The 55,127-nt window shown below is 72.4% G+C and carries 56 protein-coding genes (1 of these 56 running past the window's edge); 22 read left to right on the top strand and 34 right to left on the bottom strand.

Going from position 1 to position 55,127, the window contains the following annotated elements; all coding sequences use genetic code 11:
- The 4 genes in view from nadC to ACYF6T_RS30240 are tightly spaced (at most 5 nt apart) and all read right to left on the bottom strand, a layout consistent with a single transcriptional unit that may run on beyond the window.
- Positions 1-122 carry the beginning of a carboxylating nicotinate-nucleotide diphosphorylase gene (gene nadC / locus ACYF6T_RS30255; RefSeq protein WP_461700423.1) on the bottom strand. 856 nt of this gene lie to the left of the window's left edge, so the window shows 122 of its 978 coding nt (coding positions 1-122); it begins with the start codon at positions 120-122; its stop codon lies beyond the left edge, outside the window.
- 5 nt (positions 123-127) lie between these two features.
- Positions 128-1,852 carry an L-aspartate oxidase gene (locus ACYF6T_RS30250; RefSeq protein ID WP_461700421.1) on the bottom strand — a complete coding sequence of 575 codons (1,725 nt, stop codon included), beginning with the start codon at positions 1,850-1,852 and terminating at the stop codon, positions 128-130.
- Positions 1,849-2,853 carry a pantoate--beta-alanine ligase gene (gene panC / locus ACYF6T_RS30245; protein WP_461700420.1) on the bottom strand — a complete coding sequence of 335 codons (1,005 nt, stop codon included), beginning with the start codon at positions 2,851-2,853 and terminating at the stop codon, positions 1,849-1,851. The genes ACYF6T_RS30250 and panC overlap by 4 nt, the downstream gene beginning before the upstream one ends.
- Entirely contained in the window at positions 2,850-3,797 is a 948-nt protein-coding gene (locus ACYF6T_RS30240; protein ID WP_461700419.1) for a Rossmann-like and DUF2520 domain-containing protein, read from the bottom strand. The genes panC and ACYF6T_RS30240 overlap by 4 nt, the downstream gene beginning before the upstream one ends.
- A gap of 183 nt (positions 3,798-3,980) precedes the next feature.
- Between ACYF6T_RS30240 and ACYF6T_RS30235 the strand changes: the two genes are divergently transcribed.
- Entirely contained in the window at positions 3,981-5,177 is a 1,197-nt protein-coding gene (locus ACYF6T_RS30235) for a threonine aldolase family protein (RefSeq protein ID WP_461700417.1), read from the top strand.
- Here ACYF6T_RS30235 and ACYF6T_RS30230 read toward each other — a convergent pair.
- Positions 5,167-5,382 carry a hypothetical protein gene (locus ACYF6T_RS30230; RefSeq protein ID WP_461700415.1) on the bottom strand — a complete coding sequence of 72 codons (216 nt, stop codon included), beginning with the start codon at positions 5,380-5,382 and terminating at the stop codon, positions 5,167-5,169. The genes ACYF6T_RS30235 and ACYF6T_RS30230 overlap by 11 nt on opposite strands.
- A gap of 160 nt (positions 5,383-5,542) precedes the next feature.
- Here ACYF6T_RS30230 and ACYF6T_RS30225 point away from each other — a divergent pair, with 160 nt between their 5' ends.
- Complete coding sequence (locus ACYF6T_RS30225) at positions 5,543-6,646, top strand: DUF5937 family protein (protein WP_461700414.1); 1,104 nt, start codon at positions 5,543-5,545, stop codon at positions 6,644-6,646.
- Positions 6,647-6,727: 81 nt separating this feature from the next.
- On the opposite strand, the gene ACYF6T_RS30220 is transcribed toward ACYF6T_RS30225, so the two are convergent.
- From ACYF6T_RS30220 to ACYF6T_RS30210, 3 genes are all read right to left on the bottom strand, one after another.
- Entirely contained in the window at positions 6,728-7,360 is a 633-nt protein-coding gene (locus ACYF6T_RS30220; RefSeq protein WP_461700413.1) for an AAA family ATPase, read from the bottom strand.
- 49 nt (positions 7,361-7,409) lie between these two features.
- A complete protein-coding gene (locus tag ACYF6T_RS30215) occupies positions 7,410-8,081 on the bottom strand; it encodes a response regulator transcription factor (protein ID WP_461700412.1) in 672 nt (223 codons plus the stop codon).
- A 65-nt stretch (positions 8,082-8,146) separates the two neighbouring features.
- Complete coding sequence (locus ACYF6T_RS30210; RefSeq protein ID WP_461700411.1) at positions 8,147-9,349, bottom strand: sensor histidine kinase; 1,203 nt, start codon at positions 9,347-9,349, stop codon at positions 8,147-8,149.
- A 118-nt stretch (positions 9,350-9,467) separates the two neighbouring features.
- Here ACYF6T_RS30210 and ACYF6T_RS30205 point away from each other — a divergent pair, with 118 nt between their 5' ends.
- Entirely contained in the window at positions 9,468-10,505 is a 1,038-nt protein-coding gene (locus tag ACYF6T_RS30205; protein ID WP_461700410.1) for an SAM-dependent methyltransferase, read from the top strand.
- Positions 10,506-10,535: 30 nt separating this feature from the next.
- Here ACYF6T_RS30205 and ACYF6T_RS30200 read toward each other — a convergent pair whose 3' ends face one another.
- The gene (locus tag ACYF6T_RS30200; RefSeq protein WP_461700409.1) at positions 10,536-11,687 is read right to left on the bottom strand and encodes an NADH-quinone oxidoreductase subunit D; all 1,152 of its coding nucleotides are present in this window, start codon (positions 11,685-11,687) and stop codon (positions 10,536-10,538) included.
- 31 nt (positions 11,688-11,718) lie between these two features.
- On the opposite strand from ACYF6T_RS30200, the gene ACYF6T_RS30195 reads away from it, so the two are divergent.
- Both ACYF6T_RS30195 and ACYF6T_RS30190 read left to right on the top strand, forming a co-directional pair.
- On the top strand, positions 11,719-12,222 hold the full coding sequence (locus tag ACYF6T_RS30195) for a PH domain-containing protein (protein ID WP_461700408.1): 504 nt from the start codon (positions 11,719-11,721) through the stop codon (positions 12,220-12,222).
- Positions 12,219-13,553 (top strand): PH domain-containing protein, encoded by a 1,335-nt coding sequence (locus ACYF6T_RS30190; protein ID WP_461700407.1) that lies wholly within the window; start codon positions 12,219-12,221, stop codon positions 13,551-13,553. Before ACYF6T_RS30195 ends, ACYF6T_RS30190 begins: the two co-directional genes overlap by 4 nt.
- Before the next feature lie 51 nt (positions 13,554-13,604).
- On the opposite strand, the gene ACYF6T_RS30185 is transcribed toward ACYF6T_RS30190, so the two are convergent.
- Positions 13,605-14,915: a hypothetical protein gene (locus ACYF6T_RS30185; RefSeq protein ID WP_461700406.1), complete on the bottom strand. Its 1,311-nt coding sequence runs from the start codon at positions 14,913-14,915 to the stop codon at positions 13,605-13,607.
- Between the two features lie 168 nt (positions 14,916-15,083).
- Positions 15,084-16,205 (bottom strand): alpha/beta hydrolase, encoded by a 1,122-nt coding sequence (locus ACYF6T_RS30180; RefSeq protein ID WP_461700405.1) that lies wholly within the window; start codon positions 16,203-16,205, stop codon positions 15,084-15,086.
- Between the two features lie 223 nt (positions 16,206-16,428).
- Between ACYF6T_RS30180 and ACYF6T_RS30175 the strand changes: the two genes are divergently transcribed.
- The 6 genes from ACYF6T_RS30175 to ACYF6T_RS30150 all read left to right on the top strand — a co-directional run bounded on the left by ACYF6T_RS30175 (position 16,429) and on the right by ACYF6T_RS30150 (position 21,776).
- Positions 16,429-18,240: a phosphatidylglycerol lysyltransferase domain-containing protein gene (locus ACYF6T_RS30175; protein WP_461700403.1), complete on the top strand. Its 1,812-nt coding sequence runs from the start codon at positions 16,429-16,431 to the stop codon at positions 18,238-18,240.
- A gap of 109 nt (positions 18,241-18,349) precedes the next feature.
- Positions 18,350-19,399 (top strand): dihydropteroate synthase, encoded by a 1,050-nt coding sequence (gene folP, locus ACYF6T_RS30170; RefSeq protein WP_461700402.1) that lies wholly within the window; start codon positions 18,350-18,352, stop codon positions 19,397-19,399.
- Positions 19,396-19,899: a nuclear transport factor 2 family protein gene (locus ACYF6T_RS30165; RefSeq protein WP_461700400.1), complete on the top strand. Its 504-nt coding sequence runs from the start codon at positions 19,396-19,398 to the stop codon at positions 19,897-19,899. The genes folP and ACYF6T_RS30165 overlap by 4 nt, the downstream gene beginning before the upstream one ends.
- 350 nt (positions 19,900-20,249) lie before the next feature.
- On the top strand, positions 20,250-20,609 hold the full coding sequence (gene folB, locus ACYF6T_RS30160) for a dihydroneopterin aldolase (protein WP_461700399.1): 360 nt from the start codon (positions 20,250-20,252) through the stop codon (positions 20,607-20,609).
- Positions 20,606-21,217, top strand: coding sequence for a 2-amino-4-hydroxy-6-hydroxymethyldihydropteridine diphosphokinase (gene folK / locus ACYF6T_RS30155; protein WP_461700397.1), 612 nt, complete (start codon positions 20,606-20,608; stop codon positions 21,215-21,217). The genes folB and folK overlap by 4 nt, the downstream gene beginning before the upstream one ends.
- A gap of 67 nt (positions 21,218-21,284) precedes the next feature.
- Positions 21,285-21,776 carry a DUF3180 domain-containing protein gene (locus tag ACYF6T_RS30150; protein ID WP_461700396.1) on the top strand — a complete coding sequence of 164 codons (492 nt, stop codon included), beginning with the start codon at positions 21,285-21,287 and terminating at the stop codon, positions 21,774-21,776.
- Between the two features lie 42 nt (positions 21,777-21,818).
- Here ACYF6T_RS30150 and folE read toward each other — a convergent pair whose 3' ends face one another.
- The 6 genes from folE to dacB form a co-directional block, all read right to left on the bottom strand.
- A complete protein-coding gene (gene folE, locus ACYF6T_RS30145) occupies positions 21,819-22,424 on the bottom strand; it encodes a GTP cyclohydrolase I FolE (protein WP_461700395.1) in 606 nt (201 codons plus the stop codon).
- A 121-nt stretch (positions 22,425-22,545) separates the two neighbouring features.
- Entirely contained in the window at positions 22,546-24,585 is a 2,040-nt protein-coding gene (ftsH, locus tag ACYF6T_RS30140) for an ATP-dependent zinc metalloprotease FtsH (RefSeq protein WP_461700394.1), read from the bottom strand.
- A gap of 206 nt (positions 24,586-24,791) precedes the next feature.
- On the bottom strand, positions 24,792-25,352 hold the full coding sequence (gene hpt, locus ACYF6T_RS30135) for a hypoxanthine phosphoribosyltransferase (protein ID WP_058924027.1): 561 nt from the start codon (positions 25,350-25,352) through the stop codon (positions 24,792-24,794).
- 50 nt (positions 25,353-25,402) lie between these two features.
- Positions 25,403-26,590 carry a tRNA lysidine(34) synthetase TilS gene (gene tilS / locus ACYF6T_RS30130; protein WP_461700393.1) on the bottom strand — a complete coding sequence of 396 codons (1,188 nt, stop codon included), beginning with the start codon at positions 26,588-26,590 and terminating at the stop codon, positions 25,403-25,405.
- 193 nt (positions 26,591-26,783) lie between these two features.
- Positions 26,784-27,908 (bottom strand): zinc-dependent metalloprotease, encoded by a 1,125-nt coding sequence (locus tag ACYF6T_RS30125; protein ID WP_461700392.1) that lies wholly within the window; start codon positions 27,906-27,908, stop codon positions 26,784-26,786.
- Between the two features lie 89 nt (positions 27,909-27,997).
- A complete protein-coding gene (gene dacB / locus ACYF6T_RS30120) occupies positions 27,998-29,656 on the bottom strand; it encodes a D-alanyl-D-alanine carboxypeptidase/D-alanyl-D-alanine endopeptidase (protein ID WP_461700391.1) in 1,659 nt (552 codons plus the stop codon).
- A gap of 79 nt (positions 29,657-29,735) precedes the next feature.
- On the opposite strand from dacB, the gene ACYF6T_RS30115 reads away from it, so the two are divergent.
- Together ACYF6T_RS30115 and ACYF6T_RS30110 are read left to right on the top strand one after the other, a co-directional pair.
- The gene (locus ACYF6T_RS30115) at positions 29,736-30,227 is read left to right on the top strand and encodes an inorganic diphosphatase (protein WP_029381130.1); all 492 of its coding nucleotides are present in this window, start codon (positions 29,736-29,738) and stop codon (positions 30,225-30,227) included.
- Between the two features lie 114 nt (positions 30,228-30,341).
- Positions 30,342-31,973, top strand: a complete 1,632-nt coding sequence (locus ACYF6T_RS30110) for a threonine/serine exporter family protein (RefSeq protein WP_461700390.1) — start codon at positions 30,342-30,344, stop codon at positions 31,971-31,973.
- Positions 31,974-32,028: 55 nt separating this feature from the next.
- On the opposite strand, the gene ACYF6T_RS30105 is transcribed toward ACYF6T_RS30110, so the two are convergent.
- On the bottom strand, positions 32,029-32,859 hold the full coding sequence (locus ACYF6T_RS30105) for a DedA family protein (RefSeq protein ID WP_461700389.1): 831 nt from the start codon (positions 32,857-32,859) through the stop codon (positions 32,029-32,031).
- Between the two features lie 178 nt (positions 32,860-33,037).
- On the bottom strand, positions 33,038-33,799 hold the full coding sequence (locus ACYF6T_RS30100; protein WP_461700388.1) for a MerR family transcriptional regulator: 762 nt from the start codon (positions 33,797-33,799) through the stop codon (positions 33,038-33,040).
- Between the two features lie 161 nt (positions 33,800-33,960).
- Here ACYF6T_RS30100 and ACYF6T_RS30095 point away from each other — a divergent pair, with 161 nt between their 5' ends.
- A complete protein-coding gene (locus tag ACYF6T_RS30095) occupies positions 33,961-35,361 on the top strand; it encodes a glutamate decarboxylase (protein ID WP_461700387.1) in 1,401 nt (466 codons plus the stop codon).
- 32 nt (positions 35,362-35,393) lie between these two features.
- Here the strand turns inward: ACYF6T_RS30095 and ACYF6T_RS30090 are convergent, their stop codons facing one another.
- The 3 genes from ACYF6T_RS30090 to ACYF6T_RS30080 all read right to left on the bottom strand — a co-directional run bounded on the left by ACYF6T_RS30090 (position 35,394) and on the right by ACYF6T_RS30080 (position 38,509).
- The gene (locus ACYF6T_RS30090; RefSeq protein WP_461700385.1) at positions 35,394-35,936 is read right to left on the bottom strand and encodes a DinB family protein; all 543 of its coding nucleotides are present in this window, start codon (positions 35,934-35,936) and stop codon (positions 35,394-35,396) included.
- A 124-nt stretch (positions 35,937-36,060) separates the two neighbouring features.
- A complete protein-coding gene (locus ACYF6T_RS30085; protein ID WP_461700384.1) occupies positions 36,061-37,521 on the bottom strand; it encodes an aldehyde dehydrogenase family protein in 1,461 nt (486 codons plus the stop codon).
- Positions 37,522-37,684: 163 nt separating this feature from the next.
- The gene (locus tag ACYF6T_RS30080; RefSeq protein ID WP_461700462.1) at positions 37,685-38,509 is read right to left on the bottom strand and encodes a helix-turn-helix domain-containing protein; all 825 of its coding nucleotides are present in this window, start codon (positions 38,507-38,509) and stop codon (positions 37,685-37,687) included.
- A gap of 314 nt (positions 38,510-38,823) precedes the next feature.
- On the opposite strand from ACYF6T_RS30080, the gene ACYF6T_RS30075 reads away from it, so the two are divergent.
- Positions 38,824-39,192, top strand: coding sequence for an ATP-binding protein (locus tag ACYF6T_RS30075; protein ID WP_461700461.1), 369 nt, complete (start codon positions 38,824-38,826; stop codon positions 39,190-39,192).
- 91 nt (positions 39,193-39,283) lie between these two features.
- Here ACYF6T_RS30075 and ACYF6T_RS30070 read toward each other — a convergent pair whose 3' ends face one another.
- The 8 genes from ACYF6T_RS30070 to rpmG form a co-directional block, all read right to left on the bottom strand.
- Positions 39,284-39,502: a DUF397 domain-containing protein gene (locus tag ACYF6T_RS30070; protein ID WP_412493815.1), complete on the bottom strand. Its 219-nt coding sequence runs from the start codon at positions 39,500-39,502 to the stop codon at positions 39,284-39,286.
- 198 nt (positions 39,503-39,700) lie between these two features.
- Positions 39,701-40,171 (bottom strand): SRPBCC family protein, encoded by a 471-nt coding sequence (locus ACYF6T_RS30065; protein WP_461700382.1) that lies wholly within the window; start codon positions 40,169-40,171, stop codon positions 39,701-39,703.
- Entirely contained in the window at positions 40,168-40,521 is a 354-nt protein-coding gene (locus ACYF6T_RS30060) for an ArsR/SmtB family transcription factor (RefSeq protein ID WP_461700381.1), read from the bottom strand. Before ACYF6T_RS30060 ends, ACYF6T_RS30065 begins: the two co-directional genes overlap by 4 nt.
- 10 nt (positions 40,522-40,531) lie before the next feature.
- Entirely contained in the window at positions 40,532-40,933 is a 402-nt protein-coding gene (locus ACYF6T_RS30055; protein WP_461700380.1) for a VOC family protein, read from the bottom strand.
- 79 nt (positions 40,934-41,012) lie between these two features.
- Entirely contained in the window at positions 41,013-41,246 is a 234-nt protein-coding gene (gene rpsR, locus ACYF6T_RS30050) for a 30S ribosomal protein S18 (protein ID WP_461700378.1), read from the bottom strand.
- Positions 41,246-42,499, bottom strand: a complete 1,254-nt coding sequence (locus tag ACYF6T_RS30045; RefSeq protein WP_461700376.1) for a CobW family GTP-binding protein — start codon at positions 42,497-42,499, stop codon at positions 41,246-41,248. Before ACYF6T_RS30045 ends, rpsR begins: the two co-directional genes overlap by 1 nt.
- Entirely contained in the window at positions 42,499-42,747 is a 249-nt protein-coding gene (locus tag ACYF6T_RS30040; RefSeq protein ID WP_461700375.1) for a type B 50S ribosomal protein L31, read from the bottom strand. Before ACYF6T_RS30040 ends, ACYF6T_RS30045 begins: the two co-directional genes overlap by 1 nt.
- Positions 42,748-42,756: 9 nt before the next feature.
- Positions 42,757-42,921, bottom strand: a complete 165-nt coding sequence (gene rpmG / locus ACYF6T_RS30035; protein WP_030361075.1) for a 50S ribosomal protein L33 — start codon at positions 42,919-42,921, stop codon at positions 42,757-42,759.
- Positions 42,922-42,983: 62 nt separating this feature from the next.
- On the opposite strand from rpmG, the gene rpmB reads away from it, so the two are divergent.
- The 4 genes from rpmB to ACYF6T_RS30015 all read left to right on the top strand — a co-directional run bounded on the left by rpmB (position 42,984) and on the right by ACYF6T_RS30015 (position 45,634).
- Entirely contained in the window at positions 42,984-43,220 is a 237-nt protein-coding gene (gene rpmB / locus ACYF6T_RS30030; RefSeq protein ID WP_461700373.1) for a 50S ribosomal protein L28, read from the top strand.
- Positions 43,220-43,525, top strand: a complete 306-nt coding sequence (gene rpsN / locus ACYF6T_RS30025; RefSeq protein ID WP_461700372.1) for a 30S ribosomal protein S14 — start codon at positions 43,220-43,222, stop codon at positions 43,523-43,525. The genes rpmB and rpsN overlap by 1 nt, the downstream gene beginning before the upstream one ends.
- Before the next feature lie 839 nt (positions 43,526-44,364).
- Positions 44,365-44,904, top strand: coding sequence for a hypothetical protein (locus ACYF6T_RS30020; RefSeq protein WP_461700371.1), 540 nt, complete (start codon positions 44,365-44,367; stop codon positions 44,902-44,904).
- Between the two features lie 199 nt (positions 44,905-45,103).
- Complete coding sequence (locus tag ACYF6T_RS30015) at positions 45,104-45,634, top strand: DUF4232 domain-containing protein (RefSeq protein ID WP_461700369.1); 531 nt, start codon at positions 45,104-45,106, stop codon at positions 45,632-45,634.
- Positions 45,635-45,785: 151 nt separating this feature from the next.
- Here ACYF6T_RS30015 and ACYF6T_RS30010 read toward each other — a convergent pair whose 3' ends face one another.
- Both ACYF6T_RS30010 and ACYF6T_RS30005 read right to left on the bottom strand, forming a co-directional pair.
- On the bottom strand, positions 45,786-46,916 hold the full coding sequence (locus ACYF6T_RS30010) for a DUF2786 domain-containing protein (protein WP_461700368.1): 1,131 nt from the start codon (positions 46,914-46,916) through the stop codon (positions 45,786-45,788).
- The gene (locus ACYF6T_RS30005) at positions 46,913-47,296 is read right to left on the bottom strand and encodes a hypothetical protein (RefSeq protein WP_461700366.1); all 384 of its coding nucleotides are present in this window, start codon (positions 47,294-47,296) and stop codon (positions 46,913-46,915) included. Before ACYF6T_RS30005 ends, ACYF6T_RS30010 begins: the two co-directional genes overlap by 4 nt.
- 111 nt (positions 47,297-47,407) lie before the next feature.
- Here ACYF6T_RS30005 and ACYF6T_RS30000 point away from each other — a divergent pair, with 111 nt between their 5' ends.
- The 3 genes from ACYF6T_RS30000 (at position 47,408) to ACYF6T_RS29990 (ending at position 50,572) form a co-directional block, all read left to right on the top strand.
- Complete coding sequence (locus ACYF6T_RS30000; RefSeq protein WP_461700365.1) at positions 47,408-48,034, top strand: LysE family translocator; 627 nt, start codon at positions 47,408-47,410, stop codon at positions 48,032-48,034.
- Positions 48,035-48,103: 69 nt separating this feature from the next.
- Positions 48,104-48,838 (top strand): Clp protease N-terminal domain-containing protein, encoded by a 735-nt coding sequence (locus tag ACYF6T_RS29995; RefSeq protein WP_461700364.1) that lies wholly within the window; start codon positions 48,104-48,106, stop codon positions 48,836-48,838.
- A gap of 36 nt (positions 48,839-48,874) precedes the next feature.
- Entirely contained in the window at positions 48,875-50,572 is a 1,698-nt protein-coding gene (locus ACYF6T_RS29990; RefSeq protein ID WP_461700363.1) for a bifunctional 3'-5' exonuclease/DNA polymerase, read from the top strand.
- Positions 50,573-50,602: 30 nt separating this feature from the next.
- Here the strand turns inward: ACYF6T_RS29990 and ACYF6T_RS29985 are convergent, their stop codons facing one another.
- Entirely contained in the window at positions 50,603-53,788 is a 3,186-nt protein-coding gene (locus ACYF6T_RS29985) for an AfsR/SARP family transcriptional regulator (RefSeq protein WP_461700362.1), read from the bottom strand.
- Positions 53,789-54,159: 371 nt separating this feature from the next.
- Positions 54,160-55,062 (bottom strand): glycosyltransferase family 2 protein, encoded by a 903-nt coding sequence (locus tag ACYF6T_RS29980; RefSeq protein ID WP_461700361.1) that lies wholly within the window; start codon positions 55,060-55,062, stop codon positions 54,160-54,162.
- Positions 55,063-55,127: the final 65 nt, after the last annotated feature.

Genomic DNA, 55,127 nt, shown 5'->3' with positions numbered 1-55,127 from the left:
AGGAGCTGCGCGAGCGCGGGGTCGAGCCCGCACTCCAGGTATTCGGCGTCGTTGTCGGCGCCACAGGCACAGCCGTCGCCGCAGCCGCCGTTCGACGCGAGGGGGAGGTCGGGGGTGCTCACTTCTGTCACTGCTCCTGGAGGCGCTGCCGAGGCTGCTGGGTCGGGGGGAAGTCTGGGGTATCGGTGGTGTGTACGGCGAGTGTGCGGTCCGGATTCAGCCGTACGACGATGTGGCGGCGCCATGTCGTGTCGTCGCGCTCGGCGTGGTCCTCGCGCCAGTGGCAGCCGCGGGTCTCCTCGCGCAGCCGGGCGGCGGCGACCAGGACGCGGGCCACGCACAGGAGGTTGGTGGCCTCCCAGGTGTCGACGCCGGGCTCGGCCGTCTTGCCGTTCTCGTCGAGGGCGTCGCGGGCGTCGGTGTGCAGCTGCTGGAGCTGGTCGGCGGCCTTGGCGAGGGATTCTGCGGAGCGCAGGACGCCCGCGCCGTCGCTCATGATCCGCTGGATCGCGAACCGGGCCTCGGGGGCGAGCAGCGGGTGGGCGGGCTTGCCGGTGTGCTCGACCGGTTCGGGCACGCGCGCGTGGAGGCCGTCGTCCGCCTGCGTCGCCGCGATGTCGGCGGCGATGCGCTCGGCGTAGACGAGTCCCTCCAGGAGGGAGTTGGAGGCGAGCCGGTTGGCGCCGTGCACGCCGGTGCAGGCGACCTCGCCGCACGCGTACAGGCCGGGGACGGTCGTGCGGCCCCGGGAGTCGGTGCGTACGCCTCCGGAGGCGTGGTGGGCGGCCGGGGCGATCGGGATGGGCTCGGTGACCGGGTCGATGCCGTGGGCGCGGCACGCGGCGAGGATGGTCGGGAAGCGGTGCTCCCACATGGCGGCGCCGAAGTGCCGGGCGTCGAGGAACATGTGCTCGGCGTCCTGCTCCAGCATCCGGCGCAGGATGCCCTTGGCGACGATGTCCCGGGGCGCGAGCTCGGCCAGTTCGTGCTGTCCGACCATGAAGCGCACGCCGTCGGCGTCGACCAGGTGGGCGCCCTCGCCGCGCACGGCCTCGGAGACGAGCGGCTGCTGTCCCTCGGCGTCCGGGCCGAGGAAGAGCACGGTGGGGTGGAACTGCACGAATTCCAGGTCGCTGACCTCGGCGCCCGCACGCAGGGCGAGCGCCACGCCGTCGCCGGTCGACACCGAGGGGTTGGTGGTGGCGGAGAAGACCTGGCCCATGCCGCCGGTCGCGAGGACCACCGCGGGGGCGTGCACGGCGCCCACTCCGTCGTGCTGGCCCTCGCCCATGACGTGCAGGCTCACGCCCGCCGTGCGGCCGTCGGCGTCGGTGAGCAGGTCGAGCACGAGCGCGTTCTCGATGGTGCGCAGCCCACGCGCGCGTACCGCCTCGACGAGCGCGCGGGAGATCTCCGCGCCGGTCGCGTCACCGCCCGCGTGCGCGATGCGGCGGCGGTGGTGGCCGCCCTCGCGGGTCAGTTCCAGGTCGCCGGCCTCGGACTCGTCGAAGTGCGCGCCGGTGGCGATGAGCCGGCGCACGGCGTCGGGGCCCTCGGTGACGAGGATCCGTACGGCCTCCTCGTCGCACAGGCCGGCGCCGGCGACCAGGGTGTCGTCCAGGTGCTGTTCGGGGGTGTCGCCCTCGCCGAGCGCGGCGGCGACGCCGCCCTGCGCCCAGCGGGTGGAGCCGTCGTCGAGGCGGGCCTTGGTGACGACGACCGTCTCCAGACCGGCGGCCTCGCAGCGCAGGGCGGCGGTCAGGCCGGCGACCCCGGAGCCGACGACCACCACGTCCGCGGAGATGGCCCAGCCGGGTGCGGGCGCGTGCAGTCGTATGCCTGTGCTGCTCACGAGGCGGCTCCGAAGGTTTTCCCGAAGGTGAGAGGAAGGTTGTCGATCAGCCGGGTCGTCCCGACCCGGGCGGCGACGGCGAGGACGGCCTCACCGGTGAAGTCGTCGTCGATCTCGGTGAAGTCGGAGGGGTCGACGAGGGCGAGGTAGTCCAGTTCGAGCGGCGGGGACAGACGGGCGGCCTCGTCGAGGACCAGCCGGGCCGCCGCGCGGACGGCGGAGGGGGCGCCCGGGATCGCCTTCGCGACGGCGTGCGCGTCGGCCGCGGCGCGCGACTCGCCTATGGCGCTGAGCGCTTCGGCACGCGCGTGCGTGGCGGGCACTTCGCGCGCCCGTGCGCGCAGCGCCTCCTGCGCCGCGTGCCGGTCGCGGCCCGCGAACAGCGCGCGGGAGAGCGCGAGCGCCGTGCGCCGCTCCGCCTCCGAGAGGTAGCGGTTGCGGCTGGACAGGGCCAGGCCGTCCTCCTCGCGCACGGTGGGCACGCCGACGATCTCCACGCCGAAGTTCAGGTCGCGCACCATGCGGCGGATCAGGGCGAGCTGCTGGGCGTCCTTCTGGCCGTACAGGGCGACGTCGGGACGGGTGAGGTGCAGCAGCTTGGCGACGACGGTGAGCATGCCGTCGAAGTGGCCGGGGCGCGAGGCGCCCTCCAGGCGCTCCCCCATGGGGCCCGCGCTGATGCGCACCTGGGGCTCGCCGCCGGGGTAGACCTCGTCCACGGAGGGCGCGAACACGACGTCCGCTCCGGACAGTTCGGCGAGTTTGAGGTCGGCGTCCAGCGTGCGCGGGTAGCGGTCGAGGTCCTCGCCCTCGCCGAACTGCAGGGGGTTGACGAAGACGGTGACGACGACCTCGCCGTCCGGGCCGGCGATCTCGCGCGCGGTGCGGATCAGCGTGGCGTGGCCCTCGTGCAGGGCGCCCATCGTCATCACCACGGCGCGCCGGCCGGTACGCGTGCGTGCGTGCAGTCCGTCGGCGGTGCGCAGCAGGGTGGTCGTCATCGGGCGTCTCCCTCGGCGCCGTCGGTGCCGTCGGTCGGGTGGGTGCCGTCGGCGAGTACCCCCAGGAGGTCCTCGGCGAGTTCGGGCTTCAGCAGCCCGTGGGCGAGCGCGCGGTCGGCGGTCGCGCGGGCCATGGCCAGGTAGCCGGCGACGGTCTGCGGGGCGTGCCGGCGCAGCTGCGCCACGTGCGCGGCGACCGTGCCCGCGTCCCCGCGCGCGACCGGGCCGGTCAGGGCGGCGTCGCCGGAGCGCAGGGCGTTGTCGAGGGCGGCGCCGAGCAGCGGGCCGAGCATCCGGTCGGGGGCCTCGACGCCGGCCGCGCGCAGCAGCTCCATGGACTGGGCGACCAGGGTGACGAGGTGGTTGGCGCCGAGGGCGAGCGCCGCGTGGTAGAGCGGGCGCATCTCCTCGGCGATCCACTCCGGCTCGCCGCCCATCTCGATGACCAGGGCCTCCGCGGCCAGCCGCAGCTCCTCGGGGGCGGTGACGCCGAAGGAGCAGCCGGCCAGCCGCTGGACGTCCACGGCGGTGCCGGTGAAGGTCATCGCCGGGTGCAGGGCGAGCGGCAGGGCGCCGGCGCGCAGGGCGGGGTCCAGGACCTTCGCGCCGTAGCGCCCGGAGGTGTGGACCAGCAGCTGGCCCGGCCGGACGGCGCCGGTCTCGGCGAGGCCCTCCACGAGCCCGGGCAGGGTGTCGTCCGGGACGGTCAGCAGTACCAGGTCGGCGCGCTGGAGCACCTCGGCGGGCGGGACCAGCGGCACGTCGGGCAGCAGCTGCGCGGCGCGCCTGCGGGAGGCGTCGGAGACCCCGGAGACGGCCACCGGCCGGTGCCCGGCGAGCTGCAGGGAGGCGGCGAGCGCCGGTCCCACGCGTCCGGCGCCGACGACACCGACGGTGAGCCGCGCGGGGCGGTCCCTGGGATCTGGCTGTTGGCTTGTACTCACGCGACGGCGGCCTTCCCGTTCCAGTCCGCTCCGGGTACCGGACGATTTCTCGTCATGTTAACGCTATCGGTTCCGGAGACGTCCGGTTGTCCACAGGCTGTGGGTTTCCGCACAGTGCGCGCGCGGCGACGGCTCGCGGAAATCCGGGTGCTCCGCCACGCCGGGGCAGGCATGATCCGGGCCATGGAGGACGCGACGGAGCAGGCCGGCCCGACGGACGAGGGGATGTCCGAGGAGGAGCGGATCAAGCGGCGCCGCGCACGGCGCATCAGCGCGTACCGGGGCGCGCAGCGCACCCTCGCGCGCCTCGGTTTCCTGGACCCCCTCCGCGAGCGCCTGGCGCTGCTGGAGGACGTGGGGGACCTGTACGACCTGGACGAACCGGCGGACATGTACGGCAACGGCGTCGTCGAGGCCCTGGAGGAGAAGGTCGCCGCGCTGCTCGGCAAGGAGGCCGCCGCGTTCTTCCCGACCGGCACGATGGCCCAGCAGGTGGCGCTGCGCTGCTGGGCGGGCCGCACCGGCAACCCCACGGTGGCCCTGCACGCCCTGGCGCACCCCGAGGTGCACGAGCGGCACGCCTTCAGCCAGGTCAGCGGGTTGCGCCCGGTGCGCGTGACGAGCGAGCCCCGGCTCCCGACCGCCGACGAGGTACGCGACTTCGACGAGCCCTTCGGGGCGCTGATGCTCGAACTGCCCCTCCGGGACGCCGGTTTCGCGCTGCCCTCCTGGGAGGAGCTCACCGAGGTCGTGGAGGCGGCGCACGAGCGCGACGCGGTGGTGCACTTCGACGGCGCGCGCCTGTGGGAGACCACCGAGCACTTCGGCCGTCCCCTGGACGAGATCGCCGCCCTGGCCGACAGCGTGTACGTGTCGTTCTACAAGTCCCTCGGCGGCTACGGCGGCGCCGCGCTCGCCGGTCCGAGGACCCTGGTGGACGAGGCGAAGACCTGGCGGCACCGGTACGGCGGCCAGATCTTCCAGCAGTTCCCGACCGTCCTGTCGGCCCTCGCCGGCCTGGAGCGCGAGCTGCCCAGGCTGCCGGAGTACGTCCGCCACGCGCGCGTGGTGGCCGCCGCCCTGCGCGAGGGCCTCGCGGAGGCCGGGGTGCCCTGGGTCCGCGTGCGGCCCGAGGTGCCGACCACGAACGAGTTCCAGGTCTGGCTGCCCTGCGACGTCGACGTCGCGTCACAGGCGGCGATCCGCCAGGGCGAGGAGACGAAGACGCTCCTGTTCGCGAACGCCTGGGACGAGGCGGGCCCGGGCCTGGCCGTCACCGAGGTGTACGTCCGGGCCGCGGGCCTGGAGTGGAGCGCCGCCGACGTCAGGGCGGCGGCCGCGGACTTCGCCGCCCGCCTCGACGGCGGCGTCAGCGGGTAGAACCCGGTCGCGGGCGCAGCCACCGGGCCAGGCAGCGCCGTAGCCGTCCGTGGACGGGACAGCCGGCGAGGACCGCACGGAACTGCCGGCGGTCCCGCCACTCCCGCACGACCTGCCAGTCCTCGGCGCCGGGCGCGGGCGGGAGGGGCTCGCCCCTTTGCCGGGCGCGGTAGGTGTCCAGGAGGTACTGCTGCGTGATGCTCATGACCGTTCGCCTTCTCGGGACGTGGAGTCGGGGACCCGCAGGCTCCGCGGCGGCCTTCGGTGCTCCCAGGCTGCGTCCGCCGCGAGACCGGCGTCGCGCCGATTGACGGTGGCCGTCAAACGAGGACGGCGTTGTCAGTGGCGGGGTGCACCATGAGGTCATGAGCGTGCGCATCGACATCGCGGGGCTGCGGCCGGAGAGGGTCGCCGTGGTCCCCTCGCCCTTGGCCGAGCTCGGCATGGCGCTGCACGCCCTGTCCGAGCCGGGGCACCATCCCGGCCTGCAGGGCTGGGTGGCCGGCGTGACCGCCCGGCTCGACCAGCACCTGGCCGACCGGATGTGCGAGGCCGACTTCCTGTGGCGGACGACGTTCTCGGACCTGTTCCTGCCGTCCGCGGGCATCCCGGGCGGTGCCGCGCTGCCCGGCGCCACGCTCGCCGAGGAGCTGGACCTGCTGGACAAGCTGACGGACGAGCAGTTCGTGGACGCGGCCCTGGAGTTCAGCTGCGCGATGCCCTACGGCGACGGCCCCAGTCCGCTCGTCGACGCCGGGCTGCGCCGGCGCGCGCTGGAGCTGGCCGCCGCGCGTGGGCCGCAGCAGGAGCGGTTCAGCGAGCTGCTGCTGACCGACCCGCCCAGGATCCGGGCCTGGCTGCGGCAGTTCCTGCAGGACTGCGACGAGGCGTTCTTCGCGCAGGACTGGGCGCGGCTGCGCCACCAGCTCACCGCGGACGCCCGCCACAAGACCGATCTGCTGCGCCGCAAGGGCCTGGCCGAGGCGCTCGCCGCCGTCTCCCCGGTGGTCACCCTCGACGAGGACGCGGGGCAGATCACGGTCGACAAGCTGACCGTGGCCCGTACGACCACGCGGGACGGCACGCTGCTGCTCGTGCCGACCAGCTTCGGCTGGCCCCACCTGTCCGTGCTGTACCGGCCCGGCTGGCAGCCCGTCGTGCACTACCCGGTCGGCTCCCCCGAGCTCGCGGCCCCGCCCTCCGTCGAGCAGCTCGCCCTGCGGATGACCGCCCTGTCCCACCCCGTCCGCATGCGCATGTGCCGCCACCTGGCCCGCGGCGCCCACACCACCGGCGAGCTGGCGCGGGTGCACGGCGTGACGGCCCCGGAGATATCCCGGCACCTCGGCGTCCTGAAGAAGGCGGGCCTGGTCACCACGCGCCGCCGCGGCCGGTACGTGCAGCACCAGCTGGACATAGCGGTCGTGGCGCGGCTGGGCAGCGACTTCCTGGAGGGCGTCCTGCGCTGAGCGGCCGGTCCGGTCGCACCGGACGGCCTGGTTGCACTGAACGGCCTGCTCGCACTGGTTGGCTCAGGAGAAGCGGTTGGCTCAGTCGAACCGGATGTGCCGGATTCCCACCCGCGCCTGCCTGAGCCGCGTCCGCAGGGCTCCTTCGGTGTTCGGCCGAAGCGTCAGCCCGGCGAGCACGGCGATGCGGTCCGCCGTCTTCGGCACGGTCGAGTGGTCGGTCCACAGGTGCTCGGCGAACTCCGGTTCCGCGAGCCGCTCCAGACAGTGGTCGAGCTGCCGCACGGCCCAGGTCTCCCTGCCCAGGCCGGCGTTCTTGCCGGCGACGTACCGAAGGAGGTGTCCGAAGCCGCGTTCGCGCAGCCGCTTCAGCACCGTCTCGCGCTGTGCGAGGAGGGTGAAGTGACGTACGTCATGGCCGAGTTCGCGCAGCCGGCCGACGGTCTCCGCGAAGTAGCCGGAGTCCGTGACCGTCATGGGGGCGATCACCACGCCGTCGTGCTTGGTGAGTGCCAGGTCCAGCACCTCGACCACGCCCTGCCGCCAGGCCGCCAGGTCCTGGAAGTTCCCGCGCAGTTCGGGCGGCAGCATCCGGCGCAGTCCGAAGCCGGCGTGCTCGGGGTCGCAGATCACGCTGCCTCTCAGGCGCCGCTGGAGCTCGTGCGCGGTCTGTGTCTTGCCGCCCCCGAAAGGGCCGTTGATCCACAGGAGCATGCGCCGACCCTAGTGCGCGGCCGTTACGCGGGAGTCACGCGTACGCGGATCAGCCGTGCCCGCCCGCGCGCACCAGCCCGGTCTCGTAGGCCAGGACCACCACCTGCACCCGGTCCCGGAGGCCCAGCTTGGTCAGGATGCGCCCGACGTGGGTCTTCACGGTCGCCTCGGACAGCACCAGCCGGGCCGCGATCTCCCCGTTGGACAGGCCCTGCGCGACCAGCACCATGACCTCGCGCTCACGGTCGGTCAGCCGCTCCAGTTCCTTGTGCTGGGGCTCCTTGCCGGCGCTCGGCAGCATCGGCGCGAACCGGTCCAGCAGCCGGCGCGTGGTCGAGGGCGCCACCACCGCGTCGCCGCTGTGCACCGCGCGGATGGCGCCGAGCAGCTCGCCGGGGGGCACGTCCTTGAGCATGAACCCCGAAGCGCCCGCCTTCAGCCCGGAGAAGGCGTACTCGTCGAGGTCGAAGGTGGTCAGGATCAGCACCTTCGGCGGATCCGGCTCCGAGCAGATGCGGCGGGTGGCCTCCACGCCGTCCAGCTTCGGCATGCGCACGTCCATCAGGACGACGTCGACGGTGGTCGAGCGCAGCACCTGAAGGGCCTCGACACCGTCCCCCGCCTCGGCGACGACCTCCATGTCCGGCTGCGCGGCGAGCACCATCCGGAACCCGGTGCGCAGCAGCACCTGGTCGTCGACGAGCATCACGCGGATCGTCATCGGAGCCTCTTCCGTGTCCGTCAGTCAGGGGTGTTACAGGTGTCAACAGGGGGCGTGCGAAAACGTCAGTGCGCCGGTTTGAGCGGCAGCAGGGCGCTGATGCGGAATCCTCCGCCCGGGCGCGGTCCCGCGTCCAGGGTGCCGCCGACCATGCCGACCCGCTCGCGCATGCCGATCAGGCCGTGCCCCTGGCCGTCGAACCCGCCCTCCTCGTACAGCTCGTGCGGGGCGCCCTTGCCGTCGTCCTCGACCAGCAGGCCCAGGCCGTCGTCGAAGTACACCAGCCGCACGCTCGCGCCCGCGTTCGGCCCGCCGTGCTTGCGGGTGTTGGTCAGCGCCTCCTGCACGATGCGGTACGCCGTGAGCTCGACGCCGCTGGGCAGCGGGCGCGGGGTGCCCTCCACCTTGAAGTCGACGGGCAGACCGGCGTGCCGGCACTGCTCGACCAGGTCGTCGATCTGCTCGACGTCGGGCTGCGGGACGTACTCGCCGACCTCCTTGTGCTCGCCGGTGCGCAGCACGCCCAGCAGGCGGCGCATCTCGGCGAGGGCCTGGCGGCCGGTGGAGGAGATCGTCTCCAGGGCCTTCTTGGCCTGGTCGGGGGCGGTGTCGAGGACGTAGGCGGCGCCGTCGGCCTGCACCACCATCACCGACACGTTGTGCGCGACGACGTCGTGCAGCTCGCGCGCGATACGGGCGCGTTCGGCGGCGACGGCGACCTTGGCCTGCGCCTCCCGCTCCTTCTCCAGCCGGGCGGCGCGCTCCTCCAGCTGGGCGAAGTAGGCGCGGCGGGTGCGGATCGAGTCGCCGAGCACCCAGGCCAGCGCGAAGGGGACGGTCTGGAAGACCACGACCGCCATGTTGCCCAGCACGCTGGTGTGCGTGTTCGGCCAGCGCAGCTGCGCCACGGTGGCCGCGCCCAGGCTCACGCTCAGCGCGAGCCGGGACGCCCAGCGGGCGCCGGTGGCGGCCACCGTGTAGACGATCACCAGCATCGCGAAGTCGGCAGGGGTCACCGCGACGTCCAGCGCGAGCTGGGCCGCGCCCACCCCGATCGTCAGCAGCAGCATCTTCTCCGGCATGCGCCGGCGCAGCGCTATCGCGAGGCAGAGCAGCAGGATGACCGGAACGACGAACGCCGGCTTATCGGTGCCGCTGCCCTCCTGACGGACCGTTCCGCTCGCCACAGAGATCCCGAACAGGAAGACGGCCCAGAAGCCGTCGACCCACGTCGGGTGCCTGCGGAGGAAATCATAGAGGCGCTGCACGTAACCCAGCGTAGGGAAGCGTGATGCGTGCAGGGGTCAACCGGAGGACCGATCCGCATCGGGCACGCATACTCCGCAAGGTGGAGGCTGCGTTCCTCGGTGCGCTTAGCCTGGCCCGGTGACGGCAGAGACGACAGGTGAGTGGCGCGGCTGGCGGACGGCGGCGGAGGCCGCGCTGTACGGGCCGGGCGGCTTCTACCGGCGGCCCGAGGGCCCGGCCGGGCACTTCCGTACGTCCGTGCACGCCTCGCCGCTGTTCGCCGAGGCCGTCGCCGGGCTGCTGTGCCGCGTCGACGAGGCCCTCAAGCGGCCGGCGACGCTCGACTTCGTCGACATGGGGGCCGGGCGCGGCGAGCTGGTCAGCGGTGTGCTGGCCGCGCTCCCCGCCGACGTGGCCGCCCGCACGCGCGCGTACGCCGTGGAACTCGCCGACCGGCCCGCCGGCCTGGACGACCGCGTCGCATGGCTGTCCGAGCCCCCGCAGGGCGTCACGGGGCTGCTCTTCGCCAACGAGTGGCTGGACAACGTCCCCGTGGACGTCGCCCAGGTCGACTCCGCGGGCGTGGCCCGGCGGGTCCTCGTACGGCAGGACGGGACCGAACGGCTGGGAGAACCGGTCGCCGGCGCGGACGCGGAGTGGCTGGAGGGGTGGTGGCCGCTGGGCGGCGAGGAGGGGCTGCGGGCCGAGATCGGGCGGCCGCGGGACGAGGCGTGGGCGGCCGCGGTGGGGGCGCTCGACCGGGGGCTCGCGGTCGCGGTCGACTACGCGCACGCCCTCGACGCGCGCCCCCTGTTCGGAACGCTCACCGGCTTCCGCGCGGGGCGTGAGACGGCGCCCGTGCCGGACGGGTCGTGCGATATCACGGCGCACGTCGCGCTGGACGCCTGCGCGGCGCACACGGAGGCGCACGCGTCGACATTCACAACGGCGCGCACGCTCCCGAGCCCGCGCATTCTCCGGCAACGCGCCGCCCTGCGCGCCCTCGGCGTCATCGGCGCACGCCCCTCGCTCACGCTCGCGGCCACACAACCCGCCGCCTACGTCCGCGCCCTCGCCAGCGCCGGCGAGGCCGCCGAACTCACCGCCGAGGGCGGCCTCGGCGACTTCGGCTGGCTGCTGCAGCCGGTGGGCATCCCGGACGCGCTGATCGCCTGAGCCCTGGCCGCGTCCGCCCGTCTGCCCGCGCTACTTGTCGATGTCCCCGACCACGAAGAACAGCGACCCCAGGATCGCCACCATGTCCGCGACCAGCGTCCCCGGCAGCAGTTCCACGAGGGCCTGGATGTTGTTGTACGAGGCCGAGCGCAGCTTCAGCCGGTACGGGGTCTTCTCGCCCTTGCTGACGAGGTAGTAGCCGTTGATGCCGAGCGGGTTCTCGGTCCAGGCGTAGGTGTGGCCCTCGGGTGCCTTCAGGACCTTCGGCAGCCGCTGGTTGATCGGCCCCGGCGGCAGCTCGGCGAGGCGGTCGAGGCAGGCGTCTGCGAGGTCGAGGGCGTTGTGGGTCTGCTCCAGGAGCACCTCGAAGCGGGCGAGGCAGTCGCCGTCCCGCCGGGTGACGACCTTCAGGGTGTCCCGCAGCTCCCCGTAGGCGAGGTAGGGCTCGTCGCGGCGCAGGTCGAAGTCGACGCCCGAGGCGCGGGCGATCGGCCCGCTCACGCCGTAGGCGTGCACGGCCTCGGGCGCGAGCCGTCCCACCCCGCGCGTGCGTCCGCGGAAGATCTCGTTGCCGAGCACCAGGTCGTCGTAGACGTCCATGCGCGAGCGCACGGCGGCGACGGCGGCACGCGCGCGTGCGGTCCAACCCGCCGGCAGGTCCTCCTTGAGACCTCCGACGCGGTTGAACATGTAGTGCATACGGCCGCCGGAGACCTCCTCCATGACGTTCTGGAGGGTCTCTCGCTCGCGGAAGGCGTAGAAGACCGGGGTGATGCCGCCGAGTTCCAGCGGATAGGAGCCGAGGAACATCAGGTGGTTGAGGACCCGGTTGAGCTCCGCGAGCAGCGTGCGCGTCCACACCGCGCGCGTGGGGACCTCCATGCCGAGCATGCGCTCCACGGCGAGGACCACGCCCAGCTCGTTGGAGAAGGCCGACAGCCAGTCGTGGCGGTTGGCGAGCATGATGATCTGGCGGTAGTCGCGCGCCTCGAAGAGCTTCTCCGCGCCGCGGTGCATGTACCCGATCACCGGTTCCGCGTGCGTGATGCGCTCGCCGTCCAGCACCAGCCTGAGGCGCAGCACGCCGTGTGTGGAGGGGTGCTGCGGCCCGATGTTGAGCACCATGTCGGTGCTCTCCGCGGCGCCGCCGATACCGACCATGGTCTCCGTCGTAGGAGTCATGGACACAGTCTCTCCTACGTACGCTGGCCGTATGGATACGGGGAGCCCGCAGACGACGGGCACAACGGGGGCGGAGCCGGCCTGGAGGGGGCTTCCTCCCGGCCTGCTGCGGATGCGGCGGCTGTTGCTGGTGGTGTGGCTGGGGCTGCTCGCCCTCGCCACCGGTCTGCTGCTCGGCCTGTTCGCGGGCCCCGTGTGGGCCGTCTTCGCGCTGCTGCCGCTCGCCGTCGCGGCCTGGGGCTGGGTGCTGCTGGGCCGCAACTGGCGCTCCTGGCGGTACGCCGAGCGCGCCGACGACCTGCTGATCAGCCGGGGTGTGCTGTGGCGCGAGGAGACGGTCGTGCCGTACGGGCGCATGCAGCTGGTGGAGGTCACCTCCGGGCCCGTGGAGCGGCACTTCGGGCTGGCCAGCGTGCAGCTGCACACCGCGGCCGCGGCGACCGACGCGACCATCCCCGGCCTCGACCCGGCGGAGGCGGAGCGGCTGCGCGACCGGCTCACCGAGCTCGGCGAGGCCCGATCGGCGGGGCTGTGACCACGCCGGGCGTCGAGGACGACGTACGCGAGAAGCCGCCCGTCGTCGAGCGGCGGCTGCATCCGGTGACGCCGCTGCGGCGCGCATGGGCGCCGATCGCCGTCGTCATCGGCTGGGCCGTGCACGACCCGGACCAGGCGCAGCGACAGTTGACGCGGCTGACCACCACCACGCTGCTGATCGCGCTGGCCGTCGTCGTCCCGACGGCCGCCCTGTACGGCGTGCTCACCTGGTGGTTCACGCACTTCGCGGTGACGGACACCGAACTGCGCATCCGCACCGGCCTGCTGTTCCGCCGCACCGCGCACATCCGCCTCGAACGGATCCAGGCGGTCGACGTCACCCAGCCGCTCCTCGCGCGCGTGGCGGGCGTCGCGAAGCTGCGGCTGGACGTCATAGGCGCGGACAAGAAGGACGAGCTCGCCTTCCTCGGGGAGCGCGAGGCGCGTGCGCTGCGCGCGGAACTCCTCGCGCGCGCCGCCGGTTTCGCGCCCGAGACCGCGCACGAAGTCGGCGAGGCGCCGGCGCGTGAGCTGCTGCGCACGCCCCCTCGTCTGCTCGCGCTCTCCCTCGTGCTGACGGGCGCCACCTGGGGCTCCCTCGCCGCCGCCCTCGTCGTCCCGCCCCTGCTGTGGCTGGCCACCCACAGCGTGTGGACGGTCCTCGCGACCGGTCTGCCGCTGCTGGGGGCGGCGGGCGCGAGCAGCGTGGGACGGTTCGTCGGGGAGTACGACTGGACGGTGGCCGAGTCGCCGGACGGGCTCAGGATCGACCACGGGTTGCTCGACCGGACGCACGAGACGGTGCCGCCGGGGCGGGTGCAGACCGTGCGGATCGTCCAGCCGCTGCTGTGGCGGTGGCCGGGCTGGGTCCGGGTGGAGCTGGACGTGGCCGGATCGGACAACTCCGTGCTGGTGCCCGTCGCGCCGCGCGAGGTCGCCGAAGCGGTCGTCGCGCGTGTGCTGCCCGGGGTGCGCGTGCCGGCGGCCGTCTCGATGGACCGCCCGCCGCAGCGGGCCGGTCGGTGCGCGCCCGTGCGGTGGCGCGGCTACGGACTCGCCGTCACCGACACCGTGTTCGCGGCCCGGCACGGACTGCTGCGGCGCACGCTCGCACTCGTGCCGCACGCGAAGGTGCAGAGCGTACGGCTCACCCAGGGGCCCTGGGAGCGGCTGTGGCGGCTCGCCGACGTGCACGTGGACACGGGGGCCGGCAAGACGGTCACGGCGCGGCTGCGGGACGCCCAAGAGGCGGCACGGCTGCTGCGGGCGCAGGCGGAGCGGTCGCGGACGGGGCGCCGGGGGGCGCGGCCGGACCGGTGGATGGCCTGACGACCGCGCCGACGCCCGCGGCAGGTGCCTCCCGGCGAGGGCGGCGCGGGGTCAGGAGACCGCGCTGCGCAGGCCCTGGAGGTTGATCTGTTCCGTCTCGTCGTGGGCGGTCAGGTCGATCACCTGGCCGACGCCCCGCGACTCCTCGTCGGCCGGCTTGAACTCCGCCTCGGCCTCCGCCTTGTGCAGGGCGAGCGCCTCCTGGCCGACGACGTCCGCGAGGTCCTCGTTCTGCACGGACTCCAGGGCGCCGCGCGAGGGCTCCCGCTTCGTGCCGAAGAAGTCGAACCCGCCCTCGACGGCGGGGCGGCGCACGGGCGTGCCCGGTACGACCGCCACCGCGGTCGGCTCCACGAAGTGCCCCGCGGGCTGCCGCACGGGCTGGCCGGGCTTGGCCGGGGTGGTGGCGGCCGCGTGCTCGTGCCCGTCGGCCGCCTCGGGCTTCCCCTGCGCCTCGTCCTCCTGGGCGGCCGCGTCGCTCGGACCGTCGGCGGCCTCGGCCGCGGGGGCGCCCGCCGTCACCGGCTCGTCCGGCGTGGCCTCCGCGTCCCGGGCGGAGTCCGTGGCCGGCGTGCCCTTGGCGTCCTTCGTGTTCTTCGCGTCCGTGGTCTCGTCGGCGTCGGCGGCCGCGTCGCCCTTGGCGGGGCCGTCGTCGTCGGGGGTGCCGTCGCCGTCCTCGTCGAACCGCTTCAGCGCCGCCTTCGCGCGCAGGAACAGCTGCGAGCCCTCCGGGGAGAACACCGCGGGCGTGGCGGACTGCTCGTCGCCCTCGGCCGTCTCGACGCTCTCCGCCGTCTCGTCGCCCTCGGCCGTCTCGTCGACGTCCGCCGAGGCGGCCACAGCCTCGGACTCGTCCTCGGGCGAGGTCTTCTGCGCCGGCACGGGCGGCAACGCGCGCGTGTCGGTCGAGGCCTCTATCTCCAGCAGGCGCCGGCCCTCCAGCGCGCTCGCCCGCTCGGTCTCCGCGGTGGCGTACCGGCGCAGCAGCGCCGCGTGCTCGTTGCGCAGACCCGCCAGCTCCGAACGCTTCGCCCGCAGCCGCTGCTCCAGCTTGGCGCGCAGCTCGCGGGACTCCTCGAGGTCGGTCTCCAGCTCGGCGATCCGCTCCTCGTGCCGCCACTCGTCGCTCGCACGCGCGCGCGTGAGGTCGGCGACCCGTTTTCCGGCCTCGACGTCCCAGCGGCGCATGACGGCCGCGCCCACGGCGGCCGTCGCCGCCGCGACCGCTGCCGTCACCCGTAGCACGGACTGTTGCGTGAAGACCCAGGGGCCGAGGGCGCAGACGAGGGAGACGCCTGCGATCGCCGACGGAGGCAGCAGCCTGTGCAGAGGCGGAGAATGGCGGTGACGTCCACGTGGCATGGCCAGAAACTTACCGCGCGTAGGCGGGGGTTGGCGCCCCGCCCCGTAAAAACACAGCCATAACGAAACGTTCACAGGGCATCAGGGGTCGGCTTTGCGTTTCCTTTGCACCATCCGCGCGCGTGAAGTCTCTTAGCGGACCGCCCGACCGCGAATTGCGCGCGGAGATCACCGATCCGTCAACCGCCCGCTGATCCACTGCAGCGTCGCCGGAATCTCCCGCCGCCAGGTGTTGAAGTTGTGGCCGCCGCTTTCGAGGATGATCGACGAGATCCGGGTCGGCTTCTTGGCCTGCACACGTTCTATGAACCTCAGTGTGTCCCGGTAGTTGGATTCGCCGATCCTGCTGCTGGTGACGAGCAGTGAGGTGTCCGGCGCCGGCAGGTGCTTGAGGCACCACCACAGGTCCGCCCGCTCACGCAGCTTCCGGTCGCCGTGGAAGAGGTCGCCCGTGGTGGGGTCGACGGGCGCCTCGTAGTACGGGGACAGGCCCGCCCCCGCCGCGTACGTCCCGGGGTGGTGCAGGGCGAGCTTCAGGGCGCAGTAACCGCCCGTGGAGTCGCCGATGATGCCCCAGCTCCCCGGCTTCCTGCCCACCCTGTAGTGCGCGAGCACGGCGTCGGGCAGGTCCTCGGCGAAGAAGGTCTCGGTGTGCGGGCCGCCGGGGACGTCCACGCACTCCGTGTCGCGCGGCGGCGCCACCGTGGGACGCAGCATCACCAGGATCATCGGCTGCATACGGCCGTCCTTCGCGAGGCTCTGTGCCGTGCGCGGGTAGTGCAGCTTGTCGACCAGCGCCCGGGCGGTCCCCGGATACCCCGTCAGGACGACCGCCGCCGGGAACGTGCGCGTGCGGTACCGCGGCTGGAAGTACTCCGGCGGCAGGTACACGTACGCCGACGTGGCGATGTGCGTCCTGCGGCCCACGATGTCGACCCTCTGGACCTGCCCGCCCACCCGCGCGGCGGAACCGCCACGCACGCGTGCCGTGTCGATCACCTGCAGCGGGCCGCCGGAGCCGTCGGGAGCCGTATGGTTGACGACCACACCCTGGTCCCTCTCCCGGCCGAACAGGTCCGCCCAGCTGGCGTAGAACCCGAAGGCCTGGTTGGCGGCCAGGCCCACCGACAGGAACAGGACCAGCTGAGTGGTCAGGAGCAGGCCGACCCGCCCGCCGACGGCCCGCCAGTTCCGGCGCGCGAGACGCGGCCACAGCCACACCGTGCCGACGAACAGCAGTACGGCGAACACCACCGTCAGCACCAGCAATGTGTTGCTCGTAAGACCCATGACCTGCTTCCTGCCTGCGCTTTCTCACCGGTCCCTTACTTCTTCGCAAGGGCTTGTCCGGGACTTTCCCCGGCCTTTGAGGTGGCTTTGGGGAGCGGAGTGAACCTCTCCCCTCGTGACACCGTCCTAGAGGGCGCAATGTCGCCGGATGCCCGAATCGGCACCGGATCCAAGATCTCTCGCAGAACTACGGGATGCGATGTCTGTCAGGACAGATGAGGAAATGTCGGGCGGGGTTCCGACCCGATCACGCACAGAGCGGCGCGTGCTCCGTGGTCCGCGCCCCGAGGCCGTCCCCGTCCTCGTCGGCCGGGCCTGCGCCCTCGTGGGCGTACTGGATGTCGCCGCGGGCGTCTTCCCGCGCTTCCGTCACAGCCGTATGCACTCCCTCGCCGAGGTGCTGCCCGGCGCGTTCGGCCCGTTCGCGGCGGCGCTCTCGCTCAGCGCCGGCGTGCTGTTGCTGCTGCTCGCGCACGGCCTCAAGCGCGGCAAGCGCCGGGCCTGGCGGGCCGCGGTGGCGCTGCTGCCGGCGGGTGCGGTGGCGCAGTACACGTACCGCCACTCGCTGATCGGCGTGCTCATCTCCCTGGCGCTGCTCGCGCCCCTGGTGCGCCACCGCGACCAGTTCAGGGCGCTGCCCGACCCGCGCAGCCGCTGGCGGGCGCTCGCCAACTTCGTCCTCATGGGCGCCGGTTCCCTCGTCCTCGGCCTGATCATCGTCAGCGTCCACCCCAAGCGCATGGTCGGCGACCCGAGCCTGGCCGACCGCATCACGCACGTCCTGTACGGCCTGGTCGGCTTCGAGGGCCCGGTCGACTACCAGGGCGACACCTCCTGGACCGTGGCGTTCTCGCTCGGCGCCCTCGGGTTGCTCACCGCGGTCACCACCATCTACCTCGCCTTCCGGCCCGAACACCCGGCGGCACGGCTGACGGAGGAGGACGAGGCACGCCTGCGCGCGCTGCTGGAGAAGCACGGCGGCCGCGACTCCCTCGGGCACTTCGCGCTGCGCCGCGACAAGGCGGTCGTCTTCTCGCCCAGCGGCAAGGCCGCGGTGACCTACCGGGTCGTCTCCGGAGTGATGCTCGCCAGCGGCGACCCCATCGGGGACGTCGAGGCCTGGCCGGGCGCCATCGAGCGCTTCATGGACGAGGCCAGGGCGCACTCCTGGACGCCGGCCGTCATGGGCTGCTCGGAGACGGGCGGCGAGGTGTGGACCCGCGAGACCGGCCTCGACGCCCTCGAACTGGGCGACGAGGCGGTGGTGGACGTCGCGGATTTCTCCCTCGCCGGCCGCGCGATGCGCAATGTGCGCCAGATGGTCAAGCGCATCGAGCGCGCCGGTTACGAAACCCGCGTACGACGCGTGCGTGATCTCGGCGAGACGGAGCTGGAGCGCATCCGGCAGGCCGCCGAGGACTGGCGCGGCACCGACACCGAGCGCGGCTTCTCCATGGCGCTGGGCCGCGTCGGCGACCCGGCCGACGGCGACTGCCTGATCGCCACCGCCCACAAGGCGGACGCCGAACCGGGCCCCTACGGCGACCTGAAGGCGATCCTGCACTTCGTGCCGTGGGGCCGCGACGGCGCCTCCCTGGACCTGATGCGCCGCGACCGCTCGGCCGACCCCGGCATGAACGAGCTGCTCATCGTCGCCGCCCTCCAGGCGGCACCGAAATTCGGCATCACGCGCGTGTCGCTCAACTTCGCCATGTTCCGCTCGGCGCTGGCGCGCGGCGAGAAGATCGGCGCGGGACCGGTGCTGCGCGCCTGGCGCGGGCTGCTGGTGTTCCTCTCGCGCTGGTTCCAGATCGAGTCCCTGTACAAGTTCAACGCCAAGTTCCAGCCCCGCTGGGAGCCCCGCTTCGTGGTCTACCGGGCCTCGGCCGACCTGCCGCGCATCGGCTTCGCCGCCATGCAGGCGGAGGGCTTCGTCAACCTCGCGCTGCCCCTGCCGCGCTTCCTGCGCCGCCGGACGACCTCGGCACGCGCGTGTGCCCACTCGGTGGCCGAAAGAGGCGTGCGCGCCGCCTGACCGCCACCGCACCGGGACTGGCCCGAACGGGAGCCCCGCCCCTCCAGCCCGGGGGCCTCCGTTCGGGCCGCGGCGGCTTTCGGCCTGTCCCGGGGCCTACGCTGAACGTATGAGCAAGCAGAGCGGACGCGGGCGCGTCGCGGGCCTACCGGAATGGGACCGCTGCGCGGTCATGGGAGTCGTGAACGTCACCCCCGATTCCTTCTCCGACGGCGGCCGCTTCTTCGACACCACGGCGGCCGTCAAGCACGGCCTCGACCTGGTCGCCGAGGGCGCGGACCTGGTCGACGTCGGCGGCGAGTCCACCCGTCCCGGCGCCACCCGCGTGGACGAGGCCGAGGAGCTCAAGCGCGTCATCCCGGTCGTCCGGGGCCTGGCCTCCGAGGGCGTCACCGTCTCCGTCGACACCATGCGCGCCTCCGTCGCCGAACGCTCCCTCGCGGCCGGCGCCGTCCTCGTCAACGACGTCAGCGGCGGCCTCGCCGACCCCGCCATGATCCCCGTCGTCGCGGACGCCGGCGCCCCCTTCGTCGTCATGCACTGGCGCGGCTTCCTGGAGGGCGGCAACGTCCGGGGCGTGTACGACGACGTCGTCACCGAAGTCGTCGACGAACTCCACGCGCGCGTGGAGGCCGTCCTGGCCGGCGGCATCGCCCCCGACCGCATCGTCGTCGACCCCGGTCTCGGCTTCTCCAAGGACGCCGAACACGACCTCGTCCTCCTCGCCCATCTCGACCGGCTGCTCGGCCTCGGCCGCCCGCTGCTCGTCGCGGCCTCCCGCAAGCGGTTCCTGGGGCGCGTGCTCGCCGGTCCCGAGGGCGCGCCACCGCCCGCGCGGGAGCGCGACGCCGCCACGGCCGCCGTGTCGGCGCTCGCGGCGCACGCCGGCGCGTGGGCGGTGCGCGTGCACGAGGTGCGCGCGACGGCGGACGCGGTACGGGTCGCGCGCGCCGTGGAAGGGGCGCGCACGGTGAGCGACGCGCCCGGCTTGCGCGAGACGCGCCGGGCGCACGAGGCGGGCTCCACGCTGGGCGCTGAGGCTCCGCGCGGGGCGCGCGCAGCGGCGGACGCGCCGGGCGGGAACACCGCACGCGGAGCGCGAGCAACAGACACCCGCCCGGCGCACTCCGTGCACGACGGCGCAGAAGGAGACCGGTGAGCGCCCCCCACACCGACGTCGAGCAGGTGGAAGCCGCCAACACCGCCTTCTACGACGCGCTCGAACGCGGCGACTTCGAAGAGCTCTCCTCGCTCTGGCTCACCCCGGCCGACCTCGGCGTGGACGAGGAGTACCACGATCCGGCCGACGTCGGCGTGGTCTCCTGCGTGCACCCCGGCTGGCCCGTGCTCACCGGCCGCGGCGAGGTCCTCAGGTCGTACGCGCTGATCATGGCGAACACCGACTACATCCAGTTCTTCCTCACCGACGTGCACGTCTCCGTCACCGGCGACACCGCCCTGGTCACCTGCACCGAGAACATCCTCAGCGGCGGCCCCGCCCCCGAGCGCGGCGAGGAGCTCGGCCCGCTCGTGGGCCAGCTGGTGGTCGCCACGAACGTGTTCCGGCGCACCCCGGACGGCTGGAAACTCTGGTCCCATCACGCCTCACCCGTCCTGACCGAAAACGACGAGGACGAGGACGAGGAGACCCCCTCCTGAGGGGTAGGCGCCCCTGAGGGGTAGCCGCCTCCCAGGGGGTGGGCGCCCCTGAGGGGTGGCCGCCCCTGGCGGGGCAGGCGGCCCGCCGAAGCCACCCGCGGGCACGCACAGGCACCCACCGGGACCAACAAGTGGTTGGAATCACGACCGCCTGGGTATGGGCGGCTACCAACCCGTGAGCCGCCGGGTTCCCCAGGGGAAACTCCGTGTGAAACCTCCTGGCCCCGGCACCCGCCCGCGCCCCCGTGGCCCGGTCGTGTCAGTGCTCGCAGGTAGATTCGTTCGAGGCCGGTGTGCCGCCCGCACACGGCAGTGACCGGCCGTCACCGACGATTGCAGGAGTGATTCGCGTGGATCGTGTCGCGCTGCGCGGCCTGAAGGCCCGCGGGCACCACGGTGTGTTCCCCAAGGAGCGCGAGGAGGGCCAGACCTTCATCGTGGACCTCGTCCTTGGCCTGGACACCCGGCCGGCCGCTGCCGACGACGACCTGGCGAAGACCGTGCACTACGGCATCGTGGCGGAGGAGGTCGTGGCCGTCGTCCAGGGCGAGCCCGTCAACCTCATCGAGACCCTCGCCGAGCGCATCGCCCAGGCGTGCCTGAAGCACGACGGGGTCCAGGAGGTCGAGGTCCGCGTTCACAAACCGGACGCCCCGATCACGGTCCCCTTCGACGACGTGACCGTCACCATCACCCGGAGCCGAGTATGACCGCGTTCTTCGCCGAAGGTCACAGCGACCCGACCGTACAGCCGGTACCCGCCTCCGTCGTGCAGCAGGTGGACGCCGCCGACACGACGCTGCACAACCCCAAACGCGCCGTGATCTCCCTCGGCGCGAACCTCGGCAACCGCCTGGAGACCCTCCAGGGCGCCATCGACGCGCTGGAGGACACGCCCGGCGTACGCGTCAAGGCCGTGTCGCCCGTCTACGAGACGGAGCCGTGGGGCGTGGAGCCGGGCAGCCAGCCCGCGTACTTCAACGCGGTCGTGGTCCTCAAGACCACCCTCCCCCCGTCGTCCCTGCTGGAGCGGGCGCACGCGGTCGAGGAGGCCTTCCACCGGGTGCGGGACGAGCGCTGGGGCGCGCGCACCCTCGACGTCGACATCGTCGCCTACGACGGCGTCGTCTCCGACGATCCGCTGCTGACCCTCCCCCACCCGCGCGCCCATGAACGGGCCTTCGTGCTGGCGCCCTGGTACGACGTCGACCCCGAGGCCCGGCTGCCCGGCCGGGGCACGGTGGCCGACCTGCTCGACACCGTCACCCGGGAAGGCGTGGCGCCCCGCAAGGACCTGGAACTCCACCTGCCCGAGTAGTCGTTAAGGTCAAGACGACCACAGTCCGCGGGACGGCCCGAGGACCCGGGGGAGCTGAAGGGACACCGTGAGAGAGCTGCGCATCAGGGTGCTGGCGGGCGTGTTCGTCGTGGCCGGCGTCCTGTCCTGGGCGGGCGCCCGCCTCTGGAACTCGATCGGGACCCTGCCCAGCGTCCCCCTGGCCGCCCCCATCGTCCTCGCCCTGATCGCGGTGGTCCTGATGGCCACGGCGCTCTCCATCCGCGCCCGCCTGCGGGCCCAGCGCGAGCGCCGCCCCGAGGCCAAGGGCGTCGACCCGCTGATGGCGGCCCGCGCGGTCGTCTTCGGGCAGGCCAGCGCACTGGTGGCGGCCCTGGTCGCCGGCATGTACGGCGGCACGGGCGTCTTCCTGCTGGAACTCCTCGACATCCCCGCCCGCCGCGACCAGGCCATCTACGCCGGCTTCTCGGTCGTGGCGGGCATCGCCGTCATAGCGGCCGCCCTCTTCCTGGAACGCGTCTGCAAGCTGCCGGAGGACGACGAACGGAACAACGGCAACGGCGCCACGTCGACCGCCTGAACCCCGTAAGGCCGACCGCCAAACGCCGTAAGGCGTCAGGCGTCAGCGCGCCATAATGAGGCTCATCGCCTCGTTGCGCGTGGCCGCGTCCCGCAGCTGGCCGCGCACGGCCGACGTGATGGTCTTCGCGCCGGGCTTGCGGATGCCGCGCATGGACATGCACATGTGCTCGCACTCCACGACCACGATGACGCCGCGCGGCTCCAGGATGTTCATCAGGGAGTCCGCGATCTGCGTGGTGAGACGTTCCTGCACCTGCGGCCGCCGGGCGTAGACGTCCACGAGACGGGCCAGCTTGGACAGGCCGGTGATCTTGCCCGAGGTCGCCGGAATGTACCCGACGTGCGCGACGCCCCGGAACGGCACGAGGTGATGCTCGCAGGTCGAGTACACCTCGATGTCCTTGACCAGCACCATCTCGTCGTGCCCCAGGTCGAACGTGGTCGTCAGCACGTCCTCGGGCTTCTGCCACAGGCCGGCGAAGATCTCCCTGTACGCCCGCGCCACCCGCGCCGGCGTCTCCCGGAGGCCCTCGCGGTCCGGGTCCTCGCCGACCGCTATCAGGAGTTCGCGCACGGCGTTCTCGGCGCGCTTCTCGTCGAATTCGCCGATGGGGCCCTCGCCGTCCAGCGTCACGGGGTCGGTCATGTGGTGCCTCGTTCCTCGGTGTGGTGCAGGGCCATGCAAAAAAAGTGCCGCGCCCCCCCAGGCTAGAACCAGGGGGGCGCGGCAATCATTCCGGGCCTGGTGAGGGCGCCGGGGAGCCGGGTCAGCTCTCGGGGCGCTCCTCGGGAGCCGGCTCGGCCGCCGGGGCGTGCTCCGTCGCCGTGGACTTGGCGGTGGAGATCGCCGGCGTCGCGCCGTTGGCACCGTTGGTCAGCGCGAGCTCCTTGGGGGAGAGCACCGGCGGGCGGGTGGACGGCGTGCGGCGGGAGGAACCGGTCCAGGCGGGACGCGGCGGGCGCTTGACGATGGGGGCGAAGATCTCGGCGATCTCCTCCTTGCCCAGCGTCTCCTTCTCCAGCAGCTTCAGCACCAGGTTGTCGAGGACGTCGCGGTTCTCGACCAGGATCTCCCAGGCCTCGTTGTGCGCGTTCTCGATGAGCTTCTTGACTTCCTCGTCCACCAGCGCGGCGACCTCTTCCGAGTAGTCGCGCTGGTGGGCCATCTCCCGTCCGAGGAAGGGCTCGGTGTTGTCGCCGCCGAACTTGATGGCGCCGAGCCGCTCAGTCATGCCGTACTGCGTGACCATCGCGCGGGCCGTGGCGGTGGCCTTCTCGATGTCGTTCGCGGCGCCGGTGGTCGGGTCGTGGAAGACCAGTTCCTCGGCCGCCCGGCCGCCCAGCATGTAGGCGAGCTGGTCGAGCATCTCGTTGCGCGTGGTCGAGTACTTGTCCTCGTCCGGGAGCACCATCGTGTAGCCCAGCGCGCGGCCGCGGCTCAGGATCGTGATCTTGTGGACGGGATCGGAGTTCGGGGAGGCCGCCGCGACCAGGGCGTGTCCGCCCTCGTGGTACGCGGTGATCTTCTTCTCCTTGTCCGACATGATCCGGGTCCGCTTCTGCGGGCCCGCCACCACGCGGTCGATGGCCTCGTCCAGCATGGCGTTGTCGATCAGCTTGCGGTCGCTGCGGGCGGTGAGCAGCGCGGCCTCGTTGAGGACGTTGCTCAGGTCCGCGCCGGTGAAGCCCGGCGTGCGGCGGGCGACGGCCGCGAGGTCGACGTCCGGGGCGACCGGCTTGCCCTTCTGGTGGACCTTGAGGATCTCCAGACGGCCCTGCAGGTCCGGCGGGTCGACGGCGATCTGCCGGTCGAAGCGGCCGGGGCGCAGCAGCGCCGGGTCGAGGATGTCGGGGCGGTTCGTGGCGGCGATGAGGATCACACCGCCCTTGACGTCGAAGCCGTCCATCTCGACGAGCAGCTGGTTCAGCGTCTGCTCGCGCTCGTCGTGACCACCGCCGAGGCCGGCGCCGCGGTGGCGGCCGACCGCGTCGATCTCGTCGACGAAGACGATCGCCGGGGCGTTCGCCTTGGCCTGCTCGAACAGGTCGCGGACCCGGGAGGCACCGACACCGACGAACATCTCGACGAAGTCGGAACCGGAGATCGAGTAGAAGGGGACGCCCGCCTCGCCGGCCACGGCGCGCGCGAGCAGGGTCTTGCCGGTACCCGGGCGGCCGTAGAGGAGCACGCCCTTGGGGATCTTGGCGCCGACGGCCTGGAACTTCGCCGGTTCCTGGAGGAACTCCTTGATCTCCTGGAGCTCCTCGACGGCCTCGTCACAGCCCGCGACGTCCGAGAACGTCGTCTTCGGGGTGTCCTTGGTGATGAGCTTGGCCTTCGACTTGCCGAAGTTCATCACCCGGGAGCCGCCGCCCTGCATCTGGTTCATCAGGAACAGGAAGACGACCACGATCAGGACGAAGGGGAGCAGGGAGAGCAGGATGCCGAGGAACGGGTTCTGCTTGGACGGCGACACGGTGTAGCCGTCGGGGATCTGCTTGTTCTGGTACTTGGTCTGCAGCGTGTTGGCGATGGTCACGCCCTGGTCGCCGATGTAGCTCGCCTGGATCTTCGAGCTGCCCTCGACCTTCTCGCCGTCCTTGAGCTGGACCTTGATGGTCTGCTCGTCACCGGTGGTCAGCTTGGCCGATTCCACCCTGTTGGCGTTGATCGCTGCGACGACCTGGCCGGTGTCCACCGTCTTGTAGCCGCCGGACGAACCGACGACCTGCATCAACACGACCACGGCAAGGACGGCCAGCACGATCCACATGACCGGCCCACGGAAGTATCGCTTCACGTCCATCCATACGGAGCGGTGCCGCCCCGTCCCTCCTGCCATAGTGAGTTTGATAAGACAGTTCTTCTGACGGTACCCCAGCATTGTGGCCCGAAGCCGCACGGAGGCGCTCGGACGGCTGGCAATCCCGTCTCTGTTTGCTCCAACGGCGCGAAACCCGCCGGGGTTCCCGATCGTCCTACAAAGACGGCCCGCTTGGCTCAGGAGCCGTCTCAGCCGCCGTAGACGTGGGGCGCGAGCGTACCGACGAACGGGAGGTTGCGGTACTTCTCGGCGTAGTCGAGGCCGTAGCCGACGACGAACTCGTTGGGGATGTCGAAGCCGACCCACTCGACGTCGATGGCGACCTTGGCGGCGTCCGGCTTGCGCAGCAGGGTGCAGATCTTCAGGGACTCCGGCTCGCGGGAGCCGAGGTTGTTGATCAGCCAGGACAGCGTCAGGCCGGAGTCGATGATGTCCTCGACGATCAGGACGTGCTTGCCCTTGATGTCGGTGTCGAGGTCCTTGAGGATGCGCACCACGCCGGAGGACTGGGTGCCCGCGCCGTACGACGACACGGCCATCCAGTCCATCGTGACGGGGGTGGACAGCGCCCGGGCGAGGTCCGCCATGACCATCACCGCGCCCTTGAGGACGCCGACGATGAGCAGGTCCTTGCCCGCGTACTCCGCGTCGATCTTCGCGGCCAGCTCGGCCAGCTTCGCGTCGATCTCTTCCTTGGTGATGAGCACCTGCTGGAGGTCGGCACCCATGTCTTTCGCGTCCACCCGCATCACTTTCGGTCGTCCCACCGGCCGCCCGGCCCCCCGCAGGGGGCAGGGATTCAGCCTTGCCGAATCACCAGTCTGCCACCCTGCCGCTGGGCGACGACTTTGCCGGGCAGGTTGATGACCCCCTGGCCGCGCCAGCCGGTGATCAGCCGGTCGACCTCCTCGATGTGGCGGGCGAACAGCGAACCGGCGGGTGCCCCGGCCTCGATGGCGGCGCGGCGCAGGATGCGGCGGCGCACGGCGGGCGGCAGGGCGTAGAGCTTGGCGCACTCCAGCAGTCCGGCGGCGTCGCGGACGGCGGACTCGGCCTGGCCGGCCCAGGCGTCCAGGGCGTCGGCGTCGTCGCGGGAGAGCTGGGCCGTACGGGCGAGGGCCTCGACGACGCCCTTGCCGAGCGCCTTCTCCAGGGCGGGCAGACCCTCGTGGCGCAGCCGGGACCTGGTGTAGGCCGGGTCGGTGTTGTGGGGGTCGTCCCACACCGGCAGCGACTGGACCATGCAGGCCTTGCGGGCGGTCTGGCGGTCGAGCGCGAGGAAGGGGCGGCGGTAACGGCCGCCGGCCCCCGAGACCGCGGCCATTCCGGACAGGGAGCGGATGCCGGAGCCGCGGGCGAGGCCGAGCAGGACGGTTTCGGCCTGGTCGTCGCGGGTGTGGCCGAGGAGGATCGCGGCGGCGCCGTGGCGTACGGCGGCGGCGTCCAGGGCGGCGTAGCGGGCGTCGCGGGCGGCGGCTTCGGGGCCGCCCTCGCGGCCGACGGTCACGGCGACGGACTCAACGGGCGCGAGGCCCAGTTCGGTCAGGCGCAGGACGACCTCGTCGGCGCGCAGGTCGGAGCCGGGCTGGAGTCCGTGGTCGACGGTGACGCCGCCGGCGCGGATGCCGAGTTTGGGGGCCTCGAACGCGAGCGCGGAGGCGAGGGCCATCGAGTCGGCGCCGCCGGAGCACGCCACGAGCACGAGCGGCGACGGCGGGCGCTCGTGCGGGGTTCGTCCGGCGGACGTCAGGTCGTCGGAGGCCCGGTCGACAGACGCCCGGTCGGCGGGCCCCTGGTCGGCGAAGAGCCGATCGGCAGGCGCCGGCCCGGAGGGCGTGCGCCCGGCGGAGACCTGCTCGGCCGAGACCTGCCCGGCCGAGAGCTGCCGGGCGGAGACCTGCTGGGCGGAGGTCTGGTCGTTGAGGATGTCGTGGAGGACGCGGCGGACCGCCAGGCGTATCGCCGCGACCGCAGGATGGGGACCCATGTCCGGTTCCCTTCATGAAGTTGTCGGGGGGTGAACCCGAAGCTCGGTCACTCAGAGTGTGTAGATGGTGACAGAAGCGGGCCGTTCCCCGAGCATTGCACGCCTACCCATGGCTCACGGTCCCTCGGACGGGTGATTGAAGGGGCGTTCACCTGCCGTCGGCCGGATTGTGTTCACGACCCCTCCACGGGGTTCACGACTCGCTCTTGCGGTGCACCCGCGCGACCCAGTCCGCCGGTTTGGCGATCTCCGCCTTGGTCGGCAGGGTGTTCGGCGAGGTCCACACCCGATTGAAGCCGTCCATGCCGACCTGGTCGACGACGGCGCGCACGAACCGCTCGCCGTCCCGGTACTGCCTGAGTTTGGCGTCCAAACCCAGCAGCTTGCGCAGGGCCATGTCCAGCCTGGAGGCACCCTTCGCGCGGCGCTGCTGGAACTTCTCGCGGATCTCGGAGACGGTCGGTACGACGTCTGGACCCACTCCGTCCATCACGAAGTCGGCGTGTCCCTCCAGCAAGGACATCACGGCGGTCAGCCGGCCGAGGATCTCCCGCTGGGCCGGCGTCTGCACGATCTCCACGAAGGAGCGGCCGCCGTCCTCCTCCTCGCCCTCCGGGCGCCCGCCGGCGAGGGACTGGGCGGCCTCCCGGATGCGCTCCAGCACGGTCATTGGGTCGACATCCGTCTCTCCCAGGAACGACTGGATTTCGCCCTCGAGGTGGTCGCGCAGCCAGGGCACAGCGGTGAACTGCGTGCGGTGCGTCTCCTCGTGCAGGCACACCCACAGGCGGAAGTCGTGGGGCTGTACGTCGAGTTCGCGCTCCACGTGGACGATGTTCGGGGCGACGAGCAGGAGGCGGCCGCCGCCGTTCTCGCCGGCGGGCAGTTCGCGCGTGGCCGGGGCGAAGGTCTCGTACTGGCCGAGGACGCGGGAGGCGAGGAACGACAGCAGCATGCCGAGTTCGACGCCGGTGACCTTGCCGCCGACGGCGCCGAGGACCGCGCCGCCGGGGGTGTTGCTGCGCCGCTCCTGCATCTTGTCGAGCAGCGGTTTGAGGATCTCCCGGAAACCGGCGACGTTCGCCCGCACCCAGCCGGGGCGGTCGACGACCAGGACCGGGGTGTCGTGGGTCTCCTCCGTGCCCATCCGGGTGAAGCCGCGGACGTGTTCCTCGGAGGACTTGGCGTGCCGGCGCAGTTCCGCGACGACCGCTCGGGCCTCGTCGCGGCTCACGTCGGGGCCCGGCCGTACGAGCCGGGTCGCGGTCGCCACCGCGAGATTCCAGTCGACCATCTCGGCACCACCGATGCTCGTCATGCGTCAACCGTACGTGAGCGTTCCCGCTTGGGGCAGGCCGCGGAGTGCGGCAGGGGCGCCGGCGGTGTCAAGGGCTGCGCCCGCGGGTGTCACCGGCAGCCGCACCCCGCCAGTGCCGTCGCCGTCCTGTCCAGGGCCGACTGGGCCGCTGCCGCGCTCGACGTGTCGGAGGCCAGGAAGGCGAAGGCCAGCAGGCGGCCGTCCGCGTCCACGACCGTTCCCGCCAGGGTGTTGACGCCGGTCAGGGTGCCCGTCTTGGCGCGTACGACCCCTGCCGCGCTGTCCGTCGTGTAGCGCGAGGTGAGGGTGCCGGTGAAGCCGGCGACGGGGAGGCCGGTCAGGACGGGACGCAGTTCGGGGTGGGCGGCGGCGCCGGCCTCGACCAGCAGGGCCGTGAGCAGGTCGGCCGTCAGTCTGTCGGCGCGGTCGAGACCGCTGCCGTCGTGGAAGACGGCGCCCTTGAGGGGCAGGCCGAGCTTCTTCAGCTCACCGGCGATCGCGCTCGCGCCGCCGTCGAAGTCGGCCCGCTTCCCCGTCGCGACCGCCGTCTGCCGGGCCAGCGCCTCGGCGATGTCGTTGTCGCTGTTGGTCAGCATGCGCTCGACCACCGAGGACAGCGGCGGCGAGGAGACGGTGGCCAGGGTCTCGGCGCGGGTCGTGGCCTTGAAGGGGCTGGGGGAGGTCGTGGTGATGCCGTGGGAGGCGAGGAACTCCCCGAAGGTGCGGGTCGCTTCGGCCGCCGGGTCGCTCACACGGGTGGCCGGGCCGCTCGTGGAGTCGTCGGTGCGGCCCTCGTCGGCCATGAGGGCGCTGACGGGCGCGAGATTGTCGTTGACGCCGATGGGGTGCAGCTCGCTGCCGGCGTAGAGGGTGGTGTCGTAGGAGAGCGTCACCTCGTCGAGGCCGCGCTTCTTCAGGGCGGTGGCCGTGGCGGCGGCCAGGTCGCGCAGGCTCGCCCAGCCGTCGGCGTCCTTGCGGGCGGTCAGGGTGGGGTCGCCGCCGCCGACCAGGACGACCTCCCGGGTGCCGGGTTCCAGTGCGGCACGGGTGGTGAGGCGGTGGTCGGGGCCCAGCGCGGACAGCGCGGCGACGGCGGTGGCGATCTTGGTGGTGGAGGCGGGGGTGAGCGACTCGTCGGCTCCGGTGGCGTACAGGCGCTTGCCGGTGGCCACGTCGACGACCACGCCCGCGTGCCGGTCGCCGAGCGCCGCGTCGCCCAGCAGGGGCCCCAGGACGTCCGCGTACGACCGCCCGGCCGGCGCCGACTTCACGGTGCTCGCGGAGCCGCCCAGGCCGACGAGGACGGAGGCGGCGCTGGGCGCGGGCCTGGGGGCCCCGGCCGCCGTACCGCCCGAATCGGACGTATCGGAATTACGGCCGTGATCTGCGCCACCCGTACGCTCCAGGGCGACTGCGCGGTCCCGCTCGGCCGTACGCTGACCGTTGGCGTCCCAGGGGCCGGCGGCGGTCACCGCTCCGGCGGCCAGCGCCAGCCCGGCGGTCGCCGCTCCCGCGGTGTACCGCCAGGTCCTGACGGACTGCGGACGGCGAGGTCGTACCGGCATCGCGAGCCGTGGCCGCACGGCCCGCCCCAGCCGCGCGACCCGCGGTCCGGCGGTCGCCGCGACCCGTGCCAGACGGGGCCGGACGGCGTCGGCGGCCCGCGCCAGACGGGGGCGTACGGCGTCGACGGCCCGCGCCAGACGCGGTCCGGCGGCCCGCCAAGGCCTCAGCTCGGGCACGACCACCAGCCCCTTTCGCGATCACACACCTGCGTGAGGGACACTTAACCACCAGAACTATGTGCTGATCATGGAGGAGCCACCGGTGGAGTTCGACGTCACGATCGAGATCCCGAAGGGTTCGCGGAACAAGTACGAGGTGGACCACGAGACCGGTCGGATCCGCCTGGACCGTCGACTCTTCACCTCGACCGCCTACCCGACCGACTACGGCTTCGTCGAGAACACCCTCGGCGAGGACGGCGACCCGCTGGACGCGCTGGTCATCCTGGACGAGCCGACCTTCCCGGGCTGCCTCATCCGCTGCCGCGCGATCGGCATGTTCCGCATGACGGACGAGGCCGGCGGCGACGACAAGCTGCTGTGCGTGCCGGCGACGGACCCGCGTGTGGAGCACCTGCGTGACATCCACCACGTCTCCGAGTTCGACCGCCTGGAGATCCAGCACTTCTTCGAGGTCTACAAGGACCTGGAGCCCGGCAAGTCCGTCGAGGGCGCCAACTGGGTGGGCCGCACGGACGCCGAGGCCGAGATCGAGCGTTCCTACAAGCGCTTCAAGGAGCAGGGCGGTCACTGACCTGCCGGGCTCCTGAACGGACCGTACGCGCACGCGTGCGGTCCGTTCGCCTTTCCGTACGCACACGTGCGCATACTGAGGCTGCCGAGGTGTCGTAGAGGGAGCGTCGCTCAAGTGACGGAAGCGGAGGACCGCAAACCGCAGTCGGACGAGGCGAGGATGGCCTTCACGCCACCCGCCGGGGTCGAGGTCGGGGAGAGTGAGTCCGAGACGACGTCGGAGTTCGCCCTCCCCCGGGGCCTGGGCGTCCCGCCGCCGTCCGGGGCCGAGGCGGAGGGGTCGGCGTTCAGCCCGCCGAGCACGTACAGCTCCCGGCAGGCCCCGCCCGCGTTCACCCCGCCGACCGGCGTTCCGGTGGTCAGCCTCACCAAGGACGTGCCCTGGCAGGACCGGATGCGCACGATGCTGCGCATGCCGGTGGCCGAGCGGCCCGCGCCGGAGCCGCCGCCGAAGGCGGAGGAGGGCGGTCCGGCCGTCCCGCGCGTGCTCGACCTGACCCTGCGGATCGGGGAGCTGCTGCTGGCGGGCGGCGAGGGCGCGGAGGACGTGGAGGCCGCGATGTTCGCGGTCTGCCGCTCCTACGGGCTCGACCGCTGCGAGCCGAACGTCACCTTCACCCTGCTGGCGATCTCCTACCAGCCCTCCCTGGTGGAGGACCCCGTCACCGCCTCGCGGACGGTACGGCGGCGGGGCACCGACTACACCCGGCTGGCGGCCGTGTACCAGCTGGTGGACGACCTCAGCTATCCGGAGACGCACGTCTCCCTGGAGGAGGCCTACCGGCGGCTCGCGGAGATCCGCCGCAACCGGCACCCGTACCCCACCTGGGTGCTCACCCTGGCCAGCGGGCTGCTCGCGGGGGCCGCCTCGGTGCTCGTCGGCGGTGACCCGGTCGTGTTCGTCGCGGCGATGCTGGGCGCGATGCTCGGCGACCGGCTGGCGTGGCTGTGCGCGGGGCGCGGACTGCCGGAGTTCTACCAGTTCACGGTGGCCGCGATGCCGCCGGCCGCGATAGGGGTGGCGCTGACCGTGGCCCACGTGGACGTCAAGGCGTCCGCGGTGATCACCGGTGGACTGTTCGCGCTGCTGCCGGGGCGGGCGCTGGTGGCGGGCGTGCAGGACGGCCTGACCGGGTTCTACATCACCGCCTCGGCGCGGCTGCTCGAGGTCATGTACTTCTTCGTGGGGATCGTCGTCGGGGTGCTGGTCGTCCTGTACTTCGGCGTGAACCTGGGCGCCAAGCTCAACCCCGACGCGGCACTGCACATCGCCCAGCGGCCGGTGTGGCAGATCGCGGCGTCGATGCTGCTGTCGCTGACGTTCGCGGTGCTGTTGCAGCAGGAGCGGTCGACGGTCTTGTGGGTGACCCTGAACGGGGGTGTCGCGTGGTCGGTGTACGGCGCGATGCGCTACGCGGGCGAGCTGTCGCCGGTGGCCTCCACGGCTGTGGCGGCCGGGCTGGTGGGGCTGTTCGGGCAGCTGCTGTCGCGGTACCGGTTCGCTTCGGCGCTGCCGTACACGACGGCAGCGATCGGGCCGCTGCTGCCGGGGTCGGCGACGTATTTCGGGCTGCTGTCGATCGCGCAGAACGACGTCGACAAGGGGCTGGTGTCGCTGGCCACGGCGGCGTCGCTGGCCATGGCCATCGCGATCGGGGTGAACCTGGGGTCCGAGATCTCCCGGTTGTTCCTGCGGATCGGGTCGGCGGAGAAGCGACGGGCGGCGAAGCGGACGCGGGGCTTTTGAGCGCCGGCTGGTTGTTGGTTGCTCGCGCGGTTCCCCGCGCCCCTTGCGGGGCGTTTCAGTAGCCGCCGTCGTACGGGTACTGCTCGTTCTGCCGGCCGCCGTACTGCTGCTGGGGGTACGGCTGCTGCTGCGGGTACTGCTGGGCGTAGGGCTGGCCGTACTGCTGCTGGCCGTACTGCTCGTCCGCCGGCGGGATGCGGCGCAGTTGCGTGGTCGCGTCGTCCATCAGCGGGGGCTGCTGCCGGGCCGGGGGTTCGGGCCGGGCGTTCTTGTTCTTCGAGCGGGCGCGCAGGAACTCGATGGCGATCGGGATGACCGAGACGAGGACGATCAGGATGAGGATCGCCTCGATGTTGTTCTTGACGAAGTCGATCTTGCCGAGCCAGGAGCCGAGCAGGGTGACGCCGGCGCCCCACAGGACACCGCCGATCACGTTGAACGTCAGGAACGAGCGGTACCGCATGCCGCTGACGCCGGCGATGATCGGCGTGAACGTCCGCACGACGGGCACGAAGCGGGCCAGGACCAGGGACTTCGGGCCGTACTTCTCGAAGAACTCGTGGGCCTTGACCACGTTCTCCTGCTTGAAGAGGCGGGAGTCCGGGCGGTTGAAGAGCGAGGGGCCGACCTTCTTGCCGAACATGTAGCCGGCCTGGTCGCCGAGGATCGCGGCGACGCAGATGAGGGTGATCGCCGCCCACAGCGGGAAGTCCAGCTGGTGCGACGTGATCAGCAGGCCGCAGGTGAACAGCAGCGAGTCACCCGGCAGGAAGAAGCCGATGAGCAGGCCCGACTCCGCGAAGACGACCAGGAGCAGGCCCCAGATGCCGAACGTGTCGAGCAGGTAGTTCGGATCGAGCCACTGCGGGCCGAGGGCGAGCGTCACGGTTGCGGGCTCCTGACGGTGGGGGCGGGGTACGGCGGCCGCAGGGCGCGCGGGGCGCTGCGGCCGCACAAAGCTATCAACGCAATGTGTCCGCCCCAGGTTCCACGGGTGTCTCCAGGATGCACTGTGGGCATGCTGGGACAAAGCTGTGAGCCCCGCGCGGGCCAGGTCGGTCCGCCTAGGCGCCGTGCCGGGCCGCGTTCGCCTCGATCGCGTCCCTGAGGTGCTCGGCGAGGCCCGGGTGCAGGGAGTCGTAGAACGCCTTGAAGCGTTCGTCGGCGACGTACATGCCGCCGAGGCAGCGGTGCATGTCGTACGGGCACTCGTAGAACCACTTGTGGATGTGCAGGCGGTGTTCCTCGGCCATGTCCATCGCCGCCTCGCCGGTGGGCCGCTCGCCGTCGGCCACCAGGGCCGCGTACCGCTCGCCCCAGGCGTTCACCTCGGCCTGCATGCGTTTCCAGTCGTCCTTGGTGTAGCGGGCGGCCCGGCGCTGGGACTCGGCGTAGGCCTCGGTGCCGCCCCAGCGCGCCTCGGCCTCCTCGGCGTACTGTTCCGGGTCCTTGTCGCCGAAGACCTCGAAGCGCTCTTCGGGGGTGAGGTTGATGCCCATCGTGCGTGCCTCCATGGCGTGCTCCACGGCCGCGGCCATCTTCTGCAGCTTCTCGATCCGGGCGGTCAGCAGCTCGTGCTGGCGGCGCAGGTGCGCGCGCGGGTCCGTGTCCGGGTCGTCGAGCAGGGCCGCGACCTCGTCGAGCGGGAAGCCGAGCTCCCGGTAGAACAGGATCTGCTGCAGCCGGTCGAGGTCGGCGTCGCTGTAGCGCCGGTGCCCCGCGTGGCTGCGCTCGCTCGGGACGAGCAGGCCGATGCCGTCGTAGTGGTGCAGGGTGCGCACCGTCACGCCGGCGAAGCCCGCGACCTGTCCTACGGAGTAGCTCACTTCGTGTCCGCTCCCTTCTCGGTACGCACTCCACGGTGTCTCCTCACGTCACGTGAGGTGCAACCCTGTTTTCGCGTACGACGGGCCGTCCGGGATGTTCGTTCCGTTCCGTCCGCCTATCGTGATCCCGTGGCCCGAACCCCCTGAGGAGAACGAAGGACATGCCGCTCCACAAAGGAACCGACCAGCCCGACGAGCGCCCGATGTCCGTGAACCCCTTCTACGGGGAGGCGAACCCGGTCGGCGGCATGACCCAGGCGCCGCCCCGGCACCGGCTGCCGGACACCCCGCTGCCGCCGACGACGGCGTACCAGCTCGTGCACGACGAGCTCATGCTGGACGGCAACTCCCGGCTGAACCTCGCCACGTTCGTCACCACCTGGATGGAGCCGCAGGCCGGCGTCCTGATGGCGGAGTGCCGGGACAAGAACATGATCGACAAGGACGAGTACCCGCGCACCGCCGAACTGGAGCGGCGCTGCGTGGCGATGCTCGCCGACCTGTGGAACGCGCCCGATCCCTCGGCCGCCGTCGGCTGTTCGACGACCGGCTCCAGCGAGGCGTGCATGCTCGCCGGGATGGCCCTCAAACGGCGCTGGAGCAAGCGGAATCCGGCGCCCGGGGCCCGCCCCAACCTCGTCATGGGCGTCAACGTCCAGGTCTGCTGGGAGAAGTTCTGCAACTTCTGGGAGGTGGAGGCCCGCCAGGTCCCGATGGAGGGCGACCGCTTCCACCTCGACCCCGAGGCCGCCGCCGCGCTGTGCGACGAGAACACCATCGGGGTCGTCGGCATCCTCGGCTCCACCTTCGACGGTTCCTACGAGCCCATCGCGGACCTGTGCGCGGCCCTGGACGCCCTCCAGGAGCGCACCGGCCTGGACATCCCGGTGCACGTCGACGGCGCCTCCGGGGGCATGGTCGCGCCCTTCCTCGACGAGGACCTGGTGTGGGACTTCCGGCTGCCGCGCGTGGCGTCCATCAACACCTCCGGCCACAAGTACGGCCTGGTCTACCCGGGCGTCGGCTGGGCGCTGTGGCGGGACAGGGCCGCCCTGCCGGACGAGCTCGTCTTCCACGTCAACTACCTGGGCGGCGACATGCCGACCTTCGCCCTCAACTTCTCCCGGCCCGGCGCGCAGGTGGTCGCGCAGTACTACACGTTCCTGCGGCTGGGCCGCGAGGGCTTCCAGGCGGTGCAGCAGTCCACCCGGGACGTGGCCCGGTCCATCGCCGAACGCGTCGAGGGGCTCGGCGACTTCCGGCTGCTGACCCGGGGCGACGAGCTGCCCGTGTTCGCGTTCACGACGGCGCCGGGCGTGACGTCGTACGACGTCTTCGACGTCTCCCGGCGGATGCGGGAGAGCGGCTGGCTGGTGCCGGCGTACACCTTCCCGCCGCACCGCGAGGACCTGTCCGTGCTGCGGGTGGTGTGCCGCAACGGCTTCTCCACCGACCTCGCCGACCTGTTCGTGGAGGACCTGACCCGACTGCTGCCGGAACTGCGCCGCCAGCCCCACCCGTTGACCCGAGACAAGGGGGCGGCCACCGGCTTCCACCACTAGGACCCGATGGGCGGTGGTCCGAAAGACAGGCCCTAGCCGAGGCCCTGTTCCTCCGCCACCAGCTCGAACGCCGTCTTGCCGTCCAGGGACTCGCGGATGATGTCCGCGTGGCCGGCGTGGCGGGCGGTCTCGCGGATCAGGTGGAGGCAGAGCCAGCGCATCGAGACGCGGCCCTCCGGCGGGAACCAGGGGTCGCTGGGCAGGGCGAAGGTGTCGTCGAGACTGGGCACCGAGCGGACGAACGCCTCGGTCTCGGCGGCGACCTTCTCCCAGTGGGCGAGCTGGGACTCGACGGTCTCGTCGCCGACCAGCTGGAACGTCTCGTGCCAGTTGGACTCGTCCCGCCGCACGGGCGGCTGCTCGCCCCGGGCCCGGGCCACCCAGCCCTGCTCCACCTCGGCGACGTGCTTGAGCAGTCCGGCCAGGGACAGCTCGCTGGCGCTGGGCCGGGACGTCGCCTGCTCCGGCGTCAGCCCGAGCAGCGCCCGGCGGATGCCGCCGCGCTGCTCGGCGAGGAAGGAGAGCAGCGCGCCGCGCTCGTCGCCGGACGCCTCCGCGGAAACGTGAGTCACCATGACCGGCCGCCTTTCGTCGGTGCCGGGGGCGTTTCCCCCTGACACCGACGACGCTATGGGCCATCGAGGTCAGATCCTGTCCTCAATGGCCCGCAGGTCGTGGATCGGCCGGTGGAGGGCGGAACTAGAACGGGAAGCCGCTGCGGCCGTGCTGGACCGAGATCCACTTGAGGGTGGTGAAGGCGTCGACCGTTGTCTCGCCGTTCAGGCGGCCGACGCCGGAGCTCTTCTCGCCGCCGAAGGGGACGAGGGGCTCGTCGTGCACCGTGCCGTCGTTCACGTGGAACATGCCCGTGTCGATCCGCCGGGCGAAGGCCACGCCCCGCTCGACGTCACCGGTGTGGACGGCGCCGCTCAGCCCGTACGGCGTGTCGTTGACGAGGCGTACGGCCTCCTCCTCGCCGTCGAAGGGGATGAGGAAGGCGACGGGGCCGAAGATCTCCTGCCGCAGCAGCTCGGAGTCGGCGGGCAGGTCGGTGAGGACGGACGGGCGGACCAGGTTCTCGATGGTCTCGCCGCGCACCAGGGCCCGCGCGCCCTCGGCGATCGCCTGCTCGACGGCGCCCGAGAGGGCGTCCGCCTGCGAGGAGTTGATCACCGGGCCGATCACGGTCTCCGGGTCGCGCGGGTCGCCGGCCTTGAGGGACTTGACCTTGGCGACGAACTTGTCGGTGAACTCGTCGGCGATCGACCGGTCCACCAGCACGCGGTTGGCGGCCATGCAGACCTGGCCCTGGTGGACGTACCGGCTGAAGACCGCGGCGTCGACCGCGTAGTCGATGTCGGCGTCGTCGAGGACCACGATCGCGCTGTTGCCGCCCAGTTCGAGGACCGAGCGCTTGAAGTGCGCGGCGCAGACGGTGGCGACGTGGCGGCCGACCTTGTCGGAGCCGGTGAAGGAGATGACCTTCGGCACCGGGTGCTCGAGGAAGGCGTCGCCGATCTCCGCGATGTCCGTGATGACGACGTTCAGCAGACCGCCGGGCAGGCCCGCGTCCTCGAAGATCTTCGCGACCAGGGAGCCGCCGGTGATCGGGGTGTTCTGGTGCGGCTTGAGGACGACGGCGTTGCCGAGCGCGAGGGCCGGGGCGACCGACTTGAGGGAGAGCAGGAAGGGGAAGTTGAAGGGGCTGATCACACCGACCACGCCGACCGGCTCGCGGTAGAGGCGGTTCTCCTTGCCGTCGGTCGGCGAGGGCAGGATCTTGCCCTCGGGGCGCAGCGCCAGGTGGATCGACTCGCGCAGGAACTCCTTGGCGAGGTGGAGCTCGAAACCGGCCTTCAGGTGCGTGCCGCCGAGCTCGGCGATGATCACCTCGGTGATCTCCTGCTCGCGCTCCTCGATCAGCCGGAGCGCCTTCTCGAAGACCGTGCGGCGGGCGTACGGGTTGGTCGCGGCCCACTGCTTCTGGGCGCGGGCCGCCGCCCGGTACGCCTCGTCGACCTCCTCGACCGTGGCTATGGTGATCGACGCGAGCTTCTCCCCGTCGTACGGGTTGAAGTCGATGATGTCCCAGGAGCCTGTACCCGGGCGCCACTCACCGTCGATGTACTGCTGGGCCAGGTCGGTGAAGTAGGACGACATGTGATCCCTCAATCACTAGCAGACACCAGATCTACGACAGATCCCCGACAGATCCCCCGCAGATCTCCATCACGGTCTGATCACATGTCATCGTACTTGTGTTTCAAGGCAGTTGTTCAAGAGTGCCGGTTGTTCACGGCAGTTGCCCAGGAGGGCCGGTCGGTCAGGAGAGCTGCAGCAGACCCCGCAGCAGGTCCCGGCTCTCGTCCGGCCCGGGGCTGTCCTGCTGGAGCTCCTTCAGCGCCTTCTCGTACTGGGCCACGTCCTCCCGCTTGTCCAGGTACAGCGCGCTGGTGAGCTGCTCCAGGTAGACGACGTCCGACAGGTCGGACTCGGGGAAGGACAGGATCGTGAAGGCGCCGCTCTCGCCGGCGTGCCCGCCGAAGCTGAACGGCATGATCTGCAGCCGTACGTTGGGGCGTTCGGAGATCTCGATCAGGTGCTGGAGCTGGCCGCGCATCACCTCGCGGTCGCCGTAGGGCCGGCGCAGCGCCGCCTCGTCGAGGACGATATGGAACTCGGGGGCCCGCTCGGCGACGAGGTACTTCTGCCGCTCCAGGCGCACCGCGACCCGCTTCTCGATCTCGGCCTCGCTCGCGCCCTTCATGCCGCGCTTGACGACCGCGCGGGCGTATTCCTCCGTCTGCAGCAGCCCGTGCACGAACTGGACCTCGTACGCCCGGATCAGCGACGCCGCGCCCTCCAGGCCCACATAGGTGGGGAACCAGCTCGGCAGCACGTCCGAGTAACTGTGCCACCAGCCCGCCACGTTGGCCTCCCGTGCGAGGGAGAGAAGCGAGGTGCGCTCCGCCTCGTCGGTGATGCCGTACAGCGTCAGCAGGTCCTCGACATCGCGCGTCTTGAAGCTCACCCGGCCCAACTCCATCCGGCTGATCTTCGACTCCGAGGCACGGATGCTGTAGCCCGCCGCCTCGCGCGTGATGCCCCGTGCCTCACGCAGTCGCCTGAGTTGCGAGCCGAGCAGCATGCGCCGCACCACCGATCCGGGCTCTCCCGCGCTCACGTTCGCCAGCCTCCCCAACCGTCTTCAGACGCCGAAGTCTGCCACTAAAACACTCCGAGCAGTACTCGTCTGATTACAGAGATGGAAAGAAACCAAAGACTTCTCACAGGAACCGGGAAGGAGAGGACAAGCGGGGACAAGGAAGTTGGCGGAAAAAATGGCCAACAAGCGGTACGTGAGCATCCAATTCGGTCACGTGCACGTGCATCTGCCCTTGCATCTGCCCTACGCATCCAAGACCATGGTCTCGCGCAACCGCTGCATCGCTACGACCGCGAATTCCCGGGAGTGCCTCGCATGGGGACGAATGGATCGACCATGCTCAAGCCATTACGGCAGGGCCTTCCGCCGCTGCCAACGCCCTGCGGCACGCGATGCCGGCGTCCACGGCGGACGTGCAGGCGCACGTGCGGCTGCACCTGATGCGCTGGACCGACCGCCTGGTGTGCGCGGTGCGCGACCAGAGCGACGACACCCCGGTCGAGCGCGACTCCGAGGACTTCTCGGCGGAGTCGGGCCGCGGCCTGTTCCTCGTCGACTCCTTCGCCGACAGCTGGGGCTGGCACCCGATGGCCGGCGCGCTCGGCGGCAAGGTGGTCTGGGCGCTGTTCCAGCTTCCCGAGCCGCTCACGCAGCCCACCGAGTGACGGACCGCGGCGCCGACGGTGCCGCGGTTCTACGCGTGTTACGGCGCGTTCACCCTCAATGACCCTCTGCCTCAAGGGTTCTGAGGAGCCGTCAGCCCGCGATCAGATGGTCGAACTCCCCGTCCTTGATGCCCAGCAGCATCGCCTCGATCTCGGCACGGGTGTAGACCAGCGCGGGACCGTCCGGGAAGCGCGAGTTGCGCACCGCCACCTCTCCCCCGGGCAGCCGGGCGAACTCCACGCAGGAGCCCTGCGAGTTGCTGTGCCGGCTCTTCTGCCAGGCCACCCCGTTCAGCTCCGTGGCTGCCATGCCGTTGTACACGTCGCGGTCCACAGGTCGCTCCCCGGTGGTGCGGTGGCCTCTGGGGCCATTGATGCGATGGGTCAGTGCAGTGGTCAATGCAGTGGTCAACTGATCCGGATCATAGCTTTGTTCACGTGCGAATGCATGAGCAGATGCACGTGCACGCGGGGTGTTCCTGCGGTTACAGATGTGACGTGCGGGGTACTACATCCGTTCCAGCGCATGCCCCAGAGCCCGCATCACATGCGTCCTCCAGCCCCCGCCCATGATCGTCCGGGCCATCAGCTGTGCGGGGTCGTCGGGGTCGAACCCCTCGTGCACTAGGAGAAGACGCGTACCGCGCCCTTCGTGTTCCAGCGTCCAGGTGATGGTCCAGTCCGCGGAGTTGGCCGGATCGGCGTCCACCCACCGGACCGAGAGCATCCGTTCCGTGTCGTAGGCGAGCACCTCCACCTCTACGACACCGGAGAACCCGGTGTTGGGACGCGGGACGGAGGTCATGCGGTACCGGTGGCCGACCTGGAGGCGGAAGTCCTCGGAGCCCGGCATCTGCCACTGCGCGAGCAGCCGGGGGTCGGTCAGGGCGCGCCAGACCTTGGCGGGCGGATGCGGGAAGAAGTGGTCGACGCGGACGGCGGTGAGGTCGCCGGGGTCGTCACCGGACGGGATGCTCATGTCGGGTCATCGTCGGGCATGCGGTCGAGCAGATCGCCGAGGCCCCGCAGGCGCTCGCGCCAGAACCGCTCGTACGGATGGAGCCAGTCCTGTACGTCGGCGAGCGGGGCCGCCTCCAGGCGGTAGATACGCTGCCGGCCGGAGCGCTGCTCGGAGACGAGCCCCGCGTCGCGCAGCACCCGCAGGTGCTCGGACAGGCTCGGGCGGCGCATGTCGAAGTGGCCGGCCAGGACTTGCACGGGCTGCGGCCCGCCGTCGCGCAGCAGGCGCAGCACCTCGCGGCGCGTGGCGTTGGCGAGCGCGGCGAAGACGCGGTCCGCGTCGGCCTCGGTGGCCCCGACTGCAGTCATGCCGACCTTCCTACTGGTGTGCCTCCGTCAGCAGCATCAGACCGTTGCCGTCGGGGTCCGTGAAGGAGGCCATCCGCCCCCAGGGGTGGCGGTCCGGGCCCTGCACGGCGACACCGGCCTCGGCGAGCCGGGCGCAGTCCGCGTCGACGTCGGTCGTGACCAACATGATCCCCCGAGCGGAACCGGGCTCGGCACCTCCCTTCCGGGGGACGCCCCCGGGCCCCCTGCGCAGGTCCGGGCCGGCGAGCGTGAACACGGTCTGCGCGCCGGCGGGCGCCACCTGGAGCCAGCGCCCCTGGGGCATGGCGCGGTCGACGGCGACCTCGAAGCCGAGGACCTCCGTGTAGAAGCGCAGGGCGCGGTCCTGGTCGGAGACGGGGAGGGTGACGAAGGAGGCGTGCGTGATGGTCATACCGCGAGAATAGGTAGGCGATCCCCTACCAGTCAATCGTAGGAGATCGCCTACCTATAGACCCCCACCTGGGGGACCGTCATTTGCTGGAGTACGGCAGCAGCGCCATCTCCCGTGCGTTCTTGATCGCCCGCGCGAGCAGCCGCTGCTGCTGGGCGGTGACGCGGGTGACGCGGCGGCTGCGGATCTTGCCGCGGTCGGAGAGGAACCTCCGCAGCAGGTCGGTGTCCTTGTAGTCGATGTACGTGATCCCGGCCGCGTCCAGCGGGTTGGGCCGGTTCTTCGGGGGCTTGCGGTCGCTCTTGCGCGGCATCAGACCTCCAGGAGGCTGTCGAAGGCGGACGGCAGCCGCTTCCAGGCGGCGCGGCCGGCGGCGTACTCGGCGTCGGTCAGCAGGCAGGACTCCAGCAGCCGTTGAAGTCCGTCGCGGTCGAGGCCGGGGGACGTGAAGACGAGGTGCTGGCAGCGGTCGCCGTGCTCGGGGTGCCAGTCCAGCGCGGCGGCGGCCCGGCGCATCGGCGGCGCCAGGTCCCAGGCCGCGTCGGGCAGGGCGGCCAGCCAGGGGCCGGCCGACTCCACGCACAACGCCCCGCCTGCCGCGTCCCAGTGCAGCAGCGTGTCGGGCCGGTCGGCGAGCCAGAACCGGCCCCGGCTGCGGGCGGCGGCACACGTGATGTCCTCCAGCGCCGCGTACAGCCGCTCGGGGTGGAAGGGCCGGTGCCGGCGCCAGACCAGGGTCACGACCCCGTGCGCGTCGGCTTCGACGGGGAGCAGGGCGCAGGCGGGGCGCTGTGCCGCCGCGGCGGCCTCGACGTCGAAACCGGCGAGGGCGGCGCGGGCGAGGGGGCTGTGGAGGGCGCCGGGGGTGAAGGGTGGGGGTGATGGTGGGGGTGCCGGTGATGATGGCGGTGCCGGTGGGGGTTCTGACCCCTTCGGGACCGGGGCCGGGGACGGGTCCTGGGCCGGGGACGGGTTCTCACGGGGGATGCGGACCCGGTGGGCCGTCGGGTGGAGCTGGGTGAGCAGTTCGCGGTCCTCGTCGTCGGCCTCCGGGGAGTCCAGGACGGCGAGGACGGGGGCGTACTCCAGCTGGCGGGCGAAGGTGTCGGCGACGGTGCGCTGGTCGCCGGCGGCCGCGGCGAGGCCGCGCTCGGCCAGGTCGTCGCCGTTGCCGAGACACGCCAGCACCAGCGCCGGGTCGACGGCGGTGATCACGCCGGTGACGGTGAGGCCGCCGGCCGCGACCACCTCCGCCATCGCCTTGGGCTCGACGGAGTCCCACAGCTCGACGACCGCGAGCCGGGCGGTGCCGTCGGCGGCCAGGCGCCGCAACTCGGGCACGAGGTCCTCGCGCAGGGCACAGCACGCGCAGTCGTTGACGAGCGGGGTCTCGCCCGCCGACAGCAGGCCGGTGGCGTCACGGACGGTCCGTACGACCGTGCCGGCGGCGGCCGTGGCCAGGTCGTGGTGGAGTACGACGCTGCCGGGCACCTCGGCGAGCAGCCGGCCGACGGTCGCGCGGCGGGCGTCGGCGTGCAGTCCGCCGACGATGACGACGGAGAGCATCAGCCCTTCTTTCCGTACCGGCGCTCGAAGCGCTCCACGCGGCCGGCGGTGTCCAGGAGGCGGGCGGTGCCGGTGTGGAAGGGGTGGCTGACGTCGGAGATCTCGACGTCCACGACCGGGTAGGTGCGGCCGTCCTCCCACTCGATCGTCCTGTCGCTGGTCATCGTCGAGCGGGTGAGGAAGGCGTGGCCGGCGGCCCGGTCGCGGAAGACGACGGGACCGTAGGGGGGATGGATTCCCTTGCGCATGGCGGCGGTTCAGCGCTCCTCTCGGAAGTCGACGTGCCGGCCGGCGACCGGGTCGTACTTGCGCAGGGTGAGGCGGTCCGGGTCGTTGCGGCGGTTCTTGCGGGTCACGTAGGTGTAGCCGGTGCCGGCGGTGGACCGGAGCTTGATGACCGGGCGGAGTTCGTTGCGTGCCATGCTGGTACCTTACTGAAAATGACTTCCATTAGCGATATGGCTTTCAGAGAGGTAGGTCACCCGTGTCCGCCCACTGCATGCTGACCGGCGCCCGGCCCGGTTTCGGCAACCGCGTCTCCCACTCGCACCGGCGCACCTCGCGCCGTTTCGACCCCAACGTCCAGACCAAGCGCTACTGGCTGCCGAGCGAGGGGCGGTACGTGCGGCTGCGGCTGAGCGCGCGGGGGATCAGAACCGTCGACGCGATCGGCGTCGAGGCGGCCGTGGCCCGGATCCGGGCGCGGGGGGTGCGGGTCTGATGGCGAAGAAGAGCAAGATCGCGAAGAACGAGCAGCGCCGGGAGATCGTCGCGCGGTACGCCGCGCGCCGGGCCGAGCTGAAGGAGATCATCCGGCGTCCGTCGTCGACCCAGGCCGAACGCCTCGCCGCCCAGCGGGAACTACGCCGCCAGCCGAGGGACGCGAGCGCGACGCGCGTACGCAACCGGGATCAGCTGGACGGGCGGCCGCGGGGGTACTTCCGGGCGTTCGGCCTGTCCAGGGTGTCCCTGCGGCAACAGGCGCACGCGGGCTTCCTGCCGGGGGTGCGGAAGGGGTCGTGGTAGGAGGCGGGTGAGGTGACTCGGGGTGGGAGCGGGTGAGGTGACTCGGGGTGGGAGCAGGTGAGGTGACTCGGGGTGGAGGCGGGCGAGGTGACTCGGGGTGGAGGCGGTGATTCGGGGTGGAGGCGGGACCGGGGGGTGGCTGGGGAGCCGGAAGGACGGGGCGCGGGTGACTGGCTGGTCGGAAGCCGACTGGGCGGGCCGGGAGTTGCCGGGGCGGGTCCGGAGTGGCTGGAGGGGATCGGCTGACCGGGCGGGCCGGGGGCTGTCGAGGCGGGTCCGGGGCGGCTGGAGGCATCGGCTGACCGGGCGGGCCGGGGGCTGTCGAGGCGGGTCCAAGGTGGCTGGAGGGATCGGCTGACCGGGCGGGCCGGGGGCTGTCGAGGCGGATCCGAGGTGGCTGGAGGGATCGGCCGACCGGGCGGGCCGGGGGCTGGCGGGGTGACTTTCGGCTTCCTCACGGCGGCTTCCGGGTCGCCGGAGCGGCTCCTGGCCTCTTCGCGGCCGGTTCCGAGTTGGCCAGGGCAACTCCCGGTCTCTCGGCGGCTTCCGGGGTTCCCGGGCGTACTCCCGGTCTCCGGCGCCGCTCACCTTCCAACGCTGCTTCTGTCTGCGGGGGGTGCTCCCGGTTGCCGGCGTTGCCCCTCCGTTTCCGGCGCCGCCCGCTTCCCTCCCAGCGCTGCTCTCGGTTGCCGGTGCTGGTGCCGGGGTTCCGGGTGGGTCTGATGAATCTCACAGGTCGGGCAGATGGCGTGAAGGGCCCGCGCTGGTAGCTTGCTGCGGGCGCTGGGGCCCTCGAGCATCCAGCCGTCCGCCCACCCGCTACAGCTTGGGAGCTTGCAGTGACTACGGCTTCGGCGACCTTCGCGCGTTCCTCGCGCACGGCATCGCGTCGGCAGGTGCGGATCGCGGCCGCGGCCGCCGGGCTGGCCGGCGCGCTCGCACTGACCGCGTGCAGCGGCGGAGGCGGCTCCGACGACGACTCCTCCGCCACCCCCAGCGCCTCCTCGACCTCGACGGCGACCGCGGACACCGGCGGTGCCTCCGGCAGCGCGACCGCCGCGTCCGACGCGCTGCAGGGCAGCTGGCTCGCCACCACCGGCGGCAAGTACGTGGCCCTGGTCGTCACCGGCAAGCAGGCCGGGCTCTTCTCGACCGGCGGGACGGTGTGCAGCGGGACCGCCGGCGAGGAGGCCGGCATGAAGATGATCCACCTGACCTGCACGGACGGCAGCAAGGACCGGGCCACCGGGATGGTCGACTCCGCCGGCTCGTCGACGCTGAAGATCACCTGGTCGGGCAAGCTCGGCGAGGAGACGTACACCAAGGCGGAGGGCGGCAAGCTGCCTTCGGGACTGCCGACGGCGAGTCTCGGGTCGTAGCCCCGCGTGCGCCCGGGAGCGGGCTCGGGTCCTGGCTCCGCGTGCGCCGGGGGGCGGGCAACCGGCTCACGGGTTCGTGCGTGATGATCCATGGACCGTGCCGAGTCCATGGACCGATCGATGGACTCGCCGGACTCGCCGGACTCGCCACACCGGCGTCCCACCCCGAGCGTCAGCACAGCACCAGAGGACCACACATATGCGCGCCACCCACGTCACCGTCGCCGCCCTCGCCGCGGCCCTTCTCCTGACCGCCTGCGACGACAACGGCGGTGACAGCGACGCGAGCGGCGGCGGGACGAAGAAGGCGGGTGACGCGTGCTCGCTCGGCAGCGTGGACGCGCAGGTCGCCGCGAGCGCCGCTCCGGCCGCCGGCGACACCGGCAACGTCACCGTCACGCTCACCAACAACGGCGCCAAGTGCACCCTCAAGGGCTTCCCCGGCGTCGACCTGACCGCCGGGAGCACCTCCGCCACCGTCCCCTCGGACCAGGCCGCGACGGCGCAGAAGCTGACCCTCGCCAAGGGCGGGACCGCCTCCTTCACCCTCACCTACGTGCGCGGCGAGAGCGGCGGCGCCAAGAGTCTCGCCGTGAAGACGATGAAGTTCACCCTGCCCGGCTCCGGTGCCGCGAAGAGCTTCCCGTGGTCGTACGGCGACGTCGCCGTCAAGGGCGGCGCAAGCGAACCGAACGCCTCGGTCACCGCCTTCCAGCAGGCCGGCGACTGACGGCGAGCCGCGGCGTCCTGCCTGACGGCGAGACCCGCGGTGCCCCGCCCGACAGCGAAACCCACGGTGTCCTGCCCGACCGGCGCAACCCACAGTGCCCGCCCGACAGCGAAACCCACGGTGCCCCGCCCGACGGCGAAACCCGCAGTGCCTACCCCAGTCGGGGCCGGGCGTGTACCTGTGCCCGGTCTGCCGCCTCGGCGCCCTCGGTCCAGCCCGCCTCGTCGCTGACTCCGCGCAGCCGGGTCGTGGTCGTCTCCGGGAACAACCGGTCCGTGCGCTCGGTCACCGCGACCTCACGGGAGGCCAGCACCGGGAGCAGGTCGTCCGTCACCTGGGTCTCGGCGGCGGCCGCGAGGCGGGTGCCTATTCGGTGGGCGTAGGCGGCGAGGAAGGACTGGCGGAAGGTCTTGGTGCGCTTGCGTCCACCCGCCCGCTGGGCCGCCTCCGCCCTGGTCATGGCCGACTGCGCCTGCACGAGCAGCGAGGTGTGGATCAGCTCCACCGCCTCCAGGTCGGCCTCGAAGCCGACGACCGTGGAGAAGCCCAGCGGTTCGTTCCACACGGCCCGGCAGTGGTTCGCCGTGGCGACGGCGTCCAGCAGCACGGCCTTCGCCTGTTCGTACGGCGGCTCGACTCCGATGCGGCAGGCGCCGGGGGTGTCCGCTGCGGGGGTCTCGGCGGCGAGCAGCGCCTCGTCAATGCTGTGCCGGGCGGACAGCTCCTGCGCCTTGGCGGTGAGCGCCTCCGCCTCCTCGGGGTAGGCGGTCGCCTCGGCCTTGGCCAGCAGCGCGCGGATGCGGGTGAGCATGCGGGACGCGGGGCGCGGCCCGGGGGCGGGGGCGGAGTCGTCGAGGGGTTCGAGGGCGGGCAGGCGCAGCAGGAGGCGGTACAGCTCCAGGGTCGCGGTGGCGTGCGAGAAGCGGTCGGCCGGGGGCGGCTCCTCTGCGACCGCGGCGGTGACGTCGTCCAGTTGCGCGACCCAGCGGGGTCCGCGCGGACGGTCTTCGGGGGCCTGGGCGCGGATCAGGGACGACACCAGGCGTACGTGGACGTCGTCCAGCTCACGGCGCACGATCCGGACGACGTCGGCGGGCTGCCAGCCACGGCGCCAGGCGGAGGCGACGAACTCACGGCCGCGGCGCGCCACTTCGGCGTCGGCCGCGGGGGCGGCGGCGAGCAGCGACGCGCCCGTGTCGAGGGCGGTGTCGCTGTCGGCGTAGAGAGCGGCCTGGAAGGCGCGCTCGACGGTGTCGTCGGTGTCGTCGGTCGTGCTGGTCACGTCTCCGATCGTGACACGGGCCACTGACAGCCGGGGAACGCGCCGGTGCCGTCCCAGCGGAGCGTCCAGCCCTCGTCCGGCGCCTCCGCGTCGTGTGTGAGGCGCGGACAGGGGCCGGGGTCGACCGACCGCAGGTCGGCGGTGACCAGTGCGGCGAGGTCTTCGGCGTTGCGCACGTCGTACGCCCCCTCCGCCAGCCGCCGGCGCAGCAGCGCGGCCAGGTGCTCGGCCACCTCAGGGGAGGCGTAGTGCTCGGTGAGGAGACGGGCCGTCGCGTCGACGATCTCGCGAACGTCCGGGAAGGGGGCGGGCATCGGAGCGTCGGCGTCGGTGCGCGGAGTCGCGGCTGACGGAGTGGCCGTGGTCGGCGGCGAGGTCATGGCAGTCGAGTCAATCACCGTCCACACGCGCTCCACACGGCGTTTCGCCGCACTCGTCTCACTCCCCGAAACTCGGTCGCCGTCGCCCGGGGCGCCTTCGAGCATGGCGGCATGGTGGACATGTCTTCGTACGCGGCCTTCCTGGTCGCCGCTTTCGCGCTCTGCATCGCCCCCGGCCCCGACATGATGTTCATCGTGGCGATGGGCGGCCGGGGCGGGCCCACGACCGGTGTGACGGCCGCCGTCGGCGTGGCCTGTGCGATGTCCGTGCACACGGTGGCGGCGGCGCTCGGGCTGTCGGCGCTGTTCCTGGCACTGCCGACGCTGTATCACGTGCTGCGCTGGGCGGGCGCGGCCTATCTGCTGTACCTCGCGGTCAAGGCGTTCCGGGACCGTGCGGTGCCGGGTGAGGAGGCCGGTTCGGCGGGGCCCGGGCGGCGGCGCGCCTTCTGGCAGGGCGCGGTGACCAACTTGCTCAACCCGAAGGTGATCCTCTTCAACGTCTCCTTCCTCCCGCAGTTCGTCGACCCGTCCCTCGGGCACGTGCGCGAGCAGTTCCTGGTCTTCGGGCTGACGATCACGGTCATGGGCCTGGCCGTGGACGGCTCGATCGGCCTGCTGTCCGGCAGGCTCTCGGGGCTGCTGCGCCGCAGCCGGCGGGTGGCGCGCGGGCTCAACATCTTCAGCGGGACGGTGTTCGCGGGACTGGCCGTGCGGTTGGCGGCCTCTCCGAAGTGACGGGCAAGCACAGACGTCGATTGTCAACCTCGGGTTGACACCCTTCGGGTGTCAACCTACGGTTGACACATGTCGACGAACCCGAACGTCACGTCATCCGTGCGGCTCGACGAACTCATCGCGGCCATCAAGAAGGTGCACACCGAACCCCTCGAACAGCTCCAGGACGCGGTGATCGCCGCCGATCACCTCGGCGAGGTGGCCGACCACCTGATCGGCCACTTCGTGGACCAGGCCCGTCGCTCGGGGGCCTCCTGGACGGACATCGGCAAGAGCATGGGCGTCACCCGGCAGGCGGCGCAGAAGCGGTTCGTGCCCAAGGAGTCGGCCGGGATCGACCCGAACCAGGGCTTCGGCCGCTACACCACGCGCGCCCGCAACGTGGTGATGGCCGCCCACAACCAGGCGGTCGCGGCCCGCAACCCCGAAGGCCGCCCCGAGCACCTGATCCTCGGCCTGCTGGCCGAGCCCGACGGCCTGGCGGCCAAGGCGATCACCGCGCAGGGCATCCTCCTCGACACCGTGCGCCAGGCCGCCACCGAGGCGCTGCCGCCCGCCGCCGAGGAGGTCCCGGAGCTGATCCCGTACGGCTCGGACGCCAAGAAGGTCCTGGAACTCACCTTCCGCGAAGCGCTCCGCCTCGGCCACAACTACATCGGCACCGAACACATCCTGCTGGCCCTGCTGGAGTTCGAGCACGGCACCGGCGTGCTCTCCGGCCTCGGCATCGAGAAGCCGGCCGTCGAGGCGGAGCTCGCCAGGGCGCTCAGTCAGTACCTGCAGGCCCCGGGCGAGACGGCCTGAGGCCCGTTGTCAGACCCTCCTGCCACACTCGCAACCATGACCGACCGCTGGGCACTCGCTCCGGCCGAGGACGGTGGCGTGGAGCTCGCCCCCCTCGGCCCGGACGGCCTGCCCGCCGGACCGGTGCGCCGGGAGCCGGACCTCGCCGAGGCCGTACGCCGGCGACCCGAGGTCGGCCGGTGGGTCTGGCGTTCCACCGCCGAGGTCTACCCGCGCCTGCTCGCCACGGGGGTGCGAGTGGAGCGGTGCTACGACATCGAGGACGCCGAGACCCTCCTGCTCGGCCACGAGGGGAGGTACGGCGAACCCCGCTCGGCGGCCGCCGCCCTGGCCCGCCTGCGCGGCGCTCCCGTACCTCCCGACCCACCCCTGCGCGCCGCCGAACCGGGCGCGCAGTCCTCCCTCTTCGAGCCCCAGGCCGTCCACGTCCCGCTGGCCGACCTCGTCGAGGTGTACGCCGCCCAGCAGCGCCGGCACGACGCGAGCGCGCACCCGGAGCGCATGCGGCTGCTGACCGCGGCCGAGTCGGCGGGCATGCTGATCGCCGCCGAGATGAACCGCGCGGGGCTGCCGTGGAGCGCCGAGGTCCACCGCCGCGTGCTGCACGAACTGCTCGGCGAGCGGTACGCGGGCGGGGGCGAGCCGCGCCGCCTGGCCGAGCTCGCCGACGAGATCTCCGCCGCCTTCGGCCGCCGCGTCCGCCCCGACCTGCCGGCCGACGTCGTCAGGGCCTTCGCCCAGGCCGGCGTCAAGGTCAGGTCCACCCGCCGCTGGGAGCTCCAGTCCGTGGACCACCCCGCCGTCAAGCCCCTGCTGGAGTACAAGAAGCTGTACCGCATCTGGGTCGCCCACGGCTGGTCCTGGCTGCAGGACTGGGTGCGCGAGGGGCGGTTCCGGCCGGAGTTCCTCGCGGGCGGGACCGTGACCGGGCGCTGGGTCACCAACGGCGGGGGCGCGCTGCAGATCCCCAAGGTCATCCGGCGTGCGGTGGTCGCCGACCCCGGCTGGCGGCTGGTCGTCGCCGACGCCGACCAGATGGAGCCCCGGGTCCTCGCGGCCATCTCCCGCGACCCCGGCCTGATGGAGGTCGCGGGCCGCGAGACCGACCTCTACCAGTCCGTCTCCGACCGGGCCTTCTCCGGCGACCGCGCCCAGGCCAAGCTCGCTGTGCTCGGCGCGGTCTACGGCCAGACCTCGGGCGACGGCCTGAAGAACCTCGCCGCGCTCAGACGCCGCTTCCCCAAGGCGGTGGCCTACGTCGACGACGCGGCCCGCGCGGGCGAGGAGGGCCGGCTCGTGCGGACCTGGCTGGGGCGGACCTGCCCGCCGGCGGCCGGTGCCGGCGAGGACGCGGCGGAGGAGGCGGGCATCCCCGTCGGGGACGACGAGCCCGACGGCGCGCAGGAAGGACAGCACTGGGTGCCCGGCTACGCCTCCACCAACGCCCGCGCGCGTGGCCGCTTCGCGCGCAACTTCGTCGTCCAGGGCAGCGCCGCCGACTGGGCCCTGCTGATGCTGGCCGCGCTGCGTCAGTCGCTCGCCGGGATGAAGGCCGAGCTGGTCTTCTTCCAGCACGACGAGGTGATCGTGCACTGCCCCGAGGAGGAGGCCGGGACGGTCGTGACGGCCATCCGGGAGGCCGCCGGTCTGGCGGGGCGGCTGACGTTCGGCGAGACGCCGGTGCGGTTTCCGTTCACGACGGCGGTGGTGGAGTGCTATGCCGACGCCAAGTGAGCGGTGGTCGCGGGCCAGGGCGGGTGCCGCTCAGTCACCGCCGCCCAGCAGCCCGTCGAGTTCGGCCAGCACCGTCTCCTCGTCCGTGCCCGCCAGGGCGGCGCGGGCCCGGCGCCACTCCGCGTACGCCTCCCGCATACGGCCCTGCTCCCGCAGCAGGAGACCGAGCTGGTGCCGGGCGAGACCGTCGGTGTAACGGTCGGCGCGGGCGTCGGCGCGGCGCAGGAGTTCAGCGCACTCGCGGCCCGCCCGGTCGGCGTGGCCCAGCAGGCGCAGCGCCCGGACCAGCCCGAGCCGCGTCTGCGACTCGCCGTGCCAGTCGCCGTGACCGCCGAGGATGCGCAGGCTCTCCTCGAAGTGCGGCAGGGCGGCGGCCGGTTCGCCCAGGGTGAGGTGGGCGTAGCCGATGTTGCAGTGCGCGGACAGCTGCACGAGCACGGCGCCGGTCTCGTCGCCGAGGGCCAGCGAGCGCCGGTGCTGCACGATCGCGGCCCGCGGGTCGGTGTGCTCGTACAGGTTGCCGAGGTGGCTGTGGGTCACGGCCTCGCCGTGGCGGTCGTTCAACTGCCGTGAGTACTCCAGGCTGCGGCGCAGCGCCTGCTCCGACTCCGCGTAGTGGCCCAGTCCTTCGAGCAGCAGGCCGCGGTTGTTGAGGCACCGGCGGATCCAGGAGACCACGCCGAGCCGCTGCCAGAGGGCCAGTGCCTGGTCGTTGAGGGCGAGGGCGTCCTTCTGGCGGCCGGTCAGGAAGTGCAGCCCGGCCAGGTCGCCCAGCGCGTACGCCTCGGCGGCCGCGTCACCGAGCCGCCGTGCCGCCCGGAGGCCGGCCCGGCCCAGCACCTCCATCTCGGCGACCCGGCCGCTGCGCTGGACGTAGGGGAAGAAGAGGCGGGTCAGGAGGGAGACGACGGCGGCGCGGCGCGGACGGGGATCGTCGCCGTACCGCCGCACCAGCGTCACGATGTTGTCCAGCTCCAGGTCACCCCAGGCGAACGCGGCTTCGGGGCTGCCGAAGACGCCGACGGCCTCGACCTCCTCCCCGTGCCCCGGCGGCTGGGCGGAGGTCGGGCGGCGGCGGTCGTCCTGGTCGGGGCCCGGTTCGACGATGGCGGTGAGGACGCGTTCGGCGACGGCCGCGTACCAGTGGAGGGCGGCATCGGAGGCCCCTGCGGAGTCGGCCTGCGTGTCGGCGAGTTCGCGGGCGAAGTCGCGGACCAGGTCGTGAGGGGCGTAACGGCCGTATGCCGTCTCCTGGAGGAGGGCCACGTCGAGGAGACGGTCGAGCGCCGCCTCGGCGCGCTGCTCGCCGGTGCCGGTGAGGCGGGCGAGCAGCGGGGCGCCGTACGTGGGCAGGTCCAGGGCGCCGATGGCGTGCAGCAGGCGGGCCGCGTCGCGGTCGGCCTCGCGGTCGGAGGCGGCGAGCGCCTCGTGGGCCACGGACAGGGAACGGCGCACACTCAGGTCGTCGTACTCCAAGTGACTCAAGCGCCGTTCGCCGGCGGCGAGTTGGCCGGCGAGCACGTCCGGGGTGAGCGCCCGGCGCGCGGCGAGCCGGGCGGCGACGACGCGCAGGGCGAGCGGGAGCCGACCGGTCAGGGCGACCAGGGGGTGGCCGGCGTCGAGACCGTCGCGGCCGGAGACCGCCCGCAGCAGCGCGGCGCTCTCCTCGTCCGACAGCGGTGCGAGCGGGAAGCGGCGGACGCCGTCGAGCGCGGTGAGCGGCGAACGGCTGGTGACGATGACCGCGCAGCCTGCGCCGGCGGGCAGCAGGGGGCGCACCTGGGCGGCGTTCGCTGCGTCGTCCAGGACCAGCAGCGTGCGCGTCGGCGCGAGCAGGGAGCGGAGCAACGCGGCCTTGGCGTCCGGGTGTTCGGGATGGCGGCGGGGATCGGCGCCGAGGTCGCGCAGCAGGGCGGTGAGTGCCTGGTCGGGGGTGAGGGGCGTCATGCCGGGGGTGGCGCCGTGCAGGTTGACGTAGAGCTGACCATCGGCGAAACGTTCCGCCAGGGCGTGAGCGGCGTGCAGCGCGAGGGCACTCTTGCCGACGCCGGCCATACCGCTGATGACGGCGACGGCGGGGGGTTGGGCGGGGGCGAGGGGGGTGGCGGTGAGGGGAGCGGCGGTGAGGGCTCCGAGGGCGGCGCAGAGGTCCGTGAAGGCGGCGGTGCGGCCGGTGAAGTGGGCGGGTGGGGGCGGGAGCTGGGCGGGGCGGGGTGGCTTGGGGGAGGTAGGGGGAGGGATGGGGCCGGGGTGGTGACGACTGTCGCGACCGCCGGGGTGGTCGTGACCGTCGGAATGGTCGTAACCGTCGGGGCTGTCGTGACCACCATGGCTGCCGGGATCGCCGTGGACGCCGGGATCGCCGTGCAGGCGCCCGACACCGCGAAGGTCACCCGCCTCACAGCAGCCGTCCGCGTCGCCGTCGCTCGATCCGCCGGCGGCCGGGATTCCCCCGGGCGCGGCCGGGACGCCCCGCAGCACCTCCACATGCGCTTCCCGGACCGCGGCCCCCGGCTCCACTCCCAGTTCCTCGACCAGGCGCGTGCGCAGGTCGCGGTGGACGGCGAGGGCCTCGGCCTGGCGGCCGGCGCGGTGCAGGGCGAGCATCAGCTGGCGGTGGTACGCCTCGCGCAGCGGATGCTCGGCGGCCAGCGCCGCCAACTGCGGGACGAGGGCGTCGGGTCGCGTGCCGTCGAGGGCGAGCTCGGCGTCGTAGCGCCACTCCAGGAGCAGCAGCCGGGCCTCGTGGAGCCGTTGGGAGAAGGCCAGCCCGCCGAAGTCGGCCGGCAGCCCGGCGAGCGGTGCGTCCCGCCACCAACCGAGCGCCGCCGTGCACTCGCGGACCACGCGCTCCCAGTTGCGCGCCGCGTGCGCCCCGCGCGCAGCGGCGAAGTGGCGCTCGAAGAGGTCGACGTCGACGTCGCCCCGTTCGACGCGCAGCACGTATCCGGGCGGCACCGCGCGCAGTCGTTCCGGATCGTCGAGCAACCGGCGCAGCCGGGCGACGTGGTTGTGCAGCGAGGCCTGCGCGGAGGCGGGCGGCGCGCCGCCCCACAGCGCGTCCTTGAGGGAGGCAACGGAGACCACGCGGCCGGGTTCGAGGAGCAGCGCGGCGAGCAGGGCACGGATCTTGGGGCTGCCGATGGTCCTGACGGCGCCCTGGCCGTCGTACAGGACGGGCGACCCCAGCAGTCCGAACCGCGGACCGCGCTCCATGACCGTAACCACCGTTCCTTGGCGGAATCCCGCCCTCCCTCGGCGGTTTCCCGCCACCGACTCCGTGCGGGCTCCCGCGCGAGATCCGCTACCGTACCGGCCGTCACGACGACCTCCGAACGGCGGCTTTCGGCCATCCGGCCTGCGACGTTGCGGAGAACCGCTGGCCACATGTTAGCGATCTGTTGGCGCGACCTGATGTGATCACAACATCGGAACCGGCCCCGGGGGTGCGCGCGTACGACGCGTTGCTCGGGGGAGTGTCGCCGCCGCGGCCGGATCCGGGGACGTCCAAGGGTCCCGGTCGGCGGAGGTGAACGACCGGGCCCCTTGTCCCGCCCCCGCACCTCGGACGACCTCCGCCGGCTTCCTCAGATGACCGGCGGCCGTCCGAGCCGAGTGAGCCGCCACACCGTGCGCCAGCGCATGGGCCGCCGCTCCCCCGCCGGTTCCCGCAGCCCCTCCGCGAACCCGCCGAACCAGGCCCGCAGTCCGGCCCGCGACCTGTTGCGCAGGACGGTCAGCAGCACCCAGACGCCCAGGTGGACGGGGATGAGGGGCAGCGGCAGCCGGCGGCGCACGAGCCAGACCCGGTTGCGGGCGTTGACGCGGTAGTAGATGGCGTGGCGGGCGGGCGAGGTCCGCGGGTGCTGGAGCAGCAGCTCGGGCGCGTACAGGATCCGCCAGCCGGCGTCGGCGGCGCGCCAGGCGAGGTCGATCTCCTCGTGGGCGAAGAAGAAGGCGGCGGGCCAGTCGCCGATCTGGTCGAGCATGGTCATGCGCAGGGCGTGCCCGCCGCCCAGGAACCCGGTGACGTACCCGCCCCGCAGCGGGTCGGAGGCGCCGAGCCGTGGCACGTGCCGTTGCTGTGTCTCGCCGTGCTCGTCGGCGATCCGGAACCCGACGATCCCGAGCCGCGGGTCGGCGGCGAACAGGTCCCGCACCCGGCTCAGTACGTCCACGTCCACGAGCAGCCCGTCGTCGTCCAGCTCGACCACCACGTCGACGTCCCCGAACTCCCGCAGCCGGCGCAGGGCGGCGTTCCGGCCGCCGGGGCAGCCGAGGTTCTCGTCGAGCTCGATGAGCGTGACCTCGCCGGGCAACGCCAGGCGCGCGGAGAAGTCGGGCAGCGGGCAGCCGTTGCCGACGATCACGATCCGGGAGGGGGCCAGGTCCTGCTTGGCCACGGACTCCAGCAGCGCGTCGACCTCGGCGGGCCGGTTGCCCATGGTCACCACGGCGACGGCGATCCTCGGCGCCTGCGTGTCCTCCATGCCCCACCCCATCCGGCCGCCGGCAACGTCGGCCGCGATGCTAGCCGTTCACGGTAAGGACTTCT

This window comes from Streptomyces sp. 7R007 (assembly GCF_054850255.1).
This window is presented reverse-complemented; position numbering and strand designations above follow the sequence as displayed.

Coding starts and splice junctions, on each gene's coding strand:
- folP (WP_461700402.1), top strand. CDS start 18,350: ATGAGCAAGCAGAGCGGACGCGGGCGCGTCGCGGGCCTACCGGAATGG.
- ACYF6T_RS29985 (WP_461700362.1), bottom strand. CDS start 53,788: ATGGAGCGCGGTCCGCGGTTCGGACTGCTGGGGTCGCCCGTCCTGTAC.
- ACYF6T_RS30055 (WP_461700380.1), bottom strand. CDS start 40,933: ATGACCATCACGCACGCCTCCTTCGTCACCCTCCCCGTCTCCGACCAG.
- ACYF6T_RS30090 (WP_461700385.1), bottom strand. CDS start 35,936: ATGGTGACTCACGTTTCCGCGGAGGCGTCCGGCGACGAGCGCGGCGCG.
- ACYF6T_RS30125 (WP_461700392.1), bottom strand. CDS start 27,908: ATGACGAGCATCGGTGGTGCCGAGATGGTCGACTGGAATCTCGCGGTG.
- ACYF6T_RS30230 (WP_461700415.1), bottom strand. CDS start 5,382: ATGAGCATCACGCAGCAGTACCTCCTGGACACCTACCGCGCCCGGCAA.
- ACYF6T_RS30085 (WP_461700384.1), bottom strand. CDS start 37,521: ATGTCGTCCTACTTCACCGACCTGGCCCAGCAGTACATCGACGGTGAG.
- hpt (WP_058924027.1), bottom strand. CDS start 25,352: ATGCGGGTGGACGCGAAAGACATGGGTGCCGACCTCCAGCAGGTGCTC.
- folK (WP_461700397.1), top strand. CDS start 20,606: ATGACCGCGTTCTTCGCCGAAGGTCACAGCGACCCGACCGTACAGCCG.
- ACYF6T_RS30070 (WP_412493815.1), bottom strand. CDS start 39,502: ATGGCAGCCACGGAGCTGAACGGGGTGGCCTGGCAGAAGAGCCGGCAC.
- ACYF6T_RS30180 (WP_461700405.1), bottom strand. CDS start 16,205: ATGGGTCTTACGAGCAACACATTGCTGGTGCTGACGGTGGTGTTCGCC.
- tilS (WP_461700393.1), bottom strand. CDS start 26,590: ATGGGTCCCCATCCTGCGGTCGCGGCGATACGCCTGGCGGTCCGCCGC.
- ACYF6T_RS29990 (WP_461700363.1), top strand. CDS start 48,875: ATGACCGACCGCTGGGCACTCGCTCCGGCCGAGGACGGTGGCGTGGAG.
- ACYF6T_RS30185 (WP_461700406.1), bottom strand. CDS start 14,915: ATGCCACGTGGACGTCACCGCCATTCTCCGCCTCTGCACAGGCTGCTG.
- ACYF6T_RS30065 (WP_461700382.1), bottom strand. CDS start 40,171: ATGAGCATCCCGTCCGGTGACGACCCCGGCGACCTCACCGCCGTCCGC.
- ACYF6T_RS30215 (WP_461700412.1), bottom strand. CDS start 8,081: ATGACGATCCGCGTGATGCTCGTCGACGACCAGGTGCTGCTGCGCACC.
- ACYF6T_RS29980 (WP_461700361.1), bottom strand. CDS start 55,062: ATGGAGGACACGCAGGCGCCGAGGATCGCCGTCGCCGTGGTGACCATG.
- ACYF6T_RS30095 (WP_461700387.1), top strand. CDS start 33,961: ATGCCGCTCCACAAAGGAACCGACCAGCCCGACGAGCGCCCGATGTCC.
- ACYF6T_RS30235 (WP_461700417.1), top strand. CDS start 3,981: ATGGAGGACGCGACGGAGCAGGCCGGCCCGACGGACGAGGGGATGTCC.
- rpmG (WP_030361075.1), bottom strand. CDS start 42,921: ATGGCACGCAACGAACTCCGCCCGGTCATCAAGCTCCGGTCCACCGCC.
- panC (WP_461700420.1), bottom strand. CDS start 2,853: ATGACGACCACCCTGCTGCGCACCGCCGACGGACTGCACGCACGCACG.
- ftsH (WP_461700394.1), bottom strand. CDS start 24,585: ATGGACGTGAAGCGATACTTCCGTGGGCCGGTCATGTGGATCGTGCTG.
- ACYF6T_RS30220 (WP_461700413.1), bottom strand. CDS start 7,360: ATGCTCCTGTGGATCAACGGCCCTTTCGGGGGCGGCAAGACACAGACC.
- ACYF6T_RS29995 (WP_461700364.1), top strand. CDS start 48,104: ATGTCGACGAACCCGAACGTCACGTCATCCGTGCGGCTCGACGAACTC.
- ACYF6T_RS30195 (WP_461700408.1), top strand. CDS start 11,719: ATGGATACGGGGAGCCCGCAGACGACGGGCACAACGGGGGCGGAGCCG.
- rpsN (WP_461700372.1), top strand. CDS start 43,220: ATGGCGAAGAAGAGCAAGATCGCGAAGAACGAGCAGCGCCGGGAGATC.
- ACYF6T_RS30000 (WP_461700365.1), top strand. CDS start 47,408: ATGGTGGACATGTCTTCGTACGCGGCCTTCCTGGTCGCCGCTTTCGCG.
- ACYF6T_RS30045 (WP_461700376.1), bottom strand. CDS start 42,499: ATGCTCTCCGTCGTCATCGTCGGCGGACTGCACGCCGACGCCCGCCGC.
- ACYF6T_RS30015 (WP_461700369.1), top strand. CDS start 45,104: ATGCGCGCCACCCACGTCACCGTCGCCGCCCTCGCCGCGGCCCTTCTC.
- ACYF6T_RS30040 (WP_461700375.1), bottom strand. CDS start 42,747: ATGCGCAAGGGAATCCATCCCCCCTACGGTCCCGTCGTCTTCCGCGAC.
- rpsR (WP_461700378.1), bottom strand. CDS start 41,246: ATGCCGCGCAAGAGCGACCGCAAGCCCCCGAAGAACCGGCCCAACCCG.
- ACYF6T_RS30005 (WP_461700366.1), bottom strand. CDS start 47,296: ATGACCTCGCCGCCGACCACGGCCACTCCGTCAGCCGCGACTCCGCGC.
- folE (WP_461700395.1), bottom strand. CDS start 22,424: ATGACCGACCCCGTGACGCTGGACGGCGAGGGCCCCATCGGCGAATTC.
- ACYF6T_RS30200 (WP_461700409.1), bottom strand. CDS start 11,687: ATGACTCCTACGACGGAGACCATGGTCGGTATCGGCGGCGCCGCGGAG.
- ACYF6T_RS30225 (WP_461700414.1), top strand. CDS start 5,543: ATGAGCGTGCGCATCGACATCGCGGGGCTGCGGCCGGAGAGGGTCGCC.
- ACYF6T_RS30175 (WP_461700403.1), top strand. CDS start 16,429: ATGTCGGGCGGGGTTCCGACCCGATCACGCACAGAGCGGCGCGTGCTC.
- ACYF6T_RS30080 (WP_461700462.1), bottom strand. CDS start 38,509: ATGCTGCTCGGCTCGCAACTCAGGCGACTGCGTGAGGCACGGGGCATC.
- ACYF6T_RS30060 (WP_461700381.1), bottom strand. CDS start 40,521: ATGACTGCAGTCGGGGCCACCGAGGCCGACGCGGACCGCGTCTTCGCC.